This window comes from Staphylococcus borealis, from assembly GCF_001224225.1.
In the GTDB taxonomy this organism is placed as follows: Bacteria; Bacillota; Bacilli; order Staphylococcales; family Staphylococcaceae; genus Staphylococcus; species Staphylococcus borealis.
In genome coordinates this window covers 230687-279043 of the sequence record NZ_CUEE01000004.1, presented here as the reverse complement: position 1 = coordinate 279043, position 48357 = coordinate 230687, and the positions used below count along the sequence as shown (strand labels likewise).

The window sequence follows — 48357 nt, the reverse complement described above, 5'->3', positions numbered from 1 at the left end:
AGGCTGAAGCTGTCCCATAAGAAGGGCCCCAACACAGAGAAACTGAGTTAATCAGTTTCTACAAGCAAAGCACGTTGGGCAAGCGAGCCAACAATACGGAGTATTGTAAATAAAGAAGCCAGTAAATGAATTTGTTAAAACTCATTTACTGGCTATTTCTCTAGGAATTATATCCCAGACTCTTTTAAATTTAATAAGTCGTTATTTAGCGCTACCTAATAATTCATTTGCTAATTCAACAACGTAGGCTAATTTAGCCCATTGTTCTTCTTCTGTGAGTTGATTTCCCTCTTCAGTAGAAGCAAACCCGCATTGTGGACTCAAACAGATATGTTCCAAATCAACATATTGCTGTGCTTCTTCAATGCGTTGTTTAATCAAGTCTTTGTCTTCGAGTTTAGGCGTTTTCGATGTGATTAAACCAAGGACCGCATATGCATCTTTATTAAAATAACGTAAAGGCTCAAAGTCGCCAGAACGATCATCGTCATATTCTAAGAAAAAGCCATCCAAATGTTCTTTGAATAAATAAGGCGCAATGGCTTCGTAACCACCTGAAATCGCCCACGTTGATTGATAATTTCCTCGACAAATATGCGTAGTTAAAATCAAATCATCCGGAAGTCCTTGTACTGCCTGATTGATTACTTTATATGCCAATTCGCGAGCTTGAACTTTTTCTTCATCCGTACGTTGACGTCCACGTACCTTTTGACTTCCCTCAGTTAAACCGGCCCAATATACATCATCAATTTGTATGTATCTTGCACCTAAATCGTAAAAATGTTGCAATGATTGACGATAAGCTTCAGCAATATCATGAGCAAAATCTTCAATGTTTGGATAAATGTCTTCGTTTAATATGTTAGGGTGAAATAATTGATTTGGACTTGGGATAGAAACTTTTGCAGTTGCGCGACCATCAACTTTATCATATAAGAATTTAAAATGGTCAAAGTGAGGATGGTTAGGATTATACTTCACTTTATCGACGATTTTCACATTATGTGCACGTGTTTCAATGCCTTCAAATTCTAAACCGTGGTCGGGTGTATAACCTTCTACACCATCAATATGCTCTAAGAAATCAAAGTGCCACCAACTTCTTCGGAATTCGCCATCAGTGATGCTATGTAACCCAATTTCTAATTGTTTCTCAATAATGCGTTCGATTTCTTCATCTTCTACTTGTTTTAGGTCATTGGCTGAAATTGTATTATTTTGGTATTGTGCACGTGCTTCTTTTAAACGCTTTGGACGTAATAAACTTCCTACGTGATCTGCTTTAAATGGTCTTTTGGTCATTAACCATTCCTCCTTTATCACTTTATTTAGAATTTTCAGATAATATAATTTTAAATCTATCAAATACGAGTATTTTTGTCAATTTTCCCTAAAAAATGAATAGATGTAGTAAAATAAAATTGAAAAAATTTATGGGTTTATGTGTGTAATGCAAATAAAAACGACCAAAGATGACATTAATAGGTTAGTTTAATATAATAATGACAAGGAGTTGGTGGCTTTATGAAAATAAAATATATAGATAAACGTCACTGGCGTCGCCTATTAGAACGTGATTATATAGAAGTTAAGGTAAATAATAATAGATTTAAGGGTATTATTGGCTTGGTCACGATGAAGAAGGTTCGTGAACCTTTAGAGGTGACGGTAGTAGGCCAGAATATAATTGTTGCTAATGACAATTATCAATGGTTGCAGATTTTGCCGGAGAAGAAACGTTATAGTATTACTGCAATGTTTGATGATCAAGGAAATCCATTGGAGTATTACTTCGATATTAATATTAAAAATATTACACAAAAGGGCAATGCTAGAACACTTGATTTATTCTTAGATGTGCTCGTATTGCCATCTACTGGAGAATATGAACTCGTTGATGAGAATGACTTGGAACTAGCATTAAAAAATGAACAAATCACTAAAAAACAATATCATGAAGCCTATATGATTGCGCATCAATTGATGATTGAAATCAATGAGAATTTCGACGATTTAAATAACCGAATCATGTATTGTTATAACAAGATGGTTGGTAAATTGAAGAAACCAAATTACAATAAAACCTATAAAAAACATATTCAGCATCATAAGCCACATTTAAATAAAGGGGAACGATATTAACACAATCCTTTTATATTAGGAGCGAAACGAGACAATAAGTCAATGCAAGGCATGCGTTTTAACATTTTTCGTTTCGGTCTTAAATTTTGTGTTGCTCATAGCCAAGTTCATGAATAAACATTACTAGGGGGAAGCTATGAAAATAGAAGACTATCGATTATTAATTACACTCGATGAAACTAAGACGTTACGTAAAGCAGCAGAGATATTATATATTTCTCAACCAGCTGTAACACAACGTCTTAAAGCTATTGAACACTCATTTGGTGTGGATATATTTATTCGTACAAAGAAACAACTAATCACTACCACTGAAGGTGCTATGATTATTGAACATGCGCGTGATATGTTGAAGCGCGAACGCTTATTTTTCGATAAAATGCAAGCGCATATCGGAGAAGTGAATGGCACAATTTCGATTGGGTGTTCATCTTTAATTGGTCAAACGTTATTACCTGAAGTGTTGAGTTTATACAATTCACAATTTCCGAACGTTGAAATTCAAGTGCAAGTTGGCTCTACAGAACAAATCAAAGCCAATCATAGAGATTATCACGTAATGATTACGAGAGGTAATAAAGTCATGAATTTGACCAATACGCATCTCTTTGACGACGATCATTATTTCATCTACCCGAAAGAAAAAAGAAATGACGTTTCTAAGTTGCCTTTCATTGAATTTCAAGCGGATCCTATCTATATTAATCAAATTAAAGAATGGTATAATGAAAATCTTGGTCAAGATTATCACGCAACGATAACAGTGGATCAAGTTGCAACATGTAAAGAAATGTTAGTAAGTGGCGTAGGCGTAACGATTCTCCCAGAAATCATGATGAGAAATATCGACAAAAATATGTTCGAATTTGAAAAGGTGAATATCGATAATCAACCGCTTATTCGCTCAACATTTATGAGTTATGACAGTAGCATGTTACAGTTGCCACAAGTTGAGTCATTTGTCACTTTGATGATTAATTTTATTCGCTAATCATTAGAATGATGTGTTATATCAAAGAAGAATAGGGGTAGGAAAAATGTTTGCAGCATTGTTGCATATAAAGAACTACAAATTATTCGTTGTGAATATGATGCTATTAGGTATGGGTATCGCCATTACCGTGCCTTACTTTGTGCTATTTGCGACGAAAGAACTAGGAATGACAACAAATCAATTCGGTATTTTGCTTGCCTTAGCAGCGGTGAGTCAATTTACTGTAAATTCTATTGTCGCTCGCTTTTCTGATACGCATAGTATAAATAGAAAGGTACTCATCATTAGTGCGTTGATGATGGGGGCAATTAGTTTCTCAATATATTTTTATATTCATCATATTTGGTTGTTTATTATTGTGTACGCTATTTTTCAAGGGTTATTTGCCCCAGCAATGCCGCAGTTATATGCATCTGCACGTGAATCAATTAATGTTTCTTCCTCAAGAAATAACGCTAAATTTGCAAATACAGTTTTACGTTCAATGTTTTCTTTTGGTTTCTTGTTTGGACCATTAATTGGTGCATATTTAATTCAATTTATGGGATATGCTGGCCTTTTTGGTGGCACCGTCTTTATATTATTATTCACACTTGTTTTACAAATTTTCTTTTATAAGGATTTAAATTTATCCGCTAAAGAGCAAGTTGGCGGTACAGCTAATATTGAAAAGACTGCTCCCAATATGCTTAAGGATAAAACACTTTTTGTACCATTCATTGCATTTATTTTATTACATATAGGGCAATGGATGTACACAATGAATATGCCATTATTTGTAACGGATTACCTTAAAGAGCAAGAGGGTTATGTAGGAACGTTAGCCAGTTTGTGTGCAGGTTTGGAAGTGCCTTTTATGGTGATATTAGGAATGTTATCAGCTAAACTGGCTACACGTACGTTGTTAATTATTGGTGCAATTAGTGGTGGTGCCTTCTACTTTAGTATTGGTGTGTTTGAAAATATCTATGCCATGATGGTTGGACAAATCTTCTTAGCACTATTTCTAGCTATATTGCTTGGTTTAGGTATTAGCTATTTCCAAGATATTCTACCTGATTTCCCGGGTTATGCATCAACATTATTTGCAAATGCAATGGTCATTGGGCAATTACTCGGAAATTTATTAGGTGGAGCAATGAGTCATTGGGTTGGCTTGGAGAATGTTTTCTTCGTGTCAGCATCATCTATCTTTATAGGAATGATATTAATCTTCTTTACGAAAGATCAAAAATATACGGAAGCGGATGTGACAGTTAAATAATGGAAGTTGTTTTATGGATTTTAATACTATTATCATTTGTTTTAGCTTTTGTAGGTCTAATTAAGCCAATTATTCCATCAGTACTTGTACTATGGGTAGGCTTCTTGATTTATCAATTTGGATTTCCTCAAGAAGGGCTATCATGGATATTTTATGTTGTCATGATTTTATTTACTGTATTTATCTTAGTATCAGACTTTTTAATGAATAAATACTTTGTAAATCGATTTGGTGGTTCTAAATTAGGGGAATATGCTGCGTTAATAGGTGTAATCGTAGGGTGCTTCGTTTTCCCACCATTCGGCATTATTATCATACCGTTTATTGCAGTACTTATTGTAGAATTAATTCAGGACTTTAATTTTGGAAAAGCCCTTAAAGCAAGTGTTGGATCAGTAATCGCATTTTTAGCGAGTTCAGTTGCACAAGCATTCATTATGCTAATTATGATTATCTGGTTCTTTATAGATGTATTTTTAGTTGGATAATGATCAATAAAAAGAGGTTAAGTCATTCATATCAAATGAGCGATTCGTTGCCAATCAGTATAATGGTAACGTAATTGCATAACTTTGATAAAAATGCTTAACCTTTTTTGATAGCTCATGCGCTACTTAGTAAATGTTAAGTAATGATGCTAAAAAATTATAAACTCGTATTAGAATCTTTATTCACAAAATGATGTTGTATATAAAAAGCAATCGGTGTAATGATGGCAGAGATAATAATAAATGACCAATTACTAATCAGAACATATGGACCAAAAGCTAAAAATGATTGTGGAATAAAAAAGACATAAAATAAAGCGACTAATAATAGTGCTATAATACAGTAATTTAATAGCCATACCCAGTGCGAGTTGTTGAAACTTTGTAGTTGGACAGTCTTAAATATGACTAGTATAAACATAAAAATAATAAACAATCCTGCAACAACAGTAATAGGGAATGTATATAAGTAAACTTCATTATTATCGCCACCAATAAAAAAGCCAATAAACCCTTTGAAGAAACAAAAAATACCAATTAAAAAAATAAAATTCCGAAATATATACTTAAATATATTTTGAAATGTTTCATTAGGCAAAGATTTAATTTCTTTTTTAGCGTGTGCTTTAGGGTTATGCTCGAAAAACTCTAATGCGAGTGTGCCTTCATTCTCAGCTTCTAATAATCTTTTTAATATGCGACTCAGCATTACCTCGCTATCATGCGGATTGACACTCAAGTCAGCACGAACGTATGTCATATAATTCTCAAAGATTTCTCTATCTGTATTATTTAGTCGCAATGATTTTACATTATTTTCACGTGCTAATTTCGCAGTGGATTTCATTGACTAAACTCCTTAACGTTTAAAATTAATTTATTTTTCAAAATAATAGACTATTATATGTTAAATATGGATAATCATACCATAGATAAATATAGAATATAATGTTTATAACAAAGGAAGTTATTATGTGGAAACTAACTGTTGAAGATATTGACTGGATTGAAACAATAGCTAAGATACAAGAACATCATATTGAAAGGCGAGAATTACATTATAATGCAACTCAACTACCGATTGCCTTGCGTCAAGATATGATTGTTCAACGATTAAAGCATAGTGATGATATGATTCTAGTTGAATTGCGTGAAAACACAAACCACGTCATCGCATTTATTTGGGGACATTTTGAAGCGGTGCATGAAAAAGTAATAACAGAGATGCTTTATACAGATCCACATTTTCGAGGGATGGGATACGCTAAGCGTTTAAAAGCTGCACTCGAACGCTGGGCGATTGAAAAGCAAGCTAAATCTATTGAAGGCACAATCGATGCCAAGAATGCCACAATGATTGAACTTAATAAAGCGAAAGCTTATGAAATAAGTCATGTAAAAATGCGTAAAGACCTTAGGTAAAAAATGAATAGGTTCTAAATTCATGTTAAAATAAGATTACTCATTCGTTATAAAGGAGAAAAGCATGAAGAAATGGTTAATACTCTTACTGTCAGCAACACTAATGTTGTCTGCATGTGGTAAGAGTGATGAAAGAACATCGCTAGAAAAAGATGTGAAGCAACTACAAAAAGAAAATGATGATTTGAAAAAGCAAAAGAAAGATTTAGAACAACAAAAAGAGAAACTCAACGATCAACGTGAAAAACTTCAAAAAGAAGTGGATGAATCAGTAGCGTCAGAATCTGCTAAGGACGACTCAGATAGTGATGACAAAGATAATAGTGATTCAACGTCAACGGAATCATCAGGCAGTCATACAGATAAGCAGACTAAGAATGAAAGTACATCACAAAGTGGTGCATCAAGTAATGAATCAAGTACTTCTGAAACGCGTAATAGCAATGACGCACAATCAACTAAGAATGCCAAACAAAGTCAATCAAATAGCCAAGCACATCCTTCTAGCGAGCAAAGTAACACTCAAAATACATCATCAAGTAACAGCCATTCATAATGGTCATTTTTAAATAATAGAAGCCATCTGGCTCGCGTTATGGCAAGTTTGATATGTATGCATGAAGGGTAAAATAAATTTAAATCAATTTTGAATTCACATTTTATCTTTTTAGATGTATTTAGTGGACTAAAATGGACGACATCATAAAATGATTAAATATAAACTTTATAATATTGGAGAGATGACATATGCATGAACAAGATTTTCATATTTTAGAAGGTCGCGACATAACATTACCTGAGTTAGGACGTGAAATTGAAAATATTACTGGACGTACTATCGTTGATTCTACTGGAGAAATCAAGCGTGTTATCGCACATTTACCTAACTTTGAATCTGATACAGATACATTTGTAGCTACATTTAAACTTAATCATCGTAATGATTTTGTCGATGCAACTTTTGTTGCGCCTAAAGATCAGCGCGATCGTTTAAAAGAAATTCCAGTACACATTGAACTCGTTAGTTACATATCTCGAGGATAATGAGTTAATCAATCAAATTTAAAGATGGATAAAGTGTGCTATGGTTAATGCGCCATATCGCACTTTTTTAATCATGTATTTCTTTAAAGTGGGGTGTTGAAAATGGCTACATATATAGAAACGGAAAGACTAAAATTACGAGATTGGAAGCAAGAAGATTTATTGCCATTTCAGAAAATGAATGCCAATCCTCAAGTGCGACGCTATTTCCCAAGTCTGTTAAGTTATCGACGTTCTGAATTAGATATGAAAAAAATGGACGATATTATTAAAGAAAATGGTATTGGCTTATTTGCCGTTGAACTTAAAGAAACTGGGGAGTGGCTTGGTTTTATTGGGGTGAATTATATCCCTCAAGACAGTTCATATCCGTTCGAGGAGTTGCCATTATATGAAATTGGATGGCGTCTGATTCCAGAAGTATGGGGGAATGGGCTTGCTACAGAAGGTGCAACAGCCGTATTAGCATTTGCTAAAGAAAAGGGGATTGAATCGATTTACAGTTTTACTGCAGAAAATAATCTACCATCTAGAAAAGTGATGGAAAAGATTGGTATGACATTATATGACCATTTTGAATTACCAGAACTAAGTAAATATCACATGTTGAAACGACAAGTACGCTATTATAAACAGTTATCAATTTAAACGTGAAAGCGACATGATATTGGAAAAGTATATTTCGTGATAAGTCATCACTAAATGAAATATAAAAGTCCAAAACATGTCGCTTTATCATTAATCGTATGTACGTGTGCCTAACGGTTTAAAGTTAAGTAACCCGTTTATTAAATCTTCTTTAGTATTGTATAAAGGAGCTAAGTTTTTATATTTTTCATCAATAAAACCTTCTTTGATCATACTATCAATAAGCTGTTGAAGCGGTTCAAAGAATCCATTTAGATTGTAGACACCGATGGGTTTTTCATGAATGCCGATTTGTGCCCAGCTATATGTCTCGAAAAATTCTTCGAGCGACCCAGCGCCACCTGGTGCCATCACAAATGCATCTGCAAGTTCGGCCATTTTCTGTTTGCGCTCATGCATTGAGTCTACAAGAATCAGTTCGCTAACATTTTGACTCGTGATTTCTTTTTCATCTAACATCTTTGGCATTACACCAATAGCATGACCACCATGATCTAACACACCATCTTGAATCGCACCCATGATACCTATAGAACCGGCACCGAAGACTAATTCGTACCCCTGTTCAGCCATATATTTTCCAAGTTCGTATGCTTCTTTAACATAAATAGGGTCTTTCCCTTTACTAGCACCACAATATACTGCAATTCGCTTCATTATACATCCTCCTTAAGTTGCTTGATAACAGCATGAAATGCACGCTCAAATTGTTTTCTATCTTCCTTTGAAAAGGGTGGAGGTCCTTTATGACGACCACCTTGCTTTCTTATTTGTGCATTATTATAACGTTGTTGCAATAACAAATCTATATTACTGGAATGATAACTATGACCTTTATGATGCATGACAATCTTAACTTTAGAAAGTAACAAACTGGCCAAACCATAATCTTGAGTAATTACAATGTCTTCTGACGAAGCTAATTTCACAATTTTATAATCAACAGCATCTGGACCGTCATCGACATAAAGTGTTTCAACATGATTTGGAAGTACTTTATTTGAGAAGTGACTAAAGCTACGCAAAATGATAACAAAAATGCCTGTCCCAGCAGTTAATTCAATTACAGAATCAACGACTGGACAAGCATCTCCATCAATGATTACCCGTGTCATAAAGCGTTACGCCTTATTATTCTCTTCGTTTTTATTTTGTGAAACAATACTATCAGCTTCATGACCGTCCAATTTTTTCATTTCTTTGATGCGCGCTTTTTCTTCTTGTTTTTGTAATTTTTCTTCTTCTTTATGACGTTTATCAATGTTTTTTTGAAGTTTTTTATCTAGTTTATTAACGTCTTTTTTGTTCTCTTTTTCGAGTTTTTCGCCTTTTTTCTCAGTCTCATCATCAAGTTTACCAGGCGTTAAACCAACTTTTTCTTGATATTTTTGAGTCTTTTTCATATCTTTCACACGTTGTTTTTCATTCTTTTCACGTGCTTTTTCTTCTTCTTTATGGCGTTGCTCTATATTTTTTTGAAGCTTTTTGTTCATTTTATCAGCTTCTTTATAATTTTTCTTAGCTAATTTTTCGCCTTTTTTCTGAATGTATTCAGGATCGTTTTCTTTAGCAATTTTTTTCAATTCTCTCTTGTTGTCAAATTCTTGTTTCTTGTCTCCTAAATAGTCTTTTGCATCTGATGCTTTATTCGCAATAGCGTGACCAGCATTAGACGTTGCGTTTGTTGCTTTTTGTACCTCAGGGTGAGATTTAATGCGTTTACGTTCTACAATTAGTGGCACAATAATGATTGGTAAAACATTAATTGCCGTTTTAATGAGTTTCTTTTTGTCCATACACGTTGCCTCCATTAGATTTACTATTTATCTTCATTACCCTATGATACATGATACTAAACGAAGGAACTAGCTAGAACACTCATAATATCTTGAATAAACAATAGACGTGAACATTAAATTGTCTTTCAGTGCAAAAAATGAGAGCGGGACAGAAATTAAAATAAATTCGTTGTCCCGCTCTCGTTCAATGGTATTAACCATAATTTAATTTTAAATGCCTTTACCAATGCCGAAACCGAAGTACAGAATAGCAATAATGATTACTAATACAATACGATAAATTGCAAATGGTACTAACTTAACTTTATTAATTAAGTGTAAGAACGTTTTAATTGCAATTAAGCCGACAACAAAGGCAGCCAAGAACCCAATTAAGTAAAATGGGATATGTGAAAGTTCGATATATTGATAGTTTTTAAATAGTGATAACGCACTAGCAGCTAGCATAATAGGTACAGCCATAATGAATGTAAAGTCAGAAGCAGACTTATGATCTAACTTCATTAAGACACCTGTTGAAATAGTAGATCCAGATCTACTGAAACCAGGCCACATTGCTACTGCCTGAGAGATACCAATTACAAACGCTTGAACATAATTAATCTGGTCAACAGATTGAGGATTTGTCACTTTCTTGCTATATTTGTCTGCAATGATCATATAAATTGCACCTAGGAATAAACCAATCATTACAGTAGGAACGCTAAACAAATGCTCTTCAATAAAATCATCAAATAAGACGCCTAAAATACCAGCCGGAATCATACCTACTAAGACGTGTAGTAAGTTTAAGCGACGTGGTTTAGAACGAAATTCTTCATTAATTGACGTTTTTCTGTATTTGCCAATATGTAACATTTCGAAATAACGCTCACGGAAGACCCATGCTGCAGCAAAAACAGAACCTAATTGAATTACAACCTTGAAGGTAAAAGCTGATTCAGAACCTAAAAATTCAGTCGATTTTAGCCACATGTCGTCTACTAAAATCATGTGACCCGTAGATGAAACTGGCGCAAATTCAGTTAATCCTTCGACGATACCTAGGATAAGGCCCTTGATAAACTCGATAATAATCATAAGTAACCTCTTTCTTTTATTAGAAATTTAAAATATTGTTGTCTTTAAATATATTGTTGTCAAAATTCACTTTACTATAATATCATAATGCATTAAATCTATGCTAATAATATTAAGACAACTACTTAAGCCTTATGTATAAATGTTAGTGATGCTTTGAGTAGACTTTTATTTAAAAAGTGGGAAAGTGTTTAACGACCCACAATATATTTTTATACCTTTTCCAATGTACTAGTATAACAGAGCATTTCACAACAGTCTTAAGTATGAAATGGTTACTTTAAGAGGCGCATATATCATAAATAATTCGAATATAAAGCAAAAATACATAATCTAATAACATGTTCATTATATTGTCACTGTTTTTCAAAAGGTATTAAATGCTAAACCATTAAGAACCTTTTATAATAGGAAATTAGGTGAAGATAAAGTGAAAAAATTAATGAATTTAGTCTTTAAATATAAAATGTTTCCATTGTTAATGGGAATTGTAAGCACATGCCTAGCAATAACTGTCGTTATTCAAAATATAAGTATTGCGACTTTTTTAGATCAAGTCTTATATGATCATACAACGTCTATTTTTTCATTGTTAATTATCATTTTAATCGTCTTAATTCTAAGAGCAACATTGAATATGATTAACTTGCGATTAGGTGATACGTTAGCTAGCAAAGTGAAACATCAATTACGCAAAGAGGTTGTTTTAAAAGACACCGTCGTTGCTACAGGAACGCAAATTAATATTTTAACCGAGACTATAGACGGCCTGTCTCCATTTTTTAAAAACTATTTACCACAAGTCTTTAAGTCAATGATGATTCCTTTAATAATTATCATAGCAATGTGTTTCATCCATTTAAATGCCGCACTAATTATGATTGTTACAGCACCATTCATTCCACTTTTTTACATTATTTTTGGTCTTAAAACGCGTGATGAATCTAAAGATCAAATGACGTATTTAAATCAGTTTAGTCAGCGTTTTCTCAATGTGTCTAAGGGGCTTATTACACTTAAGCTTTTTAGACAGACCGAACACACGAAAGCACATGTATATGAAGATAGTACGCAATTTCGTGATTTAACGATGCGCATATTAAAAAGCGCGTTTTTATCGAGTTTAATGCTCGAGTTCATTAGTATGTTAGGTATTGGATTGGTTGCTTTGGAGGCTGCTCTAAGTCTTGTGGTTTTTCATAGTATTGATTTTAAGACGGCGGCAATTGCCATCATATTAGCACCTGAGTTTTATAATGCGATTAAAGATTTAGGACAAGCCTTCCATACAGGTAAGCAAAGTGAGGGGGCGAGTGATGTCGTTTTTGACTTTTTAGATTCTGACAGTGCAACGCTTGTAAATCAAGAGAAGGTCAAAGTACAGCAGAAACCTCAAATTTGTATGACTCATGTAACGTATCACTATCCGAATCAATCATCTTATGCGATTCAAGATATGTCTTTAACAATCAATAGTGGGGAGACTATCGCTATTGTAGGACCAAGTGGTGCAGGTAAATCAACTTTGGCTAAGTTACTTACTCAAACGATTCGACCAACATCTGGCCAAGTAACGTTTAACTACAATGTTCATCAAATTGGAGTGTTGAGTCAAACGCCATATATTTTTTCTGCATCTATTAAAGATAATATCGCTATGTTTAAAGAAGTTGATGACGATCAAATCCTGCATGTATTAGAAATGGTTGGCTTAAAAGAGAAAGTATTGTCACTAAAAAAGGGGATTTATAGTCAAATTGGTGAAGGTGGCGAAATGTTATCAGGTGGTCAAATGCGTCGTATCGAGTTATCTAGGGTGTTACTAATGCATCCTGATGTAGTTGTGTTTGACGAACCGACGACTGGCTTAGATTTAGAAACGGAGACAATCATTCAACGTGTCATCGCTCAACACTTTAATGGTGTAACGATGATTATGATTGCACATCGTGATTCAACGATTCGCCAAGCAACACGACGTTTATTTATTGAAGCGGGTCACTTAGTTGAAGATGACCAGACGATTTCTGTAAGACTAGATAAAGGTGGTGACTTCATATGAAACCACATATTCGATTTCGGCCGGATAAGGATTTAATATTAGCCATCTTGACGGGGGTTATAGGGAGCATCGTTGCCTTAGCAATGTTCTTCTTAAGCGGCTATATGGTAACCCAAAGTGCATTAGGTGCACCTTTATACGCATTAATGGTGTTGGTTGTATCAGTTAAGATGTTTGGGTTTATACGTGCTATTGCACGATATGGGGAACGTTTACTCTCGCATAGAACAACATTTACAATGTTGCGAGATGTTCGAGTTCAATTTTTAGAGCAATTAATTCCAAGAGTACCTAATTTGTATCGTAAGTACTCATCTGCTGATTTACTAACAAAAATGATAAGCAAAGTAGAAGCTTTGCAAAATATTTACTTACGAGTCTACTATCCACCGGTTGTCATTGGTTTCACAGCAATTATTGCAGCTGTCACATTAATTTATTTTAGTGCGATGCATGCGATTGTTATCGTAATAAGTATGTTATGTTCACTATGGTTGATACCGTGGTTAAGTGCTAAGCGGGTAGGCCATTTGAAGGAACAAGTTGCACAGCAACAACAAACTACGATTACGCAATTTTATGATTACAAGGAAGGATATGCTGAGTTAGCTCGTTTTAACAACGTAGAAGACTATCGTAATCATTTGATTCACGTATTAGAAGCATATGACAACATGCAATCGAAAGAATCACGATTATTAACATTATATGATTATATGCTCAATTTAATCGCTATGCTCGCTATATTTGCGACTTTAGCATTAGGCATTTTACAAGTTAAAGAAGGACAATTAAATGTGGTGTACTTAACGAGTATTGTACTGATGATGTTAACTTTATTTGAACAAACAGTGCCGATGAGTAACTTTGCATACTATAAAGCGGATACAGATGAAGCATTGCATAGTTTGAATGATGTGTTGTCGTATCCAGTGGACGAATCGAAGCAAACGTTAGAAGTGATGCAGCACCGTGTTTATGATATTAGAGATATGTCATTTAGTTACGAACATCAAGAAATGCCTACGTTATCCAATATAAACTTAACTGTAGATAACGGCGAGAAAATAGCAATTGTTGGTCCATCAGGTTCTGGGAAAAGTACGTTACTACAAATCATGAGTGGCTTGTATGATATTGATAGTGGACAAGTATCCCTTTATGGACAAAACGTTTCACATCTAAATGAAGACAGTCGTTTTGAACAACTTAATGTACTACTACAATCTCAACAATTATTTGATGGTACACTGCGTTCTAATATGTTCACGAATCATAATGATAGTGTTATTCAAAATGTTTTAACAAGATTGAATTTAGGCTATCTTAATTTGGAAAGACCCATTACTTTAGATGGAAATACATTATCGGGTGGAGAGATGCAACGTATTGCGCTAGCACGGCTATTTCTAAAAGATGCCAACGTATGGTTGTTAGATGAACCCACGACGGCATTGGATGAGGATAACACTAAGCAAGTGATGCAAATGGTTGAGGAACAAGCTGAAACAGTGATTGTTGCAACACACGATTTGAAATTATTGCCTCACTTTGACAAGATTGTCGTTCTCATTGATGGTCAAGTGAAAGAACAAGGACGTTATGATGAATTAAGTCACGGTGATCACTATTTGAGTCGTTTATTAAAAATGAACTAGCGCACATATGCTATAAACGAAAAACCTGAGATATCTACGATAGATAACTCAGGCTTTTCGTTATTGATAAATATATTTTAATTTGATTCGAAACGAATAACTTTAATTGGCTTAGTATTAGCATGTCATTTTATTTTGACTCGGTAAAAGCGTCGATGACTTTACCTAATAGACGATTAAGTTCGTGTACTTCATCTTTACTTAAAGAAGAAGCAGTTGCAACTTTCTTAGATGCATCGCTTAATTCAGGTTTAATTTTTTCACTCTTCTCAGTAAGATGAATGAATACTTCACGTTGATCAACTTCAGAACGTTCACGTTTGATGAGATCAACATGTTCCATTCTTTTTAATAAAGGTGATACGGTACCAGTATCTAAAGCTAGTTCTGTAACTACCTTTTTAACATTTACAGGAGATTCATCCCATAAAATACTTAGCACTAAAAATTGTGGGTAAGTAAGATTGTACTTTTTAAAGACTTTATTTGAATAGTAGCGATTAACTTGTCTTTGTGCATTGTACAAACTAAAGCAGAGTTGCTCTTTCAAATTATGTTGTTCAGACATTAAAGTTCTCCTCCAGACATTCTATCCGTCTCTCTATGTTTCGGATTAAATTTCGTCTATGTTGTATAAAATATAACTTGCAACACACTTCGTCTCAATGCCATGCTAAAATTAAAGTATGTTTAAATTCTAGAAGATATTTCTATTTTAATCAAGTGTAATCTAAAATAAATACATATATTATCATATTCGAATTAATTTTAAAAAGAAAAGAGATTTTAAAATGATAAATAATAAAAATGAAAAAATATCAATTACAATTGTAAATGGCTTTTTAGGAAGTGGTAAAACTACATTTCTAAAACATTATATAGAGCAATTATTAAAAAAAGATGAGAAAATAACAATTATTATGAATGAATTTGGCAGTTTCGACGTTGATAGTTTATTACTTGGAGATGACGTATCCATTCGTTCATTAATTAATGGCTGTGTGTGCTGTGATTTAAATAGTGACTTAGTAAATCAGATGAAGCAGTTAATTGAACTTCAAGAAACCAGTCATATCATAATCGAAGCCACAGGTTTAGCGCATCCGCTTGAGATTTATACGGCTTGCCAAGATCCGATGCTTGTAAATAACGTTCATAAACCTACAATTATTGGTATTGTAGATGCACAAAGATTTATAAAGAAAGATGTATATAGTCCGTCAACTGCTCAATTATTAGAAGAACAATTAAGTTATAGTGACACAATAATATTGAATAAAGTTGATTTAGTAGATGAAGAAGCCATCCACAACATTAAAGAAAATCTAAAGCAAATCAATCCAAATGCGCCTGTTATTGTTACCACTTACAGTCAATTTCAATATGAACAAATTCATGTTAATGCGATTCAGCATCATGAAAAACAACATAAGCATGCCCATCATCACGGTATACAATCAATGCAATATACATTTACAACTGCTATAGATCGCCAATTATTCTATCAATTTATTATGCGTCTACCAGATAGTGTGCTTCGACTAAAAGGCTTTGTGACGTTTAGAGATTTGCCAGAGGTCACTTATGAATTTCAATATGCTATGGGTTTACCTGATTATGGCATTATCGACAAAGAGGTGCCGTTGACAATTGTCATCATCGGGGAGTCATTAGATACGAATCGATTACGTAATCAACTTGATATGATTCAATTTACTTAAATAGGTTATTGTCACAGTTATGACATAGGCGTTCGCTTTTTAATCATTTATAATTTAAAATAGGAGGGTTTGACCATGAATAACGAAGATAAACGTGCGAAGCAAATTCGCTTTGAATTTAGATGGATTACGATTCCATATACAATTTTTGCTATTATCGTACTGCTGTTTAATATATTTTATACCAATATTAAAGTAACAATGGTTTTATTTGGACTCTTTTTCGCTTATAATTTAGGGATTTTATTTATCGCATTCATTAATCGTTTTAAACGGACGCTGATTTTATCCTTAATCTTAACCATTCTAAGCGCAGCTACATTCTTTACATTATTATATGTTTTTGGACTAAATCGTGAAATTTTTGGTTAGGTAAATACATGTTAAATGATATGAACTTTGTGATAAGCAATTAAATGTTTATCGCAAAGTTTTTTTGTTTCTAATTGTCTGAAAAGTGACTATTTTGTGTATTTTATCATATAAACGCCTTTGATAAAGCGCTTTCTTGATATACTGACATTGACGAATTGAGGGAGGGGTAATTATGAAGAAAGTACAATCAATACAGGGCAATGATAATCTTTTAAAGCATGACAAAGAAAAGAAACGTAAAAGTGGTTATAAGCCACTTTGGATTATAATCAGTTTTGCTGTTTTATTCATCATCTTAGTATTACCAACACCAGCAGGTTTACCGATTATGGCTAAAGGCGCGCTAGCAATCTTAGCGTTTGCGGTCATTATGTGGGTGACAGAAGCTGTAACATATCCAGTATCAGCAACGATGATACTAGGTTTAATTATTTTGATTTGTGGATTTAGTCCGGTTCAACAGCTGTCAGAGAAGTTAGGTAATCCAAAAGAAGTAGATAAAATCTTGTCTGGCGCAGATTGGCTAGGTACTGGGAATGCATTGACGCATGCCTTTAGTGGCTTCTCCACATCTGCGGTTGCATTAGTTGCGGCAGCATTATTTTTAGCTGCGGCTATGCAAGAAACACAATTACACAAACGTTTAGCATTACTCGTGTTATCTATTGTTGGCAATAAAACACGAAACATTGTGATTGGTGCTATCTTGGTTTCAATATTACTTGCTTTCTTTGTTCCTTCAGCTACTGCTAGAGCAGGTGCCGTTGTACCAATCTTATTAGGAATGATTGCTGCATTCAAAGTTTCAAAAGAAAGTAAACTGGCCTCCCTTTTAATTATTACTGCAGTTCAAGCTGTTTCCATTTGGAATATAGGCATAAAAACTGCAGCTGCACAAAATATCGTAGCGACAAATTTTATTAACCAGAACTTAGGGCATGACGTATCATGGGGCGAATGGTTCTTATATGCGGCGCCATGGTCTATACTTATGTCCATTGCATTATTCTTTGTCATGATTAAAGTAATGCCACCTGAACATAAAGAAATCGAAGGGGGTAAAGAATTAATAAAAGCAGAATTAGATCAATTAGGACCTGTTTCTTATAGAGAATGGCGACTTATTATTATTTCTGTATTGTTACTCTTTTTCTGGTCTACTGAGAAGGTCTTACATCCCATAGACTCTGCGTCCATTACTTTAATAGCTTTAGGTATTATGTTGACGCCTAAGATTGGTGTGATTACATGGAAAGGTGTAGAGAAAACAATACCTTGGGGAACCATTATTGTCTTCGGTGTAGGAATTTCATTAGGTAATGTTTTATTAAAAACAGGTGCTGCACAATGGCTGAGTGATAAAACATTTGGGCTTATGGGATTACAACACATGCCATTAATCGCTACGATTGCACTAATAACGTTATTCAATATCTTGATTCATCTTGGGTTTGCGAGTGCAACCAGTCTATCATCTGCACTGATTCCGGTCTTTATATCACTAACAGCAACATTACATTTAGGTGATCAATCGATTGGGTTTGTGTTAATTCAACAATTTGTTATTAGCTTTGGGTTCTTATTACCTGTGAGTGCACCACAAAATATGCTTGCCTATGGAACAGGGACATTTACAGTCAAAGACTTCTTGAAGACTGGGGTGCCGCTAACGATTATTGCGTATATCTTGGTACTAATTTTTAGTTTGACTTATTGGAAATGGTTAGGACTTGTTTAAGTGTGACACGTTCTTTGAAATTGTCATCCTATGAAGCAGATTTTAAATTGTTAGAAAAAGGGTAAAGTTAATGAACCTTTAATAACAGGAGTGAAATAATGACTATTGGTGTAATACTTAATCGCGTTTTTAGAATTCATAATAATCCATTATTTGAATATATAAATCAAAATAAAGAAGATATTGAGAAATGTTATCTCATTATTCCACAGGAAATATTTGATGAAGATGGTACAGAAATGAAAGCAAATTACTATTATGGTGTCTTGCAATCATTTCTTGAAGCACTTCATCAGTATGATATCGAACCATTTTTATTAGACTATCGTGAATTAGGAGAATTTTGTTCTGATAAGGGCATCGACGAAGTTGTCATTGCTGGAGATATTATGAGCTATCATCATGAAAGTTATGACATTCGTCATTTGAAAAAGGCTTTCAACAAATACAATATTACGGTTACTACCGTTCGTGCAAATCACTATTTCAAACCAAGCATAACGATGAATAAACAAGGTGAACCTTACAAAGTCTTTACGAGTTTTTACAAGGCACATCGCTCTAAACTTAGACAACATGAATCCTATAATTACGAACTAGGTGATTTGTCACACTTATGTGTCAAATCGCAGCAAACACTAAAACAAGATTATTCAAATAAGGGTCTTTCAGAATCACAGGCTATAAACAATTGGAATAACTACATCGAGCAAGACATACAAAATTATGAAACCAATCGTGAATATTTACCTGAAGTCTTAACAAGCCAACTCAGCATTGTGTTAGCTTATGGCTTAATAGATATAAAGCAAATTGTTACACAATTGTTAGAGGCTTATGAAGAGGATGAACATAATATTGAACAATTTATCAGAGAGCTTATGTTTAGAGAATTTTATTATGTATTAATGACCCTTTATCCACATACTGCGCATGAGGCATTCAATGAGAAGTATCGTGATATTCAATGGTCATATAATAAAAATAATTTTAAACGTTGGTGTGAAGGACAAACGGGTTTTCCAATTGTTGATGCAGCTATGTCTGAGTTAAATCAAACTGGATTTATGCATAATAGAATGAGAATGGTCGTTTCTCAGTTCCTAACGAAAGATTTATTTATAGAATGGACGTGGGGGGAAGATTATTTCAGAAGACGATTAATTGATTTCGACTCTGCGTCCAATGTACATGGATGGCAGTGGTCTGCATCAACTGGAACAGATGCTGCGCCATATTTCAGAATGTTTAACCCAAGTCGCCAAAGTGAACGATTTGATAAGGATGCATTATATATTAAGACCTATATACCACAGTTAAATGATGTTACTGCTAAATATTTACACGAACCTTTCAAACATGAAGAAGCATTGGAACAAGAAGAAATTAAATTGGGACAAGACTATCCCAAGCCTTTAGTGGATCATAAAGAAGCGAGAGCACATGTGATGTCAGTATTTAAGCAAATTTAAAATAATTGAAGTGGGCCTGGGATAAAACAAATTATTTCAGCCCACTTTATTGTTGTGGCAGTGGCTGACTAAGTTGAAATGATGCTTCAATCAAGCTGCTTTCAAATCTAGTCATCTTTGCCGAAGGACCCCTAATATAAAATTTTCCTTCGAAACATTCTATATTAGGGGCCCGTTACAACATGATTTATATTTCATTTCTAGATATTCGTAGCATTTGAAAAATAAGACTCTTTTCATATTTGCTTACTCTTAATGTTCGAGGCTTTGAGTTTATTTTAAAGCGAATAAGCAAATATAAACCGCCACATATTCTAAGAAAGTGATGATATACATGTATTTTAATCTTAATTTGATATCAAGTGGCACTTCCCAATTAGGATAGTGACGTTCATAATAAAAGATTTGAATAAGATACAAACCAATCTCTAATGGTAATAGCATGAGGAGAATGCTATGTATCATGCTGAAACCATTTTTATGAAAGAAATGACCGATAATGAGTTGTAACAATATAATAATGAGAAAAAGAATAAACATATGCCCAATCATTTAGCAACTCTCACTCCTTTCACAAAGATAATGATAACGGTTTGTAATAGAACCATTAGTAAAATAAAGGTAATGGTCTGTGTATTTAAAGACGTGATCACTTGATGAATGATTGTGAATGGTTCAGTAATTAAATGAACAGTATGGAATCGTAAAAAGCGTCCCATATAGATTCCTAAACCATTTAAAAACATGAGAACAATAATTAAAGTCCGATTAAGCCATACTTTTGTAGTAAAATGCATAATATTTATAAAAATAAGAATCATACAATACATTGCTAAGAAAACACCTAGTAATATGTAGGTGAAATATAGCCATTCCATAATATTTAATCGAACATAAAAATCAAATGTGAATTGATTTAAATGAATTAAATCTGTCAGCATATAAAATGTATTAGGTACTAGTAATATAAAAATCAAACCAAATACGATAAAGAGTGGCCACTCATAATTTTTTCTTGGTTTGAATAAGCGTAATAGTAAGCATAATTCAAATGGAATATATGCTAAAAATAGATTTAAGCTCATAAAGTTAAAAACACGTGTTTCAAATAATGAGAATGTGAAAAGGATTATAAAATAGAGTCTGGCAATATAACGCGAAGTCATGTTATACACTACTTTCTTTAAAACTAAATGTTCATTTTTGTTAGTCAATGATTAATAATAAAGGTTACTTAAATGGTAATCAAATAATAAAGCATTTATCTTATCTAAATAGGTAGCATGAATCATTGTAAAAAATGAAGGAAGATATAAATAACCCATAGATGCGTAACTAAATAGGCTATCTATGGGTTATTATCGTTGTATTAAGGTCTTAATAAGTTTAATCCAGTTTCTTCATCATGTGTGCGATTAATATCTAAGTTTGTCATCTGGATTACGATTTCTGCAGTAGCTGATACCACAGCTTGAGTTAGATGACCACTTAACGTTTGGAAATCACGTGTGCCAAAGGTACCGTGTAAATGGGCAAATGGTTTATCATCTATGTGAGAAATATTGCCAAGTAAACTTGTTAATTCTAAAGGTTCTTTAATTTCACGTGCTTCGTATTTTTGACTATCTAAATTATAAAAATTGAGTGTTACATCATTACAGGCACCGATACCACTGACTGATCCAAATTTCATTTCTTGTTCCATAGCAAATTGTGTAACAGCTTCTACAATATCTTCGCCTTTATCTAGTACTAAAAGAAACGTTTGACCATCTTTTTTATATTTCATCATTGTCACCTCAATTTGATTAGTTACATCTATTATACAAGCCAGTAAGTTTAATTGCTTAGAATTTAAATTTTACTATTGTAATATAGAAGTTAAATAGTATACAATGTCCTAATATTATGTAATTTTCAACTATGTCATTGTACATTGCTCGTTTAAATTGAATCAAAAGCAAGATTAAATTTAAATGAGACGATTGAATTTACCAATTATTTATGAAATGAGGTGTCATCATGAAAAAACAATTATTTACATTGTACTTCAATATTTTCTTAATCTTTGTAGGTATCGGATTGGTTATACCTGTACTTCCTGTATACTTAAAGGATTTAGGCCTAAAAGGTAGTGACTTAGGTATATTGGTAGCAGTGTTTGCCTTGTCTCAAATGATTATTTCACCATTTGGCGGTACGATGGCCGACAAACTTGGTAAAAAATTAATTATCTGCATTGGTTTAGTTTTATTTGCTATATCTGAATTTCTATTTGCGATTGGTCATCATTTTCCTGTGCTCATTGCTTCCCGTATATTAGGTGGTTTTAGTGCTGGAATGGTTATGCCTGGTGTAACAGGTATGATTGCAGATATCTCACCAGCAAAAGACAAAGCAAAGAATTTCGGTTATATGTCAGCCATTATTAATTCAGGTTTTATTTTAGGTCCAGGAATTGGAGGATTTTTAGCAGAATTCTCACATCGTGCGCCATTTTACTTTGCGGGTGCATTGGGTGTAGTAGCCTTTATCATGTCTTTAATATTAATTCATAATCCACGCAAAGAAACAACAGATGGTTTCACAACAATTGAGCCGGAAGTATTTACTAAAATTAACTGGAAAGTATTTATTACACCAATTATTTTGACGCTGGTATTAGCTTTTGGACTATCAGCATTTGAAACTTTATTCTCTTTATATACAGCTGAAAAAGCTAACTATACGCCAAGAGATATATCAATCGCAATTGTTGGAGGCGGTGTGGCCGGAGCGCTATTCCAAGTCTTCTTCTTTGATAAATTTATGAAATATATGACTGAATTAACCTTTATTATTTGGTCACTACTATATTCAGCGATTGTGCTTGGCTTGTTGATAGTGTCACATAGCTACTGGACGATCATGTTTATCAGTTTCATTGTTTTCATTGGTTTCGATTTAATCCGTCCTGCACTTACCAATTATTACTCAAATATTGCAGGCAATCGTCAAGGTTTTGCTGGTGGTTTAAACTCCACATTTACAAGTATGGGGAACTTTGTTGGCCCGTTAGTGGCAGGTGCCTTGTTTGATGTTAACGTAGAGTTCCCATTGTATATGGCTATTATAGTCATGTTGTTTGGTATAGTGATTATTTTTGTTGAAAAAGCACTCCAAGCCACAAGACGTCGAAAACGTGCTGCGAAATAATTAATAGTCGTAAAAAATGATAATATGAATGTTAAATCTAATAAGCAATGACATTATTCGTTTTTAAAGGGTTAAATGATGATGTCATTGCTTATTTTTACATTTAGGTTGTTAAATTGTAACAATATAGCGTCGTTTATTAATAGAAGTATTACAAAGATTACAGTTATTTTAAATTGCAGTCTACATAATTATTTTTACTCAATTTATATGTTAAGATAAATAAAAATTTAGAGAGAAATGTGGGTAAGGAGATGAATTTAAAAAACATACTTTTAGGTATGGTAGCTGTTATTCTATCAATTTGTTTAGCGTTTTTATTATTTATAGCTACGAATCAAAATGCCTTAGCTAAAGTACATCAAACGATTTCTACATTTTCAAAGATGAATAATGTTTCTGCAGCAGAGAAAATGTTAAATATAACGGCAAGTCACACTGCTAAAGCATCAGAAAAAGACGTCAATGAACGTAAAATAGAAGCGCATTATAATAAATTAGATTCAACTACGCGAGATAACGACAAGCACAACAAACATGAATATTCTTCAGAAGAATGTAGAATCATTGCTCAAAATTATACAAATCACCAATACGGCAAAGTTGTTAATTTAGAGCGTAGCGGTGAAACCAATCAAGATATTACGTATCAATTGAATACACATCATTCATCGCCAAATAGTAATATCGCAGTAAATAAAACGGGTAAAATAGAAACAACATCAAATAACGCACAATGATAGCGCCTTTTCTAATAGTAGAGAAGAGCGCTATTTTTATTTTTTATAGCAAGGTAGTAATATAATAGGTAAAGATGAATAGAGGTGAATGTGAATGAAACACAAGAAAACAAATGCAATGCGTATGTTAGACAGAGCCAAAATAGATTATGAAGTCAAAACATTTGAAGTTGAAGAAGGTCATATGGATGGCGAACGCGTTGCAGAACTCGTCGGTGAAAATGTCCAAGATGTTTTTAAAACACTTGTATTAGAAAACGCTGCGCACGAGCATTTTGTGTTTGTAGTTCCAGTTAGTGGCTCATTAGATATGAAAGTAGCGGCACATGTTGTTAATGAAAAGAAATTACAACTTATGCCATTAGATCATTTAAAACAAGTGACTGGTTATATACGTGGTGGGTGTTCTCCAATAGGTATGAAACATTTATTCCCAACGACGATTGATCAATCTGCATCGTTACGAGACAAAATTATAGTGAGTGGTGGGCAACGAGGTGTTCAAATTGTATTGCAACTAGAAGATTTAGTGTCAATGACAAATGCTCAATTAGAAGACATCGTTCAAAAATAGCAATATAGTGACAGATATTACCAATGGGATGACAAATTGTGTAATATCTGTTAATTTTTAAATTGAAATGAATGTTTTTGATTGTTTTTGACGATTTTTGATTGAAAATTGTAAGCGTACACATTATAATGTGAGGTGAAGCGGGGTGGTTATATGATTTCTGAAAAAAGACACGACTTAATACTTCAGGAATTAAGAAAAAAAGATTTTCTTACACTCCAAGAATTAATAGAGCGAACAGGTTGCAGCGCTTCAACTGTTAGAAGAGATTTATCGAAATTGCAACAACAAGGTCGACTTCAAAGAGTTCATGGAGGAGCAACATTAAATAGTAATAGAAATAATGAGCCGATTCTGTCGGATAAAATGTCTCGAAATCTAAAAGAAAAAAGAGTTATTGGTCAAATTGCAGCCAAACACATTCAAGACAATGACTGCATTTTTATGGATGCTGGTTCATCAACAATTGAAATGATTCCATTTATAAAAGCGCGAAATATCGTAGTGGTTACAAATGGATTAACCCATGTTGAAAAGTTACTTAAACAAGGCATTAAAACATTAATGATAGGTGGACAAGTTAAAGAAACAACACTTGCAACTGTAGGTGCCAGTGCACTTGATACATTAAGTCGTTATTGCTTTGATAAAGCATTTCTTGGAATGAATGGTTTAGATTTAAAACACGGTCTAACAACCCCAGATGAAAAAGAGGCATTAATTAAAGAAAAGGCTATGGAACAAGCAAATCAATCATATGTTTTACTTGATCATTCAAAAATAGGTGCTGTTTATTTTGCGCACGTTCCAATTAGTGATAACCATGTTGAAATGATCATAGCTAAACAAACAGTAGCACATTCAAATTTTAGTAAATATAAAGAGAAATATGCATTCATTGGAGGTTAATCATGATTTATACAGTTACATTCAATCCATCGATAGATTACATTATGTTTACTGATGGCTTTGAATTAAAAGGATTAAACAGAGCGACATCTACTTATAAATTTGCAGGTGGGAAAGGCATTAATGTTTCACGTGTATTAAAAACTTTAGGTGTTTCATCTACTGCATTAGGATTTGCTGGTGGTTTTCCTGGAGCATTTATTACACAAACACTCGAAAAAAGCCACATTAAAACGGACTTTATTAAAGTAGATGAAGATACGCGTATTAATGTCAAATTGAAGTCTGGAGATGAAACAGAAATTAATGCACCTGGGCCATCAATCACAGAGGATCAATTTCAAGCATTATTAAATCAAATTAAACAGACAACGAACGAAGATACCGTAATTGTTGCTGGCAGTGTGCCAAAGAGTATTCCAAGTGATGCTTATGCGCAGATTGCTGAAATCACACAGCAAACGGGAGCAAAATTAGTGGTCGATGCTGAAAAAGATTTAGTGAATACAGTATTAAAATACAAGCCATTATTTATTAAACCTAATAAAGATGAATTAGAAGAAATGTTTGATATGACTGTAGAAAATGACCAAGATGTTGTTAAATATGGTCGTGAAATCTTAAAAGAAGGCGCACAATCAGTCATTATATCTTTAGGCGGAGATGGTGCGATTTATATTGATAACGAACGTAGTATTAAAGCTCAGAACCCTAAAGGTACGGTGATCAATACAGTGGGTTCAGGCGATAGTACTGTTGCAGGAATGGTCGCTGGTCTTGAATCAGGATTGACACTTGAGGAATCATTTAGACAAGCAGTCGCTTCAGGAACAGCTACAGCATTTACAGAGGACTTGGCAACAAAAGAAGGTATTGAAAAAATAAAATCACAAGTTACAGTGACGTTACTTGATGGGGAGTGAAATAAATGAGAATAACAGAACTACTAACTAAAGAAACCATAGCAATGGACTTGGCAGCAAATGATAAAAATGGCGTTATCGAAGAATTAGTAAATCAATTAGATAAAGCTGGGAAATTAAGTGATATTGCACAATTTAAGGAGGCCATTCACAATCGTGAATCTCAAAGTACTACTGGTATAGGTGAAGGTATCGCCATTCCACACGCTAAAGTGGCAGCGGTTAAATCTCCAGCTATTGCGTTTGGTAAATCTAAAGCGGGCGTTGATTATCAAAGTTTAGATGGTCAACCAGCACATTTATTCTTTATGATTGCTGCACCAGAAGGTGGTGCGCAAACACATTTAGATGCACTTGCGAAATTATCAGGCATTTTAATGGATGATAAAGTGAGAGAAAATCTATTGCACGCTAATTCGCACGAAGAAGTCTTACAAATTATCGATAATGCGGATGACGAGGCTACAAAAGAAGAAGAACAAGAAGCGCAAGAACAAGCGGCTTCATCAGGAGCTGTAGCAGGTAGCGGTAATGTGGCAGATTCAAATGAACCATACGTATTAGCAGTAACGGCATGTCCTACAGGTATTGCACATACGTACATGGCTCGTGATGCATTGAAAAAGCAAGCCGACAAAATGGGCATTAAAATGAAAGTTGAAACAAATGGCTCAGGCGGTATTAAAAACCATATCACACAACAAGATATAGACCGCGCAACAGGTATTATTGTTGCAGCAGATGTACATGTTGAAACAGATCGTTTCGATGGTAAAAATGTTGTAGAAGTACCCGTAGCTGATGGTATTAAACGACCAGAGGAACTCATTAATACAGCGTTAGATACAAGCCGTAAACCATTTGTTGCACGCGGTGGAAGTTCAAAATCAAAAGATAGTGAAAGTAATGAAAAACAAAGCTTTGGTAAAGCATTCTACAAACACTTAATGAATGGTGTATCCAATATGTTACCGCTTGTTATTGCTGGTGGTATCTTAATGGCAATCGTATTCTTATTCGGTGCGAACTCATTTGATCCAAAAAGTGCTGAACATAACGCCTTTGCTGAACAATTATGGAATATTGGTAATAAAAGTGCCTTTGCTTTAATTATTCCAATTTTATCTGGTTTCATTGCACGTAGTATTGCTGATAAACCAGGATTTGCAGCCGGTTTAGTAGGTGGTATGTTAGCTATTTCTGGTGGTTCTGGGTTCATTGGCGGTATCATTGCAGGTTTCTTAGCAGGTTACTTAACTCAAGGTATTAAATATATTACGCGTGGTTTACCACAAGCAGTTGAAGGTTTAAAACCAACGTTAATTTATCCATTATTAAGTGTAACAATCACAGGATTATTAATGATATATGCATTCAACCCGCCAGCAGCGTGGTTAAATAACTTATTGCTTAACGGTTTAAATAACTTATCAGGTTCTAACATTGTATTACTTGGATTAGTTATTGGTGCTATGATGGCCATCGATATGGGTGGACCATTTAACAAAGCAGCCTATGTATTCGCGACAGCCGCATTAACAGAAGGTAATGCAGCACCAATTACGGCAGCAATGGTTGGTGGTATGATTCCACCATTAGCAATTGCTACAGCGATGTTATTCTTTAAACGTAAATTCACTAAAGAACAACGCGGTTCTATCGTGCCTAACTATGTAATGGGCTTATCATTTATCACTGAGGGTGCCATTCCATTTGCAGCAGCTGACCCATTACGTGTGATTCCATCAATGATGGTTGGTTCAGGTGTAGGTGGTGCAATTGCATTAGCACTTGGTTCAAGTATCAATGCACCACATGGTGGTATTATCGTAATTGCAGCAACAGACTTTAGTCATATTTTACAAACATTAATTGCATTGATTGTTGGTACACTTGTTTCAGCAATTATGTATGGTTTATTAAAACCAAAAGTTACTGAAAATGAAATTGAAGCATCAAAAGCTATGGATGAATAGATGCGATAAGAGTTTATGATATAAATAATATAACGATGCTATTTTGCAAATTTGCAGTAGCTAACAGAACCGAGAAGGCGTAAGCTTTCTCGGTTCTAGTCATTTTTGTGGGCCTGCATAGCAAATAAAATTTCATGAAGAAATTTTACAAGCAAAGCAAGTTGGGATTCGGGGCCCCAACAAAGAGAATTTCATGAAGAAATTCTACAAGCAATGCAAGTTGGGAGTGGACGACGAATTTAAAAGAATTCTGCCCCACTCCCATTCAACTAAATTGTTTAATTTATTGAATAATGAATGTTAAAACATACAAAAATGAGTAAACATATGAGAATATAGAATAAGAAGGCAAGAGAATGCGTAATAAAGTCTTAAGCTTTAAATATGGAAGTTTAATGACCGGCAAAAGTACTTCGATTAAGGTACCGTTTTTGTATGTTAGTTCATTGTACGTTGGTTTCTGTCACTTTACGCTTACCTTTCTTGACTATTACGCAATATTAGTTTTAAATGATAAGTTGTAACTTTTTAATCAAAAGGGTTACAATCAACTATTTGTAATTGATATATGATAAAATAAAAGTAATACATTTTTTCGGGGGTGTCGCAATGGGAAGGTCTTAACATGTGCATATATTGTTAATAAGCAAAACACAATAAATCCGTGTTACCCATATGGGACACATAATATTTGGAGGTGAATCCCTAGAAATAGGGAATTAATTGGAAACAGTGACCATAATAAATTTAGTAATATTCTTTCTATTAATCGCATTAACAACAGTATTCGTAGGATCGGAGTTTGCATTAGTTAAAGTGCGTTCAACGCGTATTGAACAACTCGCTGAAGAGGGTAATCGTGGTGCTAAAATTGTCAAAAAGATGATTGCAAACCTTGACTATTATTTATCAGCCTGTCAATTAGGTATTACAGTTACTTCTTTAGGATTAGGTTGGTTAGGAGAACCGACATTTGAGAAATTGTTGCATCCTATTTTTAATTTATTACAATTACCTGATGCATTAACTACAACGATTTCATTTGTAATTTCATTCATAGTCGTAACTTATTTACACGTTGTATTAGGTGAATTAGCACCGAAATCGATTGCGATTCAGCATACCGAGAAGTTAGCGTTAACATACGCAAGACCATTGTATTACTTTGGTAATATAATGAAACCTTTAATCTGGTTAATGAATGGTTCAGCACGTGTAATTATTAGAATGTTAGGCGTTGATCCTGATGCTCAAACAGATGCTATGTCTGAAGAAGAAATTAAGATCATTATTAACAACAGTTATAATGGTGGCGAAATCAACCAAACAGAATTAAACTATATGCAAAATATCTTTCAATTTGATGAAAGACATGCAAAAGATATCATGGTACCACGTACTCAAATGGTGACTTTAAATGAACCATTTAATGTTGATGAATTATTAGAGACGATTAAAGAACATCAATTTACGCGTTACCCAATTACTGAAGACGGAGATAAAGACCATATCAAAGGTTTCATCAATGTTAAAGAATTTTTAACAGAATACGCTTCTGGTAAACCGATTAAAATTAACAATTATATCCATGAACTGCCAATGATTTCAGAAACAACACGCATTAGTGATGCATTAGTTAGAATGCAACGTGAACACGTACATATCAGTTTAATTATTGATGAATACGGTGGTACAGCTGGTATTTTAACAATGGAAGATATTCTTGAAGAAATCGTAGGTGAAATTCGAGATGAATTTGACGATGATGAGGTGAATGACATTGTTAAATTAGGCGATGACACTTACCAAATTAATGGCCGCGTTCTATTGGATGACTTAAATGAACAATTCGACATTGAGTTTGAAGATTCAGAAGACATTGATACTATAGGTGGTTGGCTTCAAGCCCATAACACTAACCTACAAGTTGAAGATCATATCGATACGCAATATGATCGTTGGATAGTATCTGAAATGGATAACCATCAATTAGTTTGGGTTGTACTTAAATATGAATTCATCGATAATCGACCAACTTTCGGTGGAGATGAAGATGAAAATGAAGACAAAAAAGATAAAAAAGACGAAACACATGACTAATTTAAAATGATTAATAAAGTAGCATTTGAGACATAGATACTATGATAATGCTACTTGGCAAATTCGCAGTAGTTGACTGAACTGAGAAGGCGCTTAAATCAAGCTGGGAGTGGGACGACGAATTAAAAATTCTGTCCTGCTCCCTTCTTCTGTATATTTAAATTACATACGATTTATTTGTCTATCCTATTACAATTGAGTTATCCTAAATGATGATAATGTAAAGCATTAATAGAAAAGTCAGGAGAAGATAGAATGGTGAATGATACACAAATTTTAAATAATGGTTATCCAATGCCAAAAATCGGCTTAGGTGTTTATAAAGTCTCAGATGAAGAAATGGAAACAGCGATTCAGGCTGCAATAGACGATGGTTATCGTGCATTTGATACAGCATATTTTTACAAGAATGAAGAGGCACTTGGAAAAGCATTAAAAAATAGTGGCGTACCTCGTGAAGACTTATTTATTACAACAAAATTATGGAATGATCACCAAGGGTATGACCGTACACTTGAGTATTTTAATCGCTCATTAGACAATTTAGGTTTAGACTATATCGATTTATATTTAATTCACTGGCCTTGTGAGAACGATCAACTTTATATTGAAACGTATAAAGCACTAGAAAAATTATATGAAGAAGGTAAAGTGAAAGCGATAGGTGTATGTAATTTTAAAGTGCATCATTTAGAAACATTGATGCGTGAAACGACTATTGTTCCACAAGTCAATCAAATTGAAGTTCATCCTTACTTTAATCAACAAGATGTTCAAGATTACTGTGATAAATATGATATTGTTGTGACAGCATGGATGCCATTAATGAGAAACAGAGGTTTACTAGAAGACCCAACAATTACTAAATTAGCAAAACAATACGATAAGACACCAGCACAAATCGTATTGCGTTGGCATATTGCGCATAATCGTATTGTTATTCCAAAATCTAAAACACCATCACGTATTCGAGAAAATCATAATATATTTGACTTTAACTTAGAACTTACAGAAATCGCAGAAATTGATAGTTTAAATCGTAACGCGCGCCAAGGTAAAGACCCTGATGATGTTAGCATAGGCGATTTGAAATAGCATTGTTTCTTTAATTCAATTGAATAGATAAAATATAGAATAATTGTATTGTTTTCATTTAATTTTTATTAATTATTTGTTAATTGCATAGTTTTTAGTAGAATAGTTGCCAATTTTATTGATAAAATAGTAATAAGAATGATGAAAAGGATGTAATTTAATGAAAATCAGAGTCATTGTGCCTTGTTTTAACGAAGGTGAAGTCGTAACAAAAACGTACGACAAATTGACTGAAATTTTGATGGAAGATAGTTTGGACAAAGGGTATGATTATGACCTATTGTTTGTCGATGATGGTAGTAAAGATAATACGATCGACCATGTCCAACATTTAGCAAGCGAAGACCAACATGTTAAATATATTTCTTTCAGCCGAAATTTCGGTAAAGAATCAGCAATGATAGCTGGTTTTCAACATAGTGTACAATGTGATGCTGTAGTGATGGTAGATGGGGATTTACAACATCCACCTGAATTTATTCCACAAATGATAGAGGGATTCAAAGAGGGCTATGACCAGGTTATCGCTAAGCGTGATAGAACTGGAGAAAATATCGCCCGGAAATCAATGACAAAGCTATACTATAAATTGATTAACAGTTTTGTCGAGGATATTGAATTTATAGATGGTGTCGGAGATTTTAGATTATTAAGTCAGCGTGCAGTTAAATCAATCGCTTCACTTAAAGAATATAATCGTTTTTCAAAAGGTTTATTTGAATGGATAGGTTATAATACGAAAATCTTTACATATCAAAATGTTGAACGTGAAGCCGGTCATTCTAAATGGACATTCACGAAATTACTAAACTATGGCATTGACGGGCTCATTTCATTTAATAATAAACCTTTACGTGCGATGATTTACCTTGGAATGACTATATTCAGTTTAAGTATTGTTTATATCCTGTATTTGTTGATAGGTATCATGGTAAATGGTATTAATAATCCAGGTTATTTTACAACAATAGCAGCAGTCCTACTCATTGGCGGCATTCAATTAATGTCTATAGGTGTGGTAGGAGAATATATTGGTCGTATTTATTATGAGGTTAAGCAAAGACCTAAATACATTGTGCAAGCATCAAATTTAAAAGAACCTTCCTACGATCTCAAATTAGTTGAGCAGGAAAAGGAAAAAGTACATTAAATAGAATAAACGCTTGAAGTTCTTATTAATAAAACTTCAAGCGTTTATTTGTGTGTTAAATGTTGTTTCAATTTAGCGTGTTTCAACTGCCAAGCAAGATAAACACCAAATAGTACATATATAATTAAGAAAACATACCAAAAAGGTGTCAAAATCGTTAATAATACAATAGACATAATAATAAGCATGTAGCCAATCATAATTGGAAACTTGAGTTTGTTGATGAATTTAAATATGCCAAGTTCACCTTTAGAAAAGGTACCTAAAAATATTGCACTTGCGCCTATTAAAAATATGGTTGGTGCTAAATATGGAACGGACATGTAAATTGATTGATCACTTGAACCATAAGTGATAAATAATGAACAACTTACAATGATCGAAAATATTAAAGCAATCGATTTATATTCGGAAATCATAAAAGTATAGTATTGATGATTCAAATAATATTGCAGTCCCATCCAACCTATAAAAAAGGCAATTGAACTTAATGTTATAAAGTTAAATTTGTCAATGACAATAGCATTAATTAAAGCGTTAATCGCTATAGCGATTAATACGGAGCTGAATTTGAGTTGTTTGAATTGGTGCTTATATAAGTCAAAGCCGAGTATGCCAAGCACAACGGCGATATTAATCAATACATATATAATCATGCTGTACTCCTATCTCACATAGTTCATTAGAACATTATACCAATTAAAACAAACTTAATCATTTCAAAACACTTAGAAAATATTTTTCATTTATAATGGAATGATTAAACGCCTTTTTTGTTGCTCCATAAGAGTGTGTGTAGCTGTGGTAAAACATAGACACGGTTCATATCATCACTCGTCATAACCTTATCAACTAATGTTTCATATCGATTTAAAAGTTTATCGGTATGATTGTCTACATCATCATCTAAGTATGGATTACCAACTTGTAAGTAAAAAGGAATATTTGGGTAGCGATGATGTATCATTTTAGCGAAATCATAATCTGCATCATCAAAAATAACGACCTTTAAATTAAGTGTTGAAGCAATACATTGTTCAATGACGCTATCTAGTATGTCAATGTTAGGTGTCATATTAGAACTTGGTGGTTTAGGACTAATGGTTAAGTCGTTAATTTGTCTCATCCACGGTTGGAATTTGCTTCCTTGTGTTTCTAATGCGGTATAAATCTGCTTCTCTTCAAATAGATCAACTAATTCTTGTATCCCTTTAATGAGTGCCGGGTTACCGCCAGAAATCGTAACATGATCGAAACAATCACCGCCAATCGCTTTTAGCTGATGATAAATTTCTTCAGCAGACATTAATTGAATATCTTCCTTGGCACTGCCATCCCAGGTGAAAGCAGAGTCACACCAACTACAACGATAATCACAACCTGCAGTTCTAACAAACATTGTTTTACGACCGATAACACGTCCCTCACCTTGAATCGTAGGTCCGAAAATTTCAAGTACTGGAATTTTAGCTGTCATTATTTAAACTCCTTTGGACGATATACTACATAACTTGTTGGTGTTTCACGTAAGTAGACTTGCACACATTGCGGGTGATTATCGTAGCTTTGGAGGTGTGTTTGTACCATTTTATATATCGTTTGTGCCACAACCTCTGTTGAAGGACTTTTATCTTTAAATTGAGGTAAGTCATTTAACAGATAGTGGTCAAATTGATCATGGATTAATTTTTTTAATTCACTGAAATTAATTAAGAAACCATTGTGGTCCAAATGATCCCCAGCAATTGTTAAATTGACAAAATAAGTATGCCCGTGTGTTCTCATACATTTACCAGCATCTTCGCTTGGAATGTAGTGCGCCGCTGAAAAGTTAAAATCTTTATTAAGTTCAAAACTATAGGGATGATTAACAGTTGGGTAAAGTTGTTGCATCATTTTAATTCGCTCCTTTAGTTTCTAAATAGTGTTGTAGGCCACGTTGGCGTAAATGACATGCAGGGCATTCGCCACAACCATCTCCAATAATGCCGTTGTAGCATGTCAGTGTATTGTATCGGATATAATCTAGCACACCTAATTTGTCGCTAAGTTCCCAAGTTTGTGATTTATCTAACCACATTAAAGGCGTATGGATAACGAAATCTTTATCCATAGATAAACTAAGTGTTACATTCATAGATTTAATAAAGCTATCACGGCAATCTGGATAACCAGAAAAGTCTGTTTCACACACCCCTGTAATGATATGTTTAGCATTGCGTTGATATGCTAATGCGCCAGCAAATGATAAGAATAATAAATTACGTGCTGGTACAAAGGTATTTGGAATCCCATCTTCGCCCGTTTCAATGTCCATATCATGTTGTGTTAAGGCATTTGGAGTTAATTGCGATAATAATGACATATCTAATATATGATGTTTTAAGTTTTGTTCTTTAGCGATACGTGTCGCAACTTCAATTTCTGTATCATGGCGTTGACCGTAATTAAATGTTACAAGTTCAACCTCTTTAAAATGCTTTTTAGCGTAAAATAAGCACGTCGTACTGTCTTGCCCTCCGCTAAATACTACAATTGCTTTATCCTTATTTAAATCTTTATTTGTCATGAATATTCTCCTTTTTGAAAAGATTAGAATGATACTTTATGCCGTCTCTAACCTAGCCATGAGAACATAAAAAAAGTCTATCTCTATAAAAAAGATAGACTTAGAAACATTGTAATCAGTTATATAAAAGAAAATTAACTTTCAAACTAAATATTTCGTAAATTGTCTAGTTTTTTATAGAGGGTTTCAGCTAGGAACCTCTTTTGAGTTTTTGTACGCTAGTTAGCGTAATACAATCATTTCTTAAAATCAAGTTATAATTTAGTACAATATAAAGGTAAACCCTTACATTTTCAAAAGTTTAATATTTATAATAAGGTAAGAGATGAAGTTATTTAACATAGAGTTGGAGCGACATGCATGATTATAGTTATAGATAATAAAGATTCATTTACATATAATTTGATAGATTATTTTAAGACACAGACAGCGCATGAGATCGTTGTATACGAAGTGGATCAAGTATCCGTTGAGCAAATAAGGGCATCTAATGTAGAGGCTATTGTTATCTCGCCAGGACCGGGTAAACCGAGTGATTATCCTATTTTATCGGAAATTATGAATCAGTTTGAGGGGGAAGTACCTATATTAGGCGTTTGTTTAGGCTTTCAATTTCTGTACGAATATTATGGGGGCGCAATTGTACATGGCGCAAAGCCGGTCCATGGTCATACAACGCCATTAACGCATAATGAAACAGGATTATTTAAAGGGCTTCCTCAAGCATTCAAGGTAATGCGCTATCATTCACTCATTGCGGATCAAACACATATTCCTGCGTCTTTAAATATTTCCGCTCATAATGATGAGGGGATTTTAATGGCGTTTGAACATAAACACTATCCTATATTTGGCGTTCAGTATCACCCTGAATCGATTTTAAGTGAATACGGACATGAGCAAATACGATTATTTTTGGAAAAGGTGGGCGCGTAAACTATGGACATCACGTTTAATTATCGTTACTATACAACGCCTGATCATTTTGAAACGGTAGCAGTGCGCTTTAACGCGTACGTCTCAAAAATGGTGGCATATACACTGGAAGAGGTCGGTAAAGTTATTCAATTTGCGCAGGCTGAGCAAGCACAAGGACGGTATGTGGCACTGTATCTGCCATATGAAGCGGCAAGTTATTTTAATCACCATATGGCAACACATGAATTGGAAGCACATCAAATCGTAGCATTAGCATATAGTTTTAGTCCGAGTATGGCTGAGACGTCACCTGAACAACCAAGTCAACAGTACATCCCTAAACATCACTTTCGATTCATGGAGAGTGATGCACAAATGGAAGACAAAATTAAACACGTTCAGGATGCAATTATTGAAGGCGAAACGTATCAAGTGAACTATACAACACGTTTAGTGAGTGATGTATATTATCCGATAGCTGATTTATATTATTATTTAACACAAACGAATAATGGTGGTTACACTGCTTTACTAGATGTAGAAGAGGTTAAAGTTGCTTCTATTTCTCCTGAATTATTCTTCCAAAAAGGTGAATTTAATCATCATAAAAATGTAGTTGTAAGTAAACCAATGAAAGGTACTATGCCACGTAGCAATGACGACGATGAAGATTTAAAGAATTATGACACATTGAAGCATTCACTTAAAGATCGTGCTGAAAATGTTATGATTGTCGATTTATTGCGCAATGACATTTCCAGAATTTGTAAACCTGGAACGATCCACGTAAACAAGCCATTTTTTATTGAAACCTATAAGACCGTTTATCAAATGACGAGTATGGTTACAGGTCACTTGCAAGATGACGTGCGTCTCACGGATATTTTAAAAGCATTATTCCCTTGTGGTTCCATTACAGGGGCACCAAAGCGCAATACGATGGCGTATATTAAAGCGCTCGAGCCACATCCAAGATATATTTATTGTGGCACAATCGGTTTATTATGTCCGGATGATAAAATGATATTTAATATACCTATTCGTACGCTTGAGTATCGAAATGATCAAGTTCACTATGGTGTAGGTGCAGGGATTACGATTGATTCGGTACCCGAAAAAGAAGTTCAAGAGTTTCGAGATAAAACAAAAATATTGGAGATGCTATAGATGAAATTGTTTGAAACGATGCGCCTCGATAATGGTAAGATTCCTAGACTTCAATATCATATGACACGAGTGCAACAGTCATGCGATCGATTAGGGTATTCATTTTCAAAAGAGGTCTGGATGCAACGCGTCAATGAGGTTATAAGTCATCATCCCAAAGGAATCTATAGACTGAAAATAGAAATCGATAAATCCGGCCAAATAGACCATATGATTAAGCCCCTACCTTCTAAAACATTATTTACGGCTAAATTTAAACAAGCACAGTCGAATTGCAATGACCAATACGTTATTAATAAGACATCACAACGACAACACTTAGCACACAATCATGAGACAGATTTAGTATTATTGTATGATGAAACTGGTAAAATTCTGGAGTTTGATATTGGTAATATCATGATAGAAGAAGCTGGTGTGTGTTATACACCAAGGTATGATCATGATTTTTTATTAGGATGTATGCGTCAAAGCCTTTTGGACCAAGGCAAACTGGTTATTAAAGACTATACTAAATCAGAACTCATCGACAAAATACAGAAACAACAGATTCGTATCTATTTATTAAATAGTTTACGAGAGGTTGCCGATGTATCTATTTATCTATAAAATAATATGGGAAGTATATGCGAATTGATTGATAACAATGAACTAACGGAGTGAGCTATGACTATATTATGGGTTGCAATAATTGTGATTTTAAATGTGGTAAGTAAATATTTAGCAGATCGATATTTAAAAAATAATGCACTCATTAAGGCACGTGTCGTTGCAACCGTTACCGTTTTAATTCAATGTGTATTCGTTTATTTGTTAATTAAATCAATCATGCCCTATGTGGTGGAATTTCTAAATATATTTTATCATCACTAAATATGATTACTTTGAGGTGGCGTTATGAAGATTTATAGTCAAGGAGATCAAGCAATTGTAATTGCGGTTGAAAAGGATGTATCTAAAAATGTAACAACTGAATTAATCGCAGTACGTTATCATTTATTAAAGAAAGCATTACCATTTATCACAGAAATTGTGCCTACTGAATCAGATATGATGATTTGCTATGATGCTCGAGATATGATTAAACATCATAATATTGCTTCACCTTTTCAATATATGAAGGCATTAGTCACTTCAATACAAGAAGAATTAAAACAATTAGAAACGTGTAAAGATGAAAGCACGACCTATGAAATTCCTATTATTTATGGTGACGAGTTTGGTCCAGACTTACCGGATTTATTAAAGTATTACAAGTTAACTCAAGATGAATTTGTTCAATTACATTCTGATAAACCGTATTTTGTGTCTATGATGGGCTATGCACCTGGTTTCCCATATTTAACTGGAATGAATGAAGCATTGTACGTTAATCATACGAGTAAAAAGAAGAAGCTTGTCACTGCAGGTTCAGTTATTATTGAAGGGAAAAAGTGCGGCATCGTAACAACTGATACCTACAACGATTGGTTAGTGATAGGGTACACGCCAATGACATTATTCACTCCTGAAAAAGATGATTTTACACTGTTAAAATTAGGAGACAATGTTATTTTTAAACCACAGAAACGTAAAGATATTGAATTAGGAGAATTTAAACCATGTCAATCATAATAGAAAAAGCCGGATTGTTTAGTAGCTTTCAAGATTTTGGACGTCATGGATATGAATATGCAGGTGTTATTCCGTGTGGTGCGTTAGACACACTAGGTCATGAAATCGCAAATCGTTTAGTTGCTAATAATAAAAATGAAGCAACGCTTGAAATGACACACATTATGGCTAAAATTCGATTTACTGAGCCTACATTAATTGCTTTAACAGGTCATAACTTTGAAGCTTACACGCAAACTATGCAAGTAAAACCGTATAAATTATACCTTTTAGATAAAGGAGACGTCCTGTCTTTTAAAGAAACAAATAAAACGTCACGTGTGTATCTTGCAATCGGTGGCGGATTCAAATTAGATGATTGGCTAGGATCAACGTCAACAGATTTAAATGTTAAAATCGGCGGTTATCACGGACGTAAACTTGAAAATGGCGATGAAGTAGAAATGAAACGACACTATACAGAACGTCATCAAAAGTTATTTGAAAATTTAAAAGAAAAACGTACCACTGATTGGGGTATAGACGGTTATGCACTGTCATTTAACTATGTTTCTGATGTGTTTCATGTTATTGCCAACAAAGGGACAGAAGATTTTGATAAAGAAACGCAATCTCACTTTATTAGAGGAGAATATAAAGTGACGAATAAATCAAATCGTGTTGGTATGTTACTAGATGGTGAGAAGATCAAAGCATATTACGACGATATGCCAGCACATCAATCAGTTAAAAGGGGAACGATTCAAGTTAAGCGAGATGGTACACCTATCATCTTATTAAATGATCATTATACAATCGGAAGTTATCCTCAAATTGGTACAATTGCAAGCTACCATTTAACTAAGCTTGCTCAGAAGCCACAAGGCTCACGTTTGAAGTTCCAATTTATTGATATAGAAACTGCTGAAAAGAATGTTGTGAAATTTAGTAATTGGATGAATCAACTATTTCACGGAATTGAATACAGAATGCAATTAGAAATGATGAAATAAGTTATGATATATGAAGGTCAACATACTTAAATAAAGCACTTATAATTTATGTCGGACTATGGTCTGATTAAAAAATGCAATTAAGAAGCTATAATGAATAAATCAGTGAATCGTCTTAATGGGACAATATTTTGTAACAAACAATGAAAGCGTCGTTATATTAAAATGCTTTTTCTTGATAAATGAGTAAAAATACTATATATTTATATATTGAACTACGGGCAATATTACAATAATATTACAAAGTTCATGATTTGTTAATATGCCATTAATGATGACATAGAATAGCATCCAACATAATATACATAAATAATTACAGACGTATAGTGCACATTGGGAATGCGATTTATTGATGAACTATCGTTAATGTAAAATGTATTTGTAAGGTATATGCTTAAATTAATTTAAATAATATAAATGAAATTAAAAAACGAGTAAGTAATTGCATAACGGTCATATTTGAGTAAGTGTTTAAGTCTTCAGTTAAGTCTTTAACATTTCTTCAAAGTTGAATAACTATAAACGGAGGAAACATACATGAGTTTACACAAAAAGAAAATAAGTCTTTTTGCGTTTTTCTTACTGACTGTGTTTACAGTGACATTGAAGACGTATTTTTCATATTATGTTGATTTTTCTTTGGGTGTTAAAGGACTAGTTCAAAACTTAATACTATTGATGAATCCATATAGTTTAATCGCGCTTATTTTAAGTGTGTTCTTATTCTTTAAAGGGAAAAAAGCATATTGGTTCATCTTTATTGGGGGATTTTTACTAACATTCTTGCTATATGCAAATGTAGTTTACTTTAGATTCTTCTCGGACTTTTTAACATTCAGTACGCTTAACCAAGCAAGTAATGTTGAGTCTATGGGTGGTGCTGTTGGCGCATCATTTAAATGGTATGACTTTGTTTACTTTATAGATACAATTATTTATCTATTCATCCTTATTTTCAAAGGAAGTTGGTTGGATAAACGTGTCTTCAGTAAAAAGTTTGTGCCAGTTGTAATGGCTGCATCTGTAGCATTATTCTTCTTAAATTTAGCTTTTGCTGAAACAGACCGTCCTGAGTTATTAACACGTACATTTGACCATAAATATTTAGTGAAATATTTAGGTCCATATAACTTCACAGTTTATGATGGTGTTAAGACGATTCAAAATAACCAACAAAAAGCATTAGCTTCTGAAGATGATTTAACTAAAGTGTTAAATTATACGAAACAAAAAAATACAACACCAAATTCAGAGTACTTTGGCGTTGCTAAGAAGAAAAATATTATTAAAATACATTTAGAAAGTTTCCAAACTTTCTTAATCAATAAAAAGGTCAATGGTAAAGAAGTTACACCGTTCTTAAATAAATTATCAACGGGCAATGATGATTTTAGATATTATCCAAACTTCTTCCACCAAACAGGTCAAGGTAAAACATCAGATGCTGAGTTTACAATGGATAACAGCCTTTATGGTTTACCACAGGGTTCTGCATTTTCATTGAAAGGTGATAATACTTACCAATCATTACCTGCGATTTTAGACCAAAAGCAAGGTTACACATCTGACGTTATGCACGGTGACTACAAAACATTCTGGAACCGTGACCAAGTCTATAAACATTTTGGTATTGATAAATTCTATGATGCGACATACTACGATATGTCTGATGACAATATTGTCAACTTAGGTTTAAAAGATAAACCATTCTTTAAAGAGTCAGCAGAGTATCAATCTAAAATGAAAGGACCTTTCTATTCACACTTAATTACATTAACAAACCATTACCCATTCACATTGAGTGAAGAAGATGCAGATATTGATAAACCTAATACAGGTGATTCAACTGTTGATGGTTACATTCAAACAGCACATTATTTAGACCAAGCACTTGAAGAATATATTACTGATCTTAAGAAAAAAGGTTTATATGATGATTCAGTTATTATGATTTATGGTGACCACTATGGTATTTCAGAAAATCACAATAACGCAATGGAAAAATTATTAGGTGAAAAGATTACGCCAGCGAAATTTATGGACTTAAACCGCACAGGTTTCTGGCTTAAAATTCCTGGTAAAGAAGGTACAGTAGATAAAACATATGCTGGACAAGTAGACGTTATGCCTACTATCTTACATTTAGTAGGAATTGATTCTAAAAACTACTTAATGTTCGGTACGGATATGTTGTCTAAAGATCATGATGATGTCATTCCATTCCGAAATGGTGACTTCATTACGAAAGACTATAAATTTGTTAATGGTAAAGCGTATTCTAATAAAACAAACGAATTATTAGAAACGCCACCTAAAGATTTAGAAAAGAATAAGAAACAGGTTGAGAAAGATTTAGAAATGAGTGACAATGTCTTAAATGGTGACTTGTTCAGATTCTACAACAACCCTGATTTCAAGAAAATTGATCCATCAAAATATGAATATAAAACTGGACCACAAGGTAATCAAAAATAATTGAAACAGTGTCTGGTTTTAATGTAAAAGTAAGAAGCCAGTAAATGCGTTTTAACAAATTCATTTACTGGCTTCTTTATTTACAATACTCCGAATTGTTGCTTGCTTGCCTAACGTGCTTTGCTTGTAGAAACTGATTAACTCAGTTTCTCTGTGTTGGGGCCCCAACACAAAAAATCACGAAAGTGATTTTACAAGCTAAGCAAGTTGGGGTTGGGGCCCCAGCAAAGAGAATTTCAACATGAAAATCTACAAGCAAAGCAAGCTGGGAGTGGACGACGAATTCAAAAAGAATTCTGTCCCCACTCCCTTTGTCTAAAATTTAACTTTCTAGACGTTGTTTCATGATTAATTTGTAACATACTACATAATTTAGATACCCATTATCAGTAGTGGTATTAACAAAATATAGAACAATATAATTTAAATATTTATGCTATTTACATCAATTAGCCAAGCGCAACGTCTAAAATCATCATAATAGTAAAGCCTAACATTAAACTTAATGTTGCCAAATCTGTATTATTACCAGATTGTGAGTCAGGTATGAGCTCTTCGACAACAACGAATATCATAGCGCCAGCTGCAAAAGCTAAAGCATATGGTAACACAGGCGTAATCACTAATATTAACGCCGCACCAATCGTAGCAAAAATGGGTTCAACAATGGCAGAAGCTTGGCCGTAATTAAAGGCTTTCCAACGAGATGCGCCAGCAGCTCTGATTGGCATAGATAATGCCGCACCTTCTGGAATATTTTGAATCCCAATCCCTATTGCTAAGCCCAAAGCACCTAGAAATGTTGCTTGACTATTACCAGTCGCGATACCACCAAAAGCAACACCGATTGATAGACCTTCTGGAATATTATGTAACGTAATGGCAAGTACTAAGAGTGTATTCTTACTTAATGACGTTTTTACACCTTCGCGGTATTGACTTTTATCTCCAATTCTTTGGTGTAAATGGGGGATAACTGAATCGAGGGCACGTATGAAGATGCCACCAAATAAAAAACCAATTGCAGCAGGTAACCAGGCAGGTAAACTACCATCTTTACCATATTCAATTGAAGGTTGTAATAATGACCAGAAACTAGCGGCAATCATAATCCCAGCAGCAAAGCCCTGCATTGAAGTTAATATGCGTTCATTAACGGATTTGAATACAAACACAGCAGCCGCACCCAATGCAGTGAGTAGCCACGTAATAATACCGGCTATAAGTGCCTGTAAATAGGGCGGTAAACTTTCGAAAAAGTCAATCATAACTCTTGTCTCCTTGTATCATTTAACCTTAAAAAGGTGTATAATATATAGAACTGATTTAAGCTTATCAAAAAAATATTTAAAAATTCGATATTTCGATTTGGAAAAGGAAGTAGAAGCATGGAAGCGTATAAAATAGAACATTTAAATAAATCATATGCGGATAAAATCATTTTCGATGATTTAAACCTATCTATTTCTGAACATGAAAAAATAGGACTAGTAGGAATTAATGGTACTGGTAAAAGTACATTACTTAAAGTGATTGGCAATCTAGACGATGATTTTACAGCTGATATTACACATCCTAATCAATATCGTATACGTTATTCTTCTCAAAAACAAGATTTAGATGGCACTATGACGGTCTTCCAAGCTGTACTTAGCTCTGATACAACAACACTTCGAATTATTAAAGCTTATGAAGAAGCCGTAACAAATTATACACAACACCAGGATGATACGCATTTTCAAAAAATGATGGAAGCGCAAGAAGCTATGGATCGACATCATGCGTGGGATTATAATGCAGAAATCAAAACAATCTTATCTAAACTAGGTATTCACGATACGACTAAAAAGATAAGTGAGCTGTCTGGTGGCCAACAAAAACGAGTCGTACTAGCTAAGACGTTAATAGAACAACCTGATTTATTATTACTAGACGAGCCAACGAACCATCTTGATTTTGAATCCATTACATGGCTAATCAATTACATCAAACAATACCCTCATACTGTTTTATTTGTAACGCATGATCGTTACTTTTTAAATGAAATCGCGAGTAGAATCATTGAGCTGGATCGAGGTAAATTAAAATCGTATCCGGGTAATTATGAAGATTACATCGCAATGCGAGCTGAAAATGAATTGATCGAACAAAAGCAACAAGACAAACAAAAGGCTTTATATAAACAGGAATTAGCGTGGATGAGAGCTGGTGCTAAGGCAAGAACGACAAAACAACAAGCACGCATCAATCGTTTTAATGATTTGGAATCAGAAGTTCAAGGCCATCATGTTCAAGATAAGGGTCAACTTAACTTGGCATATTCAAGATTAGGTAAGCAAGTGTATGAACTGGAACACGTATCTAAACAAATGAATGGTAAAACGTTGTTTGAAGATATTACAGAAATCATTCAAAGCGGTCAGCGTATTGGTATTGTTGGTCCGAATGGTGCTGGTAAAACGACATTATTAAATATTTTAAGTGGAGAAGATAATGATTATACAGGCACGCTTAAAATTGGTCAGACTGTAAAAGTAGCCTACTTCAAACAAACAGAAGAAACGTTAGATAGAGACATACGTATGATTGATTACTTGAGAGAAGAGAGTGAAGTGGCTAAAGAAAAGGATGGCACATCCATTTCTGTAACACAATTACTTGAACGCTTCTTATTCCCAAGTGCAACGCATGGTAAAAAGATTTACAAATTATCGGGTGGAGAACAAAAGCGTTTATATTTACTACGTTTGCTCGTACATCAACCTAATGTATTATTGTTGGATGAGCCAACGAACGATCTTGATACTGAAACATTAACCATTTTGGAAGATTACATTAGTACGTTTGGTGGTTCAGTTATCACTGTGAGTCATGATCGTTACTTCTTAAATAAAGTTGCTCAAGCATATTGGTATATTCATGATGGGAAAATGGAACGTATCGTAGGAACGTTTGAAGATTATGAGGCATACAAGAAAGAGCAAGATAAAATTGCGACATTAGAGAAACAAGCGCAACAGGCGAAACAAAAGACAACTGTTCGAAAAAAATCCGGCTTATCATATAAAGAAAAACGTGAATATGAGTCATTGATGGAACGTATTGATCAAACAGAAACACGTTTAGAAGAAATCGATGAAGAGATGATTGCGGCTAGTGCTGATTATGCCAAAATCAAAGCATTAAATGAAGAGAAAGAACAATTAGAGCTAACATATGAAACAGACATCACGAGATGGAGTGAATTAGAAGAACTAAAAGAGCAATAAGGGGAATGTAAAGTATGGAAGCAACATTATCGCATTATTTTGGCTATGAGAAGTTTAGACCGGGGCAAAAAGAAATCATAACTAAAATAATGAATCATCATAATGTGTTAGGCGTATTACCTACAGGTGGTGGGAAATCAATCTGTTATCAAGTGCCTGGTTTAATGTTGGGCGGAACGACGATTGTCATTAGTCCATTAATCTCTTTAATGAAAGACCAAGTCGATCAGCTTATGGCTATGGGAATTAAAGCCGCCTATTTAAATAGTAGTTTAACCAAGAAACAACAAAAAGACATTGAAAATGATTTAATGAAGGGTCATATTCAATTTTTATATGTGGCACCAGAACGTTTTGACAATCAATATTTTTTAAGTTTATTAAGTCGTATTGATATTCATCTTATCGCATTTGATGAAGCCCATTGCATATCTAAATGGGGTCATGATTTTAGACCTAGCTATCAAAGTGTGATTAAGAAAGTATTCACATTACCCCAAAACTTTACAATTGTCGCACTGACGGCAACAGCAACTGCAGAAGTGCAACAAGATATTATGGAAAAGTTAAACATCGATAGGCACGATGAAGTAAAAACGAGTACAAAACGCCGTAACCTTATTTTCAAAGTGAATCCTACGTATCAACGTCAAAAATTTGTCGTAGACTATGTGCAAAAGCATAAAGAACAAGCGGGTATAATCTATTGTTCTACACGTAAACAAGTTGAAGAGTTACAAGAAGCGCTTGACGTTATAAATGTTTCTTCTGCTATTTATCATGCAGGTTTAACAAATAAAGAACGCGAGACAGCTCAAAATGAATTTGTCTATGACAAAGTTAAAGTTGTTATTGCGACAAATGCGTTTGGTATGGGGATAGACAAATCAAATGTTAGATACGTCATACACTACAATATGCCCGGTGATCTGGAATCATATTATCAAGAGGCAGGCCGTGCAGGGCGTGATGGATTAGAAAGTGAATGCATCCTTTTATTTAGTGAGCGCGATAAAGGTTTACATGAATACTTTATTACGGTGTCACAGGCCGATGAGGACTACAAAGATAAAATGGGTGAAAAACTTACTAAAATGATTCAATACACAAAAACAAAAAAATGTCTCGAAGCAACAGTCGTTCATTACTTTGAACCCAATGAAAAGCTAGAAGAGTGTGGCCAATGTAGTAGTTGTATTCAACAAAATAAAACATATGATATGACACAAGAAGCTAAAATGATTATTAGTTGTATTGCACGTATGCGTCAAAAAGAAAGTTACAGTGTAATCATTCAAGTCTTGCGTGGAGAAACAAGTGATTATATTAAGTATAATGACTATGATAAGTTGACGACACATGGCTTAATGAAAGATTATACTACTTCAGAATTAAGTCATTTAATAGACGAATTACGCTTTAAAGGATTTTTAAATGAATTTGATGAAATATTGATATGTGATGAAAGTGTTAAAAAGCTACTTAATGATGAAATTAAGGTATTTACGACACCATTTAAACAAAAATCTAAAGAGAAGGTTTATATCAATACAGTTGAAGGTGTCGATCGTGCATTATACAGTGAATTGGTTGAAGTACGTCGTAAATTAAGTGAGAAATTAAATATTGCGCCGGTAAGTATCTTTTCAGATTATACCTTAGAAGAATTTGCTAAACGTAAACCGGAATCTAAACAAGAAATGATATCTATTGATGGTGTTGGTAGTTACAAGCTAAAACATTATTGTCCGAAGTTCTTAGAAACTATTCACACTTATAAAGCCAGTATATAGACGCAACATCTAAATATATTAGGAGAACCTAGAACAAACAATGTTATGAGGCGCCTGAGCAAATGCATAGCAACTAACTGAATTGAAAAGACAGTCCAATTTACCTGAGAGTGGGATAATGAATGCACAAAACATTCTATCCTACTCTCTTTATTTTTTATTTATATTGTTATGCTATATGTTTTAAATATAATTACAATAATATGACTAATTTAATATGAATTCATCATTAAACATGTTTAAATAGGGAATAAGAATGCAAACATTTTAAATAGGTAGATTAAATGAAGGTGACTAAATGATTGAATTTAAAAACGTAACCAAACGTTATGGCAATAATGTAGCTGTCGATAATGTGAGTTTCAAAATCAATGAAGGCGAGTTCTTTGTACTCATTGGCCCATCTGGGTGTGGAAAAACGACCACTTTGAAAATGATTAACAGACTAATTCCGTTAAGTGAAGGCTATATTTATTTCAAAGATAAGCCCATTAGCGATTATCCCGTTTATGAAATGCGATGGGACATCGGATATGTGTTACAGCAAATTGCACTTTTTCCGCATATGACAATTAAAGAAAATATTGCACAAGTGCCACAGATGAAAAAATGGAAAGACAAAGATATAGATCGACGTGTAGACGAATTACTTACAATGGTTGGTTTAGAACCAGAAAAATATCGTGATCGTAAACCAGATGAATTATCAGGTGGCCAACGCCAAAGGGTTGGGGTAATCAGAGCATTAGCTGCTGATCCTCCAGTCATATTGATGGATGAGCCATTCAGCGCATTGGACCCGATAAGTCGTGAGAAGCTACAAGATGATTTAATAACATTACAAACACAAATAAAGAAGACAATCGTGTTCGTTACACATGATATACAAGAAGCCATGAAGTTAGGCGATCGTATTTGCTTACTCAACCATGGCCGTGTTGAACAAATTGATACACCGCAAGCGTTTCGAGATCAACCTAAAAATGCA

At 33.9% G+C, this 48357-nt stretch carries 48 protein-coding genes and 1 riboswitch (1 of these 49 running past the window's edge); of the genes, 33 read left to right on the top strand and 15 right to left on the bottom strand.

The features are described 5' to 3' along the window. Nucleotides 1–201 precede the first annotated feature (201 nt). The gene (locus AK212_RS07045) at nucleotides 202–1305 is read right to left on the bottom strand and encodes a 5-methyltetrahydropteroyltriglutamate--homocysteine S-methyltransferase (RefSeq protein ID WP_053030003.1); all 1104 of its coding nucleotides are present in this window, start codon (nucleotides 1303–1305) and stop codon (nucleotides 202–204) included. A 222-nt stretch (nucleotides 1306–1527) separates the two neighbouring features. On the opposite strand from AK212_RS07045, the gene AK212_RS07040 reads away from it, so the two are divergent. From AK212_RS07040 to AK212_RS07025, 4 genes are all read left to right on the top strand, one after another. Further along, entirely contained in the window at nucleotides 1528–2145 is a 618-nt protein-coding gene (locus AK212_RS07040; RefSeq protein WP_053030002.1) for a ribonuclease FAU-1 family protein, read from the top strand. Nucleotides 2146–2281: 136 nt separating this feature from the next. Next, on the top strand, nucleotides 2282–3136 hold the full coding sequence (locus AK212_RS07035) for a LysR family transcriptional regulator (protein ID WP_053030001.1): 855 nt from the start codon (nucleotides 2282–2284) through the stop codon (nucleotides 3134–3136). Between the two features lie 46 nt (nucleotides 3137–3182). Continuing rightward, nucleotides 3183–4403, top strand: a complete 1221-nt coding sequence (locus AK212_RS07030) for an MFS transporter (RefSeq protein ID WP_053030000.1) — start codon at nucleotides 3183–3185, stop codon at nucleotides 4401–4403. Beyond that, nucleotides 4403–4891 carry a DUF456 domain-containing protein gene (locus tag AK212_RS07025; protein ID WP_053029999.1) on the top strand — a complete coding sequence of 163 codons (489 nt, stop codon included), beginning with the start codon at nucleotides 4403–4405 and terminating at the stop codon, nucleotides 4889–4891. Before AK212_RS07030 ends, AK212_RS07025 begins: the two co-directional genes overlap by 1 nt. A gap of 157 nt (nucleotides 4892–5048) precedes the next feature. On the opposite strand, the gene AK212_RS07020 is transcribed toward AK212_RS07025, so the two are convergent. Beyond that, nucleotides 5049–5738 (bottom strand): DUF1129 family protein, encoded by a 690-nt coding sequence (locus AK212_RS07020; RefSeq protein WP_053029998.1) that lies wholly within the window; start codon nucleotides 5736–5738, stop codon nucleotides 5049–5051. Nucleotides 5739–5863: 125 nt separating this feature from the next. Between AK212_RS07020 and AK212_RS07015 the strand changes: the two genes are divergently transcribed. The 4 genes from AK212_RS07015 (at nucleotide 5864) to AK212_RS07000 (ending at nucleotide 8005) form a co-directional block, all read left to right on the top strand. Beyond that, a complete protein-coding gene (locus AK212_RS07015) occupies nucleotides 5864–6313 on the top strand; it encodes a GNAT family N-acetyltransferase (protein WP_053029997.1) in 450 nt (149 codons plus the stop codon). 64 nt (nucleotides 6314–6377) lie between these two features. Continuing rightward, a complete protein-coding gene (locus AK212_RS07010) occupies nucleotides 6378–6869 on the top strand; it encodes an SA0632 family lipoprotein (protein WP_053029996.1) in 492 nt (163 codons plus the stop codon). A 191-nt stretch (nucleotides 6870–7060) separates the two neighbouring features. Further along, the gene (locus AK212_RS07005; protein WP_053029995.1) at nucleotides 7061–7357 is read left to right on the top strand and encodes a hypothetical protein; all 297 of its coding nucleotides are present in this window, start codon (nucleotides 7061–7063) and stop codon (nucleotides 7355–7357) included. 102 nt (nucleotides 7358–7459) lie between these two features. Further along, nucleotides 7460–8005, top strand: coding sequence for a GNAT family N-acetyltransferase (locus AK212_RS07000; protein ID WP_053029994.1), 546 nt, complete (start codon nucleotides 7460–7462; stop codon nucleotides 8003–8005). 90 nt (nucleotides 8006–8095) lie between these two features. On the opposite strand, the gene AK212_RS06995 is transcribed toward AK212_RS07000, so the two are convergent. The 4 genes from AK212_RS06995 to AK212_RS06980 form a co-directional block, all read right to left on the bottom strand. Then, a complete protein-coding gene (locus tag AK212_RS06995) occupies nucleotides 8096–8662 on the bottom strand; it encodes an LOG family protein (RefSeq protein WP_053029993.1) in 567 nt (188 codons plus the stop codon). Next, the gene (locus tag AK212_RS06990; RefSeq protein WP_053029992.1) at nucleotides 8662–9120 is read right to left on the bottom strand and encodes a YaiI/YqxD family protein; all 459 of its coding nucleotides are present in this window, start codon (nucleotides 9118–9120) and stop codon (nucleotides 8662–8664) included. Before AK212_RS06990 ends, AK212_RS06995 begins: the two co-directional genes overlap by 1 nt. 6 nt (nucleotides 9121–9126) lie before the next feature. Then, nucleotides 9127–9801 carry a hypothetical protein gene (locus AK212_RS06985; protein ID WP_053029991.1) on the bottom strand — a complete coding sequence of 225 codons (675 nt, stop codon included), beginning with the start codon at nucleotides 9799–9801 and terminating at the stop codon, nucleotides 9127–9129. A 213-nt stretch (nucleotides 9802–10014) separates the two neighbouring features. Beyond that, entirely contained in the window at nucleotides 10015–10884 is an 870-nt protein-coding gene (locus tag AK212_RS06980) for an undecaprenyl-diphosphate phosphatase (protein ID WP_053029990.1), read from the bottom strand. Between the two features lie 430 nt (nucleotides 10885–11314). On the opposite strand from AK212_RS06980, the gene AK212_RS06975 reads away from it, so the two are divergent. Together AK212_RS06975 and AK212_RS06970 are read left to right on the top strand one after the other, a co-directional pair. Continuing rightward, nucleotides 11315–12946, top strand: a complete 1632-nt coding sequence (locus AK212_RS06975; protein WP_053029989.1) for an ABC transporter ATP-binding protein/permease — start codon at nucleotides 11315–11317, stop codon at nucleotides 12944–12946. Next, complete coding sequence (locus tag AK212_RS06970; protein ID WP_053029988.1) at nucleotides 12943–14604, top strand: amino acid ABC transporter ATP-binding/permease protein; 1662 nt, start codon at nucleotides 12943–12945, stop codon at nucleotides 14602–14604. Before AK212_RS06975 ends, AK212_RS06970 begins: the two co-directional genes overlap by 4 nt. A gap of 130 nt (nucleotides 14605–14734) precedes the next feature. On the opposite strand, the gene mgrA is transcribed toward AK212_RS06970, so the two are convergent. Then, nucleotides 14735–15172: a global transcriptional regulator MgrA gene (gene mgrA / locus AK212_RS06965; RefSeq protein WP_053029987.1), complete on the bottom strand. Its 438-nt coding sequence runs from the start codon at nucleotides 15170–15172 to the stop codon at nucleotides 14735–14737. Nucleotides 15173–15395: 223 nt separating this feature from the next. Here mgrA and AK212_RS06960 point away from each other — a divergent pair, with 223 nt between their 5' ends. The 4 genes from AK212_RS06960 (at nucleotide 15396) to AK212_RS06945 (ending at nucleotide 19910) form a co-directional block, all read left to right on the top strand. Then, entirely contained in the window at nucleotides 15396–16325 is a 930-nt protein-coding gene (locus AK212_RS06960; protein ID WP_053029986.1) for a CobW family GTP-binding protein, read from the top strand. A 75-nt stretch (nucleotides 16326–16400) separates the two neighbouring features. Beyond that, nucleotides 16401–16697 (top strand): hypothetical protein, encoded by a 297-nt coding sequence (locus AK212_RS06955; RefSeq protein ID WP_053029985.1) that lies wholly within the window; start codon nucleotides 16401–16403, stop codon nucleotides 16695–16697. A 175-nt stretch (nucleotides 16698–16872) separates the two neighbouring features. Further along, on the top strand, nucleotides 16873–18438 hold the full coding sequence (locus tag AK212_RS06950) for an SLC13 family permease (protein ID WP_053029984.1): 1566 nt from the start codon (nucleotides 16873–16875) through the stop codon (nucleotides 18436–18438). Between the two features lie 98 nt (nucleotides 18439–18536). Next, complete coding sequence (locus AK212_RS06945) at nucleotides 18537–19910, top strand: cryptochrome/photolyase family protein (protein ID WP_053029983.1); 1374 nt, start codon at nucleotides 18537–18539, stop codon at nucleotides 19908–19910. A gap of 273 nt (nucleotides 19911–20183) precedes the next feature. Here AK212_RS06945 and AK212_RS06940 read toward each other — a convergent pair whose 3' ends face one another. From AK212_RS06940 to AK212_RS06930, 3 genes are all read right to left on the bottom strand, one after another. Beyond that, nucleotides 20184–20462, bottom strand: a complete 279-nt coding sequence (locus AK212_RS06940; protein ID WP_053029982.1) for a hypothetical protein — start codon at nucleotides 20460–20462, stop codon at nucleotides 20184–20186. After that, a complete protein-coding gene (locus tag AK212_RS06935) occupies nucleotides 20459–21076 on the bottom strand; it encodes a DUF1361 domain-containing protein (RefSeq protein WP_053029981.1) in 618 nt (205 codons plus the stop codon). Before AK212_RS06935 ends, AK212_RS06940 begins: the two co-directional genes overlap by 4 nt. Before the next feature lie 203 nt (nucleotides 21077–21279). After that, nucleotides 21280–21699, bottom strand: coding sequence for a PPC domain-containing DNA-binding protein (locus AK212_RS06930; RefSeq protein WP_053029980.1), 420 nt, complete (start codon nucleotides 21697–21699; stop codon nucleotides 21280–21282). A 233-nt stretch (nucleotides 21700–21932) separates the two neighbouring features. Between AK212_RS06930 and norA the strand changes: the two genes are divergently transcribed. The 9 genes from norA (at nucleotide 21933) to AK212_RS06885 (ending at nucleotide 32572) form a co-directional block, all read left to right on the top strand. Further along, nucleotides 21933–23105: a multidrug efflux MFS transporter NorA gene (gene norA, locus AK212_RS06925; protein ID WP_053029979.1), complete on the top strand. Its 1173-nt coding sequence runs from the start codon at nucleotides 21933–21935 to the stop codon at nucleotides 23103–23105. 254 nt (nucleotides 23106–23359) lie between these two features. Next, nucleotides 23360–23845 (top strand): hypothetical protein, encoded by a 486-nt coding sequence (locus tag AK212_RS06920; RefSeq protein WP_053029978.1) that lies wholly within the window; start codon nucleotides 23360–23362, stop codon nucleotides 23843–23845. 94 nt (nucleotides 23846–23939) lie between these two features. Then, the gene (gene ybaK / locus AK212_RS06915) at nucleotides 23940–24419 is read left to right on the top strand and encodes a Cys-tRNA(Pro) deacylase (RefSeq protein ID WP_053029977.1); all 480 of its coding nucleotides are present in this window, start codon (nucleotides 23940–23942) and stop codon (nucleotides 24417–24419) included. Between the two features lie 153 nt (nucleotides 24420–24572). Continuing rightward, on the top strand, nucleotides 24573–25328 hold the full coding sequence (locus tag AK212_RS06910) for a DeoR/GlpR family DNA-binding transcription regulator (RefSeq protein WP_053029976.1): 756 nt from the start codon (nucleotides 24573–24575) through the stop codon (nucleotides 25326–25328). 2 nt (nucleotides 25329–25330) lie between these two features. Then, a complete protein-coding gene (gene pfkB, locus AK212_RS06905; protein WP_053029975.1) occupies nucleotides 25331–26251 on the top strand; it encodes a 1-phosphofructokinase in 921 nt (306 codons plus the stop codon). A gap of 5 nt (nucleotides 26252–26256) precedes the next feature. Next, nucleotides 26257–28227 carry a PTS fructose transporter subunit IIABC gene (locus tag AK212_RS06900; protein WP_053029974.1) on the top strand — a complete coding sequence of 657 codons (1971 nt, stop codon included), beginning with the start codon at nucleotides 26257–26259 and terminating at the stop codon, nucleotides 28225–28227. 723 nt (nucleotides 28228–28950) lie between these two features. After that, entirely contained in the window at nucleotides 28951–30327 is a 1377-nt protein-coding gene (locus tag AK212_RS06895; RefSeq protein WP_053029973.1) for a hemolysin family protein, read from the top strand. Between the two features lie 255 nt (nucleotides 30328–30582). Then, entirely contained in the window at nucleotides 30583–31422 is an 840-nt protein-coding gene (locus AK212_RS06890) for an aldo/keto reductase (protein ID WP_053029972.1), read from the top strand. A gap of 160 nt (nucleotides 31423–31582) precedes the next feature. Beyond that, on the top strand, nucleotides 31583–32572 hold the full coding sequence (locus AK212_RS06885; RefSeq protein WP_053029971.1) for a glycosyltransferase family 2 protein: 990 nt from the start codon (nucleotides 31583–31585) through the stop codon (nucleotides 32570–32572). 44 nt (nucleotides 32573–32616) lie between these two features. Here AK212_RS06885 and AK212_RS06880 read toward each other — a convergent pair whose 3' ends face one another. The 4 genes from AK212_RS06880 to queC form a co-directional block, all read right to left on the bottom strand. Next, a complete protein-coding gene (locus AK212_RS06880; RefSeq protein WP_053029970.1) occupies nucleotides 32617–33228 on the bottom strand; it encodes a hypothetical protein in 612 nt (203 codons plus the stop codon). A gap of 104 nt (nucleotides 33229–33332) precedes the next feature. Beyond that, nucleotides 33333–34049, bottom strand: coding sequence for a 7-carboxy-7-deazaguanine synthase QueE (queE, locus tag AK212_RS06875; RefSeq protein WP_053029969.1), 717 nt, complete (start codon nucleotides 34047–34049; stop codon nucleotides 33333–33335). Continuing rightward, nucleotides 34049–34468, bottom strand: a complete 420-nt coding sequence (queD, locus tag AK212_RS06870) for a 6-carboxytetrahydropterin synthase QueD (protein ID WP_053029968.1) — start codon at nucleotides 34466–34468, stop codon at nucleotides 34049–34051. Before queD ends, queE begins: the two co-directional genes overlap by 1 nt. A 1-nt stretch (nucleotide 34469) precedes the next feature. Beyond that, nucleotides 34470–35141: a 7-cyano-7-deazaguanine synthase QueC gene (gene queC, locus AK212_RS06865; RefSeq protein ID WP_053029967.1), complete on the bottom strand. Its 672-nt coding sequence runs from the start codon at nucleotides 35139–35141 to the stop codon at nucleotides 34470–34472. A 160-nt stretch (nucleotides 35142–35301) separates the two neighbouring features. Next, nucleotides 35302–35348: riboswitch (PreQ1 riboswitch) on the bottom strand. A gap of 153 nt (nucleotides 35349–35501) precedes the next feature. Here queC and AK212_RS06860 point away from each other — a divergent pair. The 7 genes from AK212_RS06860 (at nucleotide 35502) to ltaS (ending at nucleotide 42307) form a co-directional block, all read left to right on the top strand. After that, entirely contained in the window at nucleotides 35502–36077 is a 576-nt protein-coding gene (locus AK212_RS06860) for an anthranilate synthase component II (protein WP_053029966.1), read from the top strand. A gap of 3 nt (nucleotides 36078–36080) precedes the next feature. After that, on the top strand, nucleotides 36081–37226 hold the full coding sequence (locus AK212_RS06855; RefSeq protein WP_053029965.1) for a chorismate-binding protein: 1146 nt from the start codon (nucleotides 36081–36083) through the stop codon (nucleotides 37224–37226). Further along, nucleotides 37227–37835: an aminotransferase class IV gene (locus AK212_RS06850; RefSeq protein ID WP_053029964.1), complete on the top strand. Its 609-nt coding sequence runs from the start codon at nucleotides 37227–37229 to the stop codon at nucleotides 37833–37835. 57 nt (nucleotides 37836–37892) lie between these two features. After that, entirely contained in the window at nucleotides 37893–38099 is a 207-nt protein-coding gene (locus AK212_RS06845; RefSeq protein WP_053029963.1) for a hypothetical protein, read from the top strand. Between the two features lie 24 nt (nucleotides 38100–38123). Continuing rightward, nucleotides 38124–38840 carry a 5-oxoprolinase subunit B family protein gene (locus AK212_RS06840; protein ID WP_053029962.1) on the top strand — a complete coding sequence of 239 codons (717 nt, stop codon included), beginning with the start codon at nucleotides 38124–38126 and terminating at the stop codon, nucleotides 38838–38840. Next, complete coding sequence (locus AK212_RS06835) at nucleotides 38828–39832, top strand: 5-oxoprolinase subunit C family protein (protein ID WP_053029961.1); 1005 nt, start codon at nucleotides 38828–38830, stop codon at nucleotides 39830–39832. Before AK212_RS06840 ends, AK212_RS06835 begins: the two co-directional genes overlap by 13 nt. A 537-nt stretch (nucleotides 39833–40369) precedes the next feature. Further along, the gene (ltaS, locus tag AK212_RS06830; protein WP_053029960.1) at nucleotides 40370–42307 is read left to right on the top strand and encodes a polyglycerol-phosphate lipoteichoic acid synthase LtaS; all 1938 of its coding nucleotides are present in this window, start codon (nucleotides 40370–40372) and stop codon (nucleotides 42305–42307) included. A 449-nt stretch (nucleotides 42308–42756) separates the two neighbouring features. On the opposite strand, the gene AK212_RS06825 is transcribed toward ltaS, so the two are convergent. After that, on the bottom strand, nucleotides 42757–43575 hold the full coding sequence (locus AK212_RS06825; RefSeq protein WP_053029959.1) for a ZIP family metal transporter: 819 nt from the start codon (nucleotides 43573–43575) through the stop codon (nucleotides 42757–42759). Nucleotides 43576–43695: 120 nt separating this feature from the next. Between AK212_RS06825 and AK212_RS06820 the strand changes: the two genes are divergently transcribed. The 3 genes from AK212_RS06820 to AK212_RS06810 form a co-directional block, all read left to right on the top strand. Then, the gene (locus AK212_RS06820; protein ID WP_053029958.1) at nucleotides 43696–45576 is read left to right on the top strand and encodes an ABC-F family ATP-binding cassette domain-containing protein; all 1881 of its coding nucleotides are present in this window, start codon (nucleotides 43696–43698) and stop codon (nucleotides 45574–45576) included. Between the two features lie 14 nt (nucleotides 45577–45590). After that, on the top strand, nucleotides 45591–47369 hold the full coding sequence (recQ, locus tag AK212_RS06815; RefSeq protein WP_053029957.1) for a DNA helicase RecQ: 1779 nt from the start codon (nucleotides 45591–45593) through the stop codon (nucleotides 47367–47369). A gap of 298 nt (nucleotides 47370–47667) precedes the next feature. Continuing rightward, nucleotides 47668–48357, top strand: the 5' portion of a protein-coding gene (locus AK212_RS06810) for an ABC transporter ATP-binding protein (RefSeq protein ID WP_053029956.1). It continues 279 nt past the right edge of the window; the window shows 690 of its 969 coding nt (coding positions 1–690); the start codon lies at nucleotides 47668–47670; its stop codon lies off the right edge, out of view.

Bases quoted from the DNA above. Each gene is read 5' to 3' on its own strand.
- queD (WP_053029968.1), bottom strand. From the start codon at position 34,468: ATGATGCAACAACTTTACCCAACTGTTAATCATCCCTATAGTTTTGAA.
- AK212_RS06980 (WP_053029990.1), bottom strand. From the start codon at position 10,884: ATGATTATTATCGAGTTTATCAAGGGCCTTATCCTAGGTATCGTCGAA.
- AK212_RS06950 (WP_053029984.1), top strand. From the start codon at position 16,873: ATGAAGAAAGTACAATCAATACAGGGCAATGATAATCTTTTAAAGCAT.
- AK212_RS06840 (WP_053029962.1), top strand. From the start codon at position 38,124: ATGAAGATTTATAGTCAAGGAGATCAAGCAATTGTAATTGCGGTTGAA.
- queC (WP_053029967.1), bottom strand. From the start codon at position 35,141: ATGACAAATAAAGATTTAAATAAGGATAAAGCAATTGTAGTATTTAGC.
- AK212_RS07020 (WP_053029998.1), bottom strand. From the start codon at position 5,738: ATGAAATCCACTGCGAAATTAGCACGTGAAAATAATGTAAAATCATTG.
- AK212_RS07045 (WP_053030003.1), bottom strand. From the start codon at position 1,305: ATGACCAAAAGACCATTTAAAGCAGATCACGTAGGAAGTTTATTACGT.
- AK212_RS06930 (WP_053029980.1), bottom strand. From the start codon at position 21,699: ATGAAATATAAAAAAGATGGTCAAACGTTTCTTTTAGTACTAGATAAA.
- AK212_RS06945 (WP_053029983.1), top strand. From the start codon at position 18,537: ATGACTATTGGTGTAATACTTAATCGCGTTTTTAGAATTCATAATAAT.
- AK212_RS06820 (WP_053029958.1), top strand. From the start codon at position 43,696: ATGGAAGCGTATAAAATAGAACATTTAAATAAATCATATGCGGATAAA.
- AK212_RS07035 (WP_053030001.1), top strand. From the start codon at position 2,282: ATGAAAATAGAAGACTATCGATTATTAATTACACTCGATGAAACTAAG.
- AK212_RS07030 (WP_053030000.1), top strand. From the start codon at position 3,183: ATGTTTGCAGCATTGTTGCATATAAAGAACTACAAATTATTCGTTGTG.
- AK212_RS07025 (WP_053029999.1), top strand. From the start codon at position 4,403: ATGGAAGTTGTTTTATGGATTTTAATACTATTATCATTTGTTTTAGCT.
- pfkB (WP_053029975.1), top strand. From the start codon at position 25,331: ATGATTTATACAGTTACATTCAATCCATCGATAGATTACATTATGTTT.
- norA (WP_053029979.1), top strand. From the start codon at position 21,933: ATGAAAAAACAATTATTTACATTGTACTTCAATATTTTCTTAATCTTT.
- AK212_RS07015 (WP_053029997.1), top strand. From the start codon at position 5,864: ATGTGGAAACTAACTGTTGAAGATATTGACTGGATTGAAACAATAGCT.
- AK212_RS06985 (WP_053029991.1), bottom strand. From the start codon at position 9,801: ATGGACAAAAAGAAACTCATTAAAACGGCAATTAATGTTTTACCAATC.
- AK212_RS06940 (WP_053029982.1), bottom strand. From the start codon at position 20,462: ATGATTGGGCATATGTTTATTCTTTTTCTCATTATTATATTGTTACAA.
- ltaS (WP_053029960.1), top strand. From the start codon at position 40,370: ATGAGTTTACACAAAAAGAAAATAAGTCTTTTTGCGTTTTTCTTACTG.
- AK212_RS06910 (WP_053029976.1), top strand. From the start codon at position 24,573: ATGATTTCTGAAAAAAGACACGACTTAATACTTCAGGAATTAAGAAAA.
- mgrA (WP_053029987.1), bottom strand. From the start codon at position 15,172: ATGTCTGAACAACATAATTTGAAAGAGCAACTCTGCTTTAGTTTGTAC.
- AK212_RS06860 (WP_053029966.1), top strand. From the start codon at position 35,502: ATGATTATAGTTATAGATAATAAAGATTCATTTACATATAATTTGATA.
- AK212_RS06845 (WP_053029963.1), top strand. From the start codon at position 37,893: ATGACTATATTATGGGTTGCAATAATTGTGATTTTAAATGTGGTAAGT.
- AK212_RS06835 (WP_053029961.1), top strand. From the start codon at position 38,828: ATGTCAATCATAATAGAAAAAGCCGGATTGTTTAGTAGCTTTCAAGAT.
- AK212_RS06960 (WP_053029986.1), top strand. From the start codon at position 15,396: ATGATAAATAATAAAAATGAAAAAATATCAATTACAATTGTAAATGGC.
- AK212_RS06955 (WP_053029985.1), top strand. From the start codon at position 16,401: ATGAATAACGAAGATAAACGTGCGAAGCAAATTCGCTTTGAATTTAGA.
- AK212_RS07010 (WP_053029996.1), top strand. From the start codon at position 6,378: ATGAAGAAATGGTTAATACTCTTACTGTCAGCAACACTAATGTTGTCT.
- AK212_RS06900 (WP_053029974.1), top strand. From the start codon at position 26,257: ATGAGAATAACAGAACTACTAACTAAAGAAACCATAGCAATGGACTTG.
- recQ (WP_053029957.1), top strand. From the start codon at position 45,591: ATGGAAGCAACATTATCGCATTATTTTGGCTATGAGAAGTTTAGACCG.
- AK212_RS06935 (WP_053029981.1), bottom strand. From the start codon at position 21,076: ATGACTTCGCGTTATATTGCCAGACTCTATTTTATAATCCTTTTCACA.
- AK212_RS06990 (WP_053029992.1), bottom strand. From the start codon at position 9,120: ATGACACGGGTAATCATTGATGGAGATGCTTGTCCAGTCGTTGATTCT.
- AK212_RS06920 (WP_053029978.1), top strand. From the start codon at position 23,360: ATGAATTTAAAAAACATACTTTTAGGTATGGTAGCTGTTATTCTATCA.
- AK212_RS06850 (WP_053029964.1), top strand. From the start codon at position 37,227: ATGAAATTGTTTGAAACGATGCGCCTCGATAATGGTAAGATTCCTAGA.
- AK212_RS07005 (WP_053029995.1), top strand. From the start codon at position 7,061: ATGCATGAACAAGATTTTCATATTTTAGAAGGTCGCGACATAACATTA.
- AK212_RS06880 (WP_053029970.1), bottom strand. From the start codon at position 33,228: ATGATTATATATGTATTGATTAATATCGCCGTTGTGCTTGGCATACTC.
- AK212_RS06890 (WP_053029972.1), top strand. From the start codon at position 30,583: ATGGTGAATGATACACAAATTTTAAATAATGGTTATCCAATGCCAAAA.
- AK212_RS07040 (WP_053030002.1), top strand. From the start codon at position 1,528: ATGAAAATAAAATATATAGATAAACGTCACTGGCGTCGCCTATTAGAA.
- ybaK (WP_053029977.1), top strand. From the start codon at position 23,940: ATGAAACACAAGAAAACAAATGCAATGCGTATGTTAGACAGAGCCAAA.
- AK212_RS06885 (WP_053029971.1), top strand. From the start codon at position 31,583: ATGAAAATCAGAGTCATTGTGCCTTGTTTTAACGAAGGTGAAGTCGTA.
- AK212_RS06825 (WP_053029959.1), bottom strand. From the start codon at position 43,575: ATGATTGACTTTTTCGAAAGTTTACCGCCCTATTTACAGGCACTTATA.
- queE (WP_053029969.1), bottom strand. From the start codon at position 34,049: ATGACAGCTAAAATTCCAGTACTTGAAATTTTCGGACCTACGATTCAA.
- AK212_RS06970 (WP_053029988.1), top strand. From the start codon at position 12,943: ATGAAACCACATATTCGATTTCGGCCGGATAAGGATTTAATATTAGCC.
- AK212_RS06995 (WP_053029993.1), bottom strand. From the start codon at position 8,662: ATGAAGCGAATTGCAGTATATTGTGGTGCTAGTAAAGGGAAAGACCCT.
- AK212_RS06855 (WP_053029965.1), top strand. From the start codon at position 36,081: ATGGACATCACGTTTAATTATCGTTACTATACAACGCCTGATCATTTT.
- AK212_RS07000 (WP_053029994.1), top strand. From the start codon at position 7,460: ATGGCTACATATATAGAAACGGAAAGACTAAAATTACGAGATTGGAAG.